Annotated in this window: 54 protein-coding genes and 3 riboswitches (1 of these 57 running past the window's edge); of the genes, 17 read left to right on the forward strand and 37 right to left on the reverse strand. The window is 42.5% G+C overall.

Annotated elements, in window-relative coordinates:
• The 13 genes from BK582_RS27750 to BK582_RS00925 form a co-directional block, all read right to left on the reverse strand.
• The coding region (locus BK582_RS27750; RefSeq protein WP_244895306.1) for an IS110 family transposase at window positions 1-368 on the reverse strand (368 nt) is incomplete at its 3' end.
• A gap of 261 nt (window positions 369-629) precedes the next feature.
• Complete coding sequence (locus BK582_RS00875) at window positions 630-869, reverse strand: hypothetical protein (protein WP_078592561.1); 240 nt, start codon at window positions 867-869, stop codon at window positions 630-632.
• Window positions 870-1392: 523 nt separating this feature from the next.
• Window positions 1393-1803: a hypothetical protein gene (locus BK582_RS00880; RefSeq protein WP_078592562.1), complete on the reverse strand. Its 411-nt coding sequence runs from the start codon at window positions 1801-1803 to the stop codon at window positions 1393-1395.
• Window positions 1804-1920: 117 nt separating this feature from the next.
• Window positions 1921-2124: an NETI motif-containing protein gene (locus tag BK582_RS00885; RefSeq protein ID WP_078592563.1), complete on the reverse strand. Its 204-nt coding sequence runs from the start codon at window positions 2122-2124 to the stop codon at window positions 1921-1923.
• A gap of 14 nt (window positions 2125-2138) precedes the next feature.
• Window positions 2139-2681 carry an isoprenylcysteine carboxyl methyltransferase family protein gene (locus BK582_RS00890; RefSeq protein WP_078592564.1) on the reverse strand — a complete coding sequence of 181 codons (543 nt, stop codon included), beginning with the start codon at window positions 2679-2681 and terminating at the stop codon, window positions 2139-2141.
• Entirely contained in the window at window positions 2681-3799 is a 1119-nt protein-coding gene (locus BK582_RS00895) for a type III polyketide synthase (protein WP_078592565.1), read from the reverse strand. Before BK582_RS00895 ends, BK582_RS00890 begins: the two co-directional genes overlap by 1 nt.
• A 194-nt stretch (window positions 3800-3993) precedes the next feature.
• Window positions 3994-5307: an NCS2 family permease gene (locus BK582_RS00900; RefSeq protein WP_078592566.1), complete on the reverse strand. Its 1314-nt coding sequence runs from the start codon at window positions 5305-5307 to the stop codon at window positions 3994-3996.
• 290 nt (window positions 5308-5597) lie between these two features.
• Window positions 5598-5699: riboswitch (purine riboswitch) on the reverse strand.
• A gap of 135 nt (window positions 5700-5834) precedes the next feature.
• Window positions 5835-7373 carry a glutamine-hydrolyzing GMP synthase gene (gene guaA, locus BK582_RS00905; RefSeq protein WP_078592567.1) on the reverse strand — a complete coding sequence of 513 codons (1539 nt, stop codon included), beginning with the start codon at window positions 7371-7373 and terminating at the stop codon, window positions 5835-5837.
• Between the two features lie 97 nt (window positions 7374-7470).
• A complete protein-coding gene (locus BK582_RS26685) occupies window positions 7471-7617 on the reverse strand; it encodes a hypothetical protein (protein WP_169910708.1) in 147 nt (48 codons plus the stop codon).
• Between the two features lie 121 nt (window positions 7618-7738).
• Window positions 7739-7839: riboswitch (purine riboswitch) on the reverse strand.
• Window positions 7840-7893: 54 nt separating this feature from the next.
• Window positions 7894-10167, reverse strand: a complete 2274-nt coding sequence (locus tag BK582_RS00910; RefSeq protein WP_078592568.1) for a transglutaminase TgpA family protein — start codon at window positions 10165-10167, stop codon at window positions 7894-7896.
• Between the two features lie 10 nt (window positions 10168-10177).
• Window positions 10178-11413 carry a DUF58 domain-containing protein gene (locus tag BK582_RS00915; RefSeq protein ID WP_078592569.1) on the reverse strand — a complete coding sequence of 412 codons (1236 nt, stop codon included), beginning with the start codon at window positions 11411-11413 and terminating at the stop codon, window positions 10178-10180.
• On the reverse strand, window positions 11410-12363 hold the full coding sequence (locus tag BK582_RS00920; RefSeq protein WP_078597731.1) for an AAA family ATPase: 954 nt from the start codon (window positions 12361-12363) through the stop codon (window positions 11410-11412). Before BK582_RS00920 ends, BK582_RS00915 begins: the two co-directional genes overlap by 4 nt.
• A gap of 405 nt (window positions 12364-12768) precedes the next feature.
• Window positions 12769-13056, reverse strand: a complete 288-nt coding sequence (locus BK582_RS00925) for a hypothetical protein (protein ID WP_078592570.1) — start codon at window positions 13054-13056, stop codon at window positions 12769-12771.
• Window positions 13057-13240: 184 nt separating this feature from the next.
• Here BK582_RS00925 and BK582_RS00930 point away from each other — a divergent pair, with 184 nt between their 5' ends.
• The 15 genes from BK582_RS00930 (at window position 13241) to BK582_RS00995 (ending at window position 24928) form a co-directional block, all read left to right on the forward strand.
• Entirely contained in the window at window positions 13241-13549 is a 309-nt protein-coding gene (locus tag BK582_RS00930) for a hypothetical protein (RefSeq protein WP_078592571.1), read from the forward strand.
• Between the two features lie 364 nt (window positions 13550-13913).
• Window positions 13914-14096 (forward strand): hypothetical protein, encoded by a 183-nt coding sequence (locus BK582_RS00935; protein ID WP_078592572.1) that lies wholly within the window; start codon window positions 13914-13916, stop codon window positions 14094-14096.
• A 16-nt stretch (window positions 14097-14112) separates the two neighbouring features.
• Complete coding sequence (locus BK582_RS00940) at window positions 14113-14379, forward strand: hypothetical protein (protein WP_078592573.1); 267 nt, start codon at window positions 14113-14115, stop codon at window positions 14377-14379.
• 107 nt (window positions 14380-14486) lie between these two features.
• Window positions 14487-14792 carry a DUF4212 domain-containing protein gene (locus BK582_RS00945; RefSeq protein WP_078592574.1) on the forward strand — a complete coding sequence of 102 codons (306 nt, stop codon included), beginning with the start codon at window positions 14487-14489 and terminating at the stop codon, window positions 14790-14792.
• 56 nt (window positions 14793-14848) lie between these two features.
• A complete protein-coding gene (locus BK582_RS00950; RefSeq protein ID WP_078592575.1) occupies window positions 14849-16510 on the forward strand; it encodes a sodium:solute symporter family protein in 1662 nt (553 codons plus the stop codon).
• Window positions 16491-18419, forward strand: a complete 1929-nt coding sequence (locus tag BK582_RS00955) for a DUF294 nucleotidyltransferase-like domain-containing protein (RefSeq protein WP_078592576.1) — start codon at window positions 16491-16493, stop codon at window positions 18417-18419. The genes BK582_RS00950 and BK582_RS00955 overlap by 20 nt, the downstream gene beginning before the upstream one ends.
• 329 nt (window positions 18420-18748) lie before the next feature.
• Complete coding sequence (locus BK582_RS00960) at window positions 18749-19414, forward strand: 3'-5' exonuclease (protein WP_078597732.1); 666 nt, start codon at window positions 18749-18751, stop codon at window positions 19412-19414.
• A gap of 912 nt (window positions 19415-20326) precedes the next feature.
• Window positions 20327-20971 carry a TetR family transcriptional regulator gene (locus tag BK582_RS00965; protein WP_078592577.1) on the forward strand — a complete coding sequence of 215 codons (645 nt, stop codon included), beginning with the start codon at window positions 20327-20329 and terminating at the stop codon, window positions 20969-20971.
• 41 nt (window positions 20972-21012) lie between these two features.
• A complete protein-coding gene (locus tag BK582_RS00970) occupies window positions 21013-21855 on the forward strand; it encodes a GvpL/GvpF family gas vesicle protein (protein WP_078592578.1) in 843 nt (280 codons plus the stop codon).
• Between the two features lie 2 nt (window positions 21856-21857).
• Window positions 21858-22130 (forward strand): gas vesicle protein, encoded by a 273-nt coding sequence (locus tag BK582_RS00975; protein ID WP_078592579.1) that lies wholly within the window; start codon window positions 21858-21860, stop codon window positions 22128-22130.
• 61 nt (window positions 22131-22191) lie between these two features.
• Window positions 22192-22494: a gas vesicle protein K gene (locus BK582_RS00980; protein ID WP_078592580.1), complete on the forward strand. Its 303-nt coding sequence runs from the start codon at window positions 22192-22194 to the stop codon at window positions 22492-22494.
• 44 nt (window positions 22495-22538) lie between these two features.
• Window positions 22539-22862, forward strand: coding sequence for a gas vesicle protein (locus BK582_RS00985; protein ID WP_078592581.1), 324 nt, complete (start codon window positions 22539-22541; stop codon window positions 22860-22862).
• A 4-nt stretch (window positions 22863-22866) separates the two neighbouring features.
• Entirely contained in the window at window positions 22867-23091 is a 225-nt protein-coding gene (locus BK582_RS00990) for a hypothetical protein (RefSeq protein ID WP_078592582.1), read from the forward strand.
• Between the two features lie 47 nt (window positions 23092-23138).
• A complete protein-coding gene (locus BK582_RS26690; RefSeq protein WP_167553291.1) occupies window positions 23139-23309 on the forward strand; it encodes a hypothetical protein in 171 nt (56 codons plus the stop codon).
• 323 nt (window positions 23310-23632) lie between these two features.
• A complete protein-coding gene (locus tag BK582_RS00995) occupies window positions 23633-24928 on the forward strand; it encodes an MFS transporter (RefSeq protein WP_078592583.1) in 1296 nt (431 codons plus the stop codon).
• Window positions 24929-25090: 162 nt separating this feature from the next.
• On the opposite strand, the gene BK582_RS01000 is transcribed toward BK582_RS00995, so the two are convergent.
• From BK582_RS01000 to betB, 21 genes are all read right to left on the reverse strand, one after another.
• On the reverse strand, window positions 25091-26668 hold the full coding sequence (locus BK582_RS01000; RefSeq protein ID WP_244895308.1) for a BCCT family transporter: 1578 nt from the start codon (window positions 26666-26668) through the stop codon (window positions 25091-25093).
• A 252-nt stretch (window positions 26669-26920) separates the two neighbouring features.
• Entirely contained in the window at window positions 26921-28027 is a 1107-nt protein-coding gene (locus tag BK582_RS01005) for a GerAB/ArcD/ProY family transporter (protein WP_078592584.1), read from the reverse strand.
• Between the two features lie 10 nt (window positions 28028-28037).
• On the reverse strand, window positions 28038-29246 hold the full coding sequence (locus BK582_RS01010) for a Ger(x)C family spore germination protein (protein ID WP_078592585.1): 1209 nt from the start codon (window positions 29244-29246) through the stop codon (window positions 28038-28040).
• 26 nt (window positions 29247-29272) lie between these two features.
• Complete coding sequence (locus BK582_RS01015) at window positions 29273-30853, reverse strand: spore germination protein (RefSeq protein ID WP_078592586.1); 1581 nt, start codon at window positions 30851-30853, stop codon at window positions 29273-29275.
• A 242-nt stretch (window positions 30854-31095) separates the two neighbouring features.
• Window positions 31096-32817 (reverse strand): gamma-glutamyltransferase, encoded by a 1722-nt coding sequence (gene ggt, locus BK582_RS01020; RefSeq protein WP_078592587.1) that lies wholly within the window; start codon window positions 32815-32817, stop codon window positions 31096-31098.
• A gap of 378 nt (window positions 32818-33195) precedes the next feature.
• Window positions 33196-34566 carry a UDP-N-acetylmuramoyl-tripeptide--D-alanyl-D-alanine ligase gene (locus BK582_RS01025; RefSeq protein WP_078592588.1) on the reverse strand — a complete coding sequence of 457 codons (1371 nt, stop codon included), beginning with the start codon at window positions 34564-34566 and terminating at the stop codon, window positions 33196-33198.
• 139 nt (window positions 34567-34705) lie between these two features.
• A complete protein-coding gene (locus BK582_RS01030; RefSeq protein WP_078592589.1) occupies window positions 34706-35803 on the reverse strand; it encodes a D-alanine--D-alanine ligase in 1098 nt (365 codons plus the stop codon).
• 542 nt (window positions 35804-36345) lie between these two features.
• Window positions 36346-37575, reverse strand: coding sequence for an anhydro-N-acetylmuramic acid kinase (locus BK582_RS01035; RefSeq protein WP_078592590.1), 1230 nt, complete (start codon window positions 37573-37575; stop codon window positions 36346-36348).
• A complete protein-coding gene (locus tag BK582_RS01040; RefSeq protein WP_078592591.1) occupies window positions 37572-38636 on the reverse strand; it encodes an ABC transporter ATP-binding protein in 1065 nt (354 codons plus the stop codon). Before BK582_RS01040 ends, BK582_RS01035 begins: the two co-directional genes overlap by 4 nt.
• Window positions 38636-39610 (reverse strand): ABC transporter ATP-binding protein, encoded by a 975-nt coding sequence (locus BK582_RS01045; protein ID WP_078592592.1) that lies wholly within the window; start codon window positions 39608-39610, stop codon window positions 38636-38638. The genes BK582_RS01040 and BK582_RS01045 overlap by 1 nt, the downstream gene beginning before the upstream one ends.
• Before the next feature lie 37 nt (window positions 39611-39647).
• Window positions 39648-40148 (reverse strand): GNAT family N-acetyltransferase, encoded by a 501-nt coding sequence (locus tag BK582_RS01050; RefSeq protein ID WP_078592593.1) that lies wholly within the window; start codon window positions 40146-40148, stop codon window positions 39648-39650.
• Between the two features lie 24 nt (window positions 40149-40172).
• Window positions 40173-41087: an N-acetylmuramic acid 6-phosphate etherase gene (gene murQ / locus BK582_RS01055; protein WP_078592594.1), complete on the reverse strand. Its 915-nt coding sequence runs from the start codon at window positions 41085-41087 to the stop codon at window positions 40173-40175.
• Between the two features lie 19 nt (window positions 41088-41106).
• Entirely contained in the window at window positions 41107-41937 is an 831-nt protein-coding gene (locus tag BK582_RS01060) for an ABC transporter permease (protein WP_078592595.1), read from the reverse strand.
• Window positions 41938-41961: 24 nt separating this feature from the next.
• A complete protein-coding gene (locus BK582_RS01065; RefSeq protein WP_078592596.1) occupies window positions 41962-42906 on the reverse strand; it encodes an ABC transporter permease in 945 nt (314 codons plus the stop codon).
• A 59-nt stretch (window positions 42907-42965) separates the two neighbouring features.
• Window positions 42966-44594, reverse strand: coding sequence for an ABC transporter substrate-binding protein (locus tag BK582_RS01070; protein WP_078592597.1), 1629 nt, complete (start codon window positions 44592-44594; stop codon window positions 42966-42968).
• A gap of 15 nt (window positions 44595-44609) precedes the next feature.
• Entirely contained in the window at window positions 44610-45710 is a 1101-nt protein-coding gene (locus BK582_RS01075; protein WP_078592598.1) for a serine hydrolase domain-containing protein, read from the reverse strand.
• Between the two features lie 5 nt (window positions 45711-45715).
• Window positions 45716-46579 carry a MurR/RpiR family transcriptional regulator gene (locus BK582_RS01080; protein WP_078592599.1) on the reverse strand — a complete coding sequence of 288 codons (864 nt, stop codon included), beginning with the start codon at window positions 46577-46579 and terminating at the stop codon, window positions 45716-45718.
• 422 nt (window positions 46580-47001) lie between these two features.
• Complete coding sequence (locus BK582_RS01085) at window positions 47002-47307, reverse strand: iron-sulfur cluster biosynthesis family protein (RefSeq protein ID WP_078592600.1); 306 nt, start codon at window positions 47305-47307, stop codon at window positions 47002-47004.
• A gap of 17 nt (window positions 47308-47324) precedes the next feature.
• The gene (gene glyA, locus BK582_RS01090) at window positions 47325-48575 is read right to left on the reverse strand and encodes a serine hydroxymethyltransferase (RefSeq protein ID WP_078592601.1); all 1251 of its coding nucleotides are present in this window, start codon (window positions 48573-48575) and stop codon (window positions 47325-47327) included.
• Window positions 48576-48843: 268 nt separating this feature from the next.
• Window positions 48844-48946, reverse strand: a riboswitch (glycine riboswitch).
• Between the two features lie 139 nt (window positions 48947-49085).
• Window positions 49086-50321, reverse strand: coding sequence for a DUF438 domain-containing protein (locus BK582_RS01100; protein ID WP_078592603.1), 1236 nt, complete (start codon window positions 50319-50321; stop codon window positions 49086-49088).
• Window positions 50322-50531: 210 nt separating this feature from the next.
• Entirely contained in the window at window positions 50532-52004 is a 1473-nt protein-coding gene (betB, locus tag BK582_RS01105; protein ID WP_078592604.1) for a betaine-aldehyde dehydrogenase, read from the reverse strand.
• Between the two features lie 290 nt (window positions 52005-52294).
• Here betB and cudC point away from each other — a divergent pair, with 290 nt between their 5' ends.
• Window positions 52295-52846, forward strand: a complete 552-nt coding sequence (cudC, locus tag BK582_RS01110) for a choline uptake/conversion transcriptional regulator CudC (RefSeq protein WP_078592605.1) — start codon at window positions 52295-52297, stop codon at window positions 52844-52846.
• Between the two features lie 184 nt (window positions 52847-53030).
• Window positions 53031-53936 carry a glycine betaine ABC transporter substrate-binding protein gene (locus BK582_RS01115; RefSeq protein ID WP_078592606.1) on the forward strand — a complete coding sequence of 302 codons (906 nt, stop codon included), beginning with the start codon at window positions 53031-53033 and terminating at the stop codon, window positions 53934-53936.
• Window positions 53937-54050: 114 nt separating this feature from the next.
• On the opposite strand, the gene cyoE is transcribed toward BK582_RS01115, so the two are convergent.
• The 3 genes from cyoE to arfA all read right to left on the reverse strand — a co-directional run.
• Complete coding sequence (gene cyoE, locus BK582_RS01120; RefSeq protein WP_078592607.1) at window positions 54051-54944, reverse strand: heme o synthase; 894 nt, start codon at window positions 54942-54944, stop codon at window positions 54051-54053.
• 388 nt (window positions 54945-55332) lie between these two features.
• Window positions 55333-57018, reverse strand: a complete 1686-nt coding sequence (gene betA / locus BK582_RS01125) for a choline dehydrogenase (protein WP_078592608.1) — start codon at window positions 57016-57018, stop codon at window positions 55333-55335.
• A gap of 547 nt (window positions 57019-57565) precedes the next feature.
• Window positions 57566-57671 carry the 3' end of an arabinosylfuranosidase ArfA gene (arfA, locus tag BK582_RS01130; protein ID WP_078597734.1) on the reverse strand. Its footprint extends 1385 nt past the window's final position, so only the last 106 of its 1491 coding nucleotides appear in the window; the start codon falls outside the window, past its right edge; it ends in the stop codon at window positions 57566-57568.

Here is a 57671-nt window from a genome sequence, read left to right on the forward strand (position 1 = left end):
TGGTATGTCGCTTCGCGAGCCATACTAAAGTGTGTTTTCGCAAGCTCGTGGGCATCGCTAATATCTGTTTTATGACGACGCATCTTAGCCATTTGTAAATTCGCTTCCAATGGATTCATACGGCAGTATGTATGGCCTTTAGTCGCCAGGAACTTTTCCAGTGGTTTTGAGTAAATACCTGTTGCTTCAAACACAATTTCGGGGGCTTGTTTATCCAAAACCGTCATTTCTTCAATTCTGTGATGAAGCCGTTCAAAATCAATCCGAGTATGAGTTAATTCCCCTTCCAATTCACATTGTTTATACCGGTCATAAATAGCAAAAGTACTTTTTCCTTTACTGACATCAAGTGCGATGACATGCTTCAAACGAACCTTCTCCTTTTTAGCCAATCATAGAAGTCTTCACAGCGCCTTATTGATTCCATTTTCTTATACACGATCTCTTGGACCCAACATACTAAACTGATTCAAACAAGGGTGTGAAGTTGGCCGGTTTTTTGATACGGACTCTTATCTTGGTCCCAGAGGCTGTTCGGCCTTTCTTCACTTCTACTATAAAAAAATAGTAGCACAGACCATGGCCTTGGTCTGTGCTACTAATGTTAGTATGTTTTATATACTATTTAGTCAGGCTGCTTTTTCCGCGCCTATTTTCCCTGCAAGGATATAAGCAATCGAAGCGGCAGCTATTGGTATAAGTATTGTAATGAGGTTTCTGTTGCCCAGCATCATCTCACCTGCTGCTCCACCCTCGTAACTCCCTGCTATGTCCGGAGTATACTGCAGAGTTAACAAAATGCCGGAGACTATCTGCAGACCCATCAGTAATATTAAAAATAGTGAAATAAACAATAAAAATTTCTTCATCGGAAAGACCCCTTACACTTTAATATTCTACTTTGGTAAAACCCTGAGGGCACAAATATTCAGGAATTTCACACTTATACTATTTAAACACAATTACAACTTTGTTGCTGGACAAATTGTCACAAGTTTAAGCAAATTTGTCCAGCAAACTGTTTTCTCTGGACAAATTCCGCTTTCTACGTCCTGATTTGTCCAGCAAATCTTCTAATCTGGACAAATCCAACCTTTTCAACGAAAATTTGTCCATAAAATAGTTAATGAAAGTAATTTATTCAAAATATTACTACTTACTCTGGACAAATTTTAGCTGTTTTATTGATATTTGTCCCGCAAACTGTTTTTTCTGGACAAATTCCGCTTTCTACGTCCTGATTTGTCCAGCAAATCTTCTAATCTGGACAAATCCAACCTTTTCAACAAAAATTTGTCCAGCAAACAACATCCAGCCTAGCCTAGATATAACACTAAACTATAAAACAAGCACCGCCCCTCCCAAAAAGAAGAGTCTGGTGCTTCACTTTATTTACTCAATTTCCTCGAAAAATAGTCCGCCTTCTGTCTGAACGAAGAGGGGATCCGTGACACTATCGAGACTGATTATTATATATGGATTGTCCTTTCCCGTTTCCTCTTCGGTGAACTCTACAGTGATGACAGTACCTTCTTCGTCATTGACAACCCCGGCTACATCGATTCCTTTTCCCTGGTTATCACTGCCGAGCGAAAGGACTACTATCGTTTTCTCTTCTTCATCTGTAAAACGTTTATAACCCTGAATTTCCGGAGAATTTTGCAGCTCAGCTGTATATCTGTCAACAGTCAGGTGTTCAGCTGCATCCGTTTCCTCCACTACCTGGTAATCGTCGCCATAGAACAAATACAAGAGGAATGCACCAATAATTAACGGCAAAATAACGAAACTACTTTTTTTCATCGCATAATCCTCCTGGAAAAATTAAATAAGAAACTGTCTCTATATATTTTACCATTCATTTTCCAATTATAGAAACCCATTAATCGAAAAATAAACACCTCTATATGAGATGTTCCTTTATTTTACCAGTTTTCCTTCAAAAACAATTTTTTGTTCAGCCACTTCGATTTCCGTTTTGCCGTTTTTCTTAATTTCTTTCAGGACGGGTTCTTCCATTCGCCTGACCGGCATATAGCCTTCCTCTTTCATCCGATTCAGGCAATCGTCAATTGTTTCCCCGTCCTCCACATAAAACTTTTGCTTATTTCTTTTTTTCTCCATAAAGCGCTTCTCCTTTAATGATTATAATTTCCCTCACGTTCCTGCTTCACTGCCCACTTTAACGCCTCTTCCTCTTTTGGAATCCGTACTGTAAGTAGAAGCACAGCATTAAGAACCGTAAAGAGCACCGCTGTTATATACGCTTCAAATAACAACGGCAAAGTAAGTATTTCAATTGCGACAATCCAGTAATTCGGATGGCTGACCCACTTATACGGCCCTTTTTTTACAAGGTCCGCCCCTGGGAGGACGATTATTTTAGTATTCCAGAACCGGCCAAGAGAAAGAAGCGCCCAAAACCTGCCTGCCTGCGCCAGAATAAAAACAGCCAGAACTATCGGCCAGAACGGAATCAGACCGATTCCCCCGATTGTAACTTCTATAATAAGAGAAGTGAAAAATGCCACATGCATGAGAACAATCCACTTATAATGATCAGCTCCGAATTCCTTCGCTCCCGCAGCCTTCAATTGTTTTTCATTCCGTTTCGCTACCATTACCTCCACAAGCCGCTGTATAACCACTAACACTAACAGGAGCCAGAATGCTGTGAGCATCAAACTTCCTCCTTCCATTCAAGATGAAGAAGTTCAGAACTAAAGCCCGGGCCCAGTGCTGCCATTAATCCATTATCTCCTGTCTGAATTTCGCCATCCATAAATTCCTTTAGTACATATAATACTGTCGGCGAGGACATATTACCATGATTTTTCAATACCTTCCTAGAAATATCTGTTTTTTCAGATGTATATCCTAATGCCTTTTCATATGCTTCAAGTACTTTCTTTCCTCCTGGATGGGCGACAAAATGAGTAATATCACTGAAATTTACTCCTTGTTTTTCAAGAAACTTTTCAACATTCGGTTTCAGCCAGTCCTGAATGATGGAAGGAATATCCCGTGAAAAAATAACCTGCATTCCTTCATTATTAATATCCCAGCCCATGACATCTTCACTGTCAGGCATTAATGTGGACTGTGTTCCAGTAATAAACGGAACAGGCCCTTTATGTAACTGCTCCTCTTTAACAACTTCATCCCCGGCAAGAAGAGCACAAGCTACTCCGTCTGCGAACAAAGAGGTTCCTACAAGATTGCTTTTCCTTGTGTCATTTCTCTGAAAAGTGATACTGCAAAGCTCTATACATAACACAAGCACTTTTGCTGACGGATAAGCAAGACAATACTCATAAGCTCTGCTTAGTCCTGCCCCTCCGCCAGCACACCCCAGCCCCCATAAAGGCACCCTTTTCACATGAGGAGAAAACGACATTTTATTCATGATTCTTGCATCAATTGTCGGGGTGGCAAGGCCGGAGCTGGAAACAAAAAACACAGCGTCGATTTCCTCTTCTTCAAACCTTTTATTAAGATGGTTTTCATTCTGGAGACATTTAATAATTGCCTCTTTGCCGAGCTCAACTGACTTTTCTATGTAGAGATTATTTTTTTCCTCAAAACTGTGGTCGTTTTCAAACCACTCTTTCGGCACGACAAAATTACGGGATTCAATCTGCCCGTTATTAAAAATCCGCAACAGCCTGTCTATATCCTGAAAGCTGTCTTTAAATAACTCCCTGACTACCGCCTCAGTTTCCCGCTGGGAGATTTTAAACTCAGGTACTTCAGTACTTACAGATAAAATTGCAGGCATATTTTTTTCCTCCACATTCATTCTTCCTGTTATCAGGCAGTGTATACAGGCCCACTCTCTGCACAGGTATAGCTATACAAAAATATTAAAAAGAGCGCAAATATCCAAAAGTTCAGTATGATATATATTTCCCTGGAAACTTTCTCCTTAAACAGAATAAAAAATTAAAGAAGGCCCCTGAATTCATTTTCAGGGACCAGCTTCCTTTTATAAAGTTATTCTCCCAAAAAGACGAAGTAGAGGATAAAGACGAAGAACATACCATACATAATCGGATGTACTTCCTTCCCTTTTCCTTTACAGATCATTGTTATCGGGTACATGATAAAGCCTAAAGCAATACCTGTCGCGATACTGTATGTGAGCGGCATTAATATCACCGTCAGGAAGGCTGGAACAGCAATCTCAAATCGTTTCCAGTCAATCTGTGATAAAGAGGACGCCATGAGTATCCCCACAATGATAAGGGCAGGGGCTGTTACCTCCTCTGTAATGACGACCAGTAATGGCGAGAAGAGCAAGGCAACCAGGAACAATGCGCCTGTAACAATGGAAGCGAATCCAGTTCTGGCACCTGCTGCAATTCCTGAGGAAGACTCAATATAGGCAGTCGTCGTGGAAGTTCCCAGGATTGCTCCGATGGAAGTAGCGGATGAATCTGCCAGTAATGCCCGCTGCGCTCTTGGAAGCTTGTTGTCTTTAACAAAACCTGCCTGGTTAGCTACCGCGTATAGAGTTCCTGCAGTATCAAAGAAATCTACGAAAAGGAAAGTTAAAATGACAATTAATAAATTGAATGTAAAGATTTCTGAAAGAGCCATTTCCCCAAATGGTGCAAATGCCGCACCGAATGTAGGCGCCAGGCTTGGAATCGAACCGACAATCTGGTTTGGTGTCGGAACAACCTGGAAAATAACTCCCACTAATGCAGTAACCATCATTCCGTAAAAAATCCCGCCCCGTAAACCGAGGGTCATGAAGATGACGGTGATTACAACCCCAAATATAGCCAGCAGTGTTGGCCCATGTCCTAAATCACCGATCTGGACAAGCGTAGCTTCAGATACTACTACGATCCCAGCTCCCTGAAGCCCGATAAAGGCAATAAATAAACCAATACCAGCTGCGGCCGCATACTTAAGTTCTGCAGGGATTGCATTAATAATTATTTCACGAATTCCAACAAGAGTAATAATGATAAAAACAATACCAGATAAAAATACACCTAATAAAGCTGTTTCCCAAGGTATTCCCATTCCTAAAACGACCGAATAGGTAAAGAACGCGTTCAGCCCCATCCCTGGAGCAAGAGCGATTGGATAACGGGCAACTACACCCATGATTATCGTTCCCAATGCTGCGGCAAGGGCGGTAGCAACATACACAGCTCCTTCGTCCATCCCTGCCCCGCTTAATATAAGCGGGTTAACAAATAAAATATACGCCATGGCGAGGAAAGTTGTTAGTCCTCCCAATGTTTCTTTTTTATAATTCGTACCTAACTCCTGAAAACGAAAGTATCGTTCCATTTTTCAACTCTCCTTATTTTAAAAGATATCTTTAACGAGTAACCATACTGAATTCGTTTAAAAATTATAAGCCTGGCGCCTCTCTGCGAGGAGCACAACGCACAATCCGTCTATATACGCTGTGTGCCTTGTTCTGTTTTCTTCCTTTACAGGTAAGGGCCACGCTTCATAAGTTTCCAGGCATAAAGAGAGCTTTAAAAATAGTTTAAGCTCCAGATCCATAATGGATCTGAAGCTTCCGGTAAATGCATGCTCAAACGATGAGATAAGAAGGGCTGGCTCCCTAATCTGTAATTATTCTCACCGTTCGTAGTCAAGCCATTTACGGTAGCTTGGTAGAAACTTACGGGCCCTATTCCCGATATTATACGAACAATCAGCACTTATTTTCTTTACATTGTTCAGTTTATCAGCGCCCAATAAGCTTGTCAATACAAAAAGACGAATGTTGAGTTAATTTATCGACTCAACATTCGTCTTTTGCTTATCTTATTCTCAATTGCGTCTAAAAGGTAAAGTTTTTCCCGTTATTCCCACTCAATTGTGGAAGGTGGCTTTGATGTAATATCATAGACAACCCGGTTTACATTTTTAACCTCGTTAACAATTCGCGTAGAGATAATTTCTAATACATCATACGGGATACGGGCCCAGTCAGAAGTCATTCCATCGATCGAGGTTACAGCCCGCACGCCCACAGTGTAGTCATATGTTCTTGCATCTCCCATAACTCCTACACTGCGCATATCAGGGAGAGCTGTGAAGTACTGCCAAATTTCACGGTCAAGCCCGGCCTTCTTGATTTCCTCCCGTAAAATCGCATCAGATTCCCGAACAATTTCGAGTTTTTCTTCTGTGATTTCACCAAGGACACGGATACCAAGCCCGGGTCCAGGGAACGGCTGGCGCCAGACAATTTCATCAGGAAGCCCAAGCTCTGTTCCCACGGCGCGCACTTCGTCTTTAAACAAAGTATTTAAAGGTTCAATTAAAGTAAATCTCATATCTTCCGGAAGCCCGCCCACATTATGGTGGGATTTGATCGTCTGGGCTGTATCAGTGCCACTCTCAATAATATCTGTATATAATGTACCCTGTGCAAGGAAATCAATGTCTTTAAGCTCTTGCGCTTCCTCATCGAAAACATAAATAAACTCATTACCGATGATTTTACGTTTCTGTTCCGGGTCTTTTACCCCGCTTAGTTTTGAAAGGAAGCGATCCTGTGCATCAATTTTTATAACATTCATATCAAAACCTTCAGAGAAGGTTTTCATAACACTTTCTGCTTCTCCTTTACGAAGCAGACCGTGATCGATGAACATACATGTGAGCTGGTCGCCGATAGCCTGGTGGATCAATGCCGCGACAACAGAGGAATCAACCCCTCCGCTGAGAGCGCAAAGCACTTTACGGTCCCCTACAAGCTCCCTTACTTTTTCCACTTCCATATCAATGAAATTCTCCATTGACCAGTTTCCTTCACACTCGCAAATATTATAAATGAAGTTTTTTAGCATTTCATTGCCAAATTCGGAATTTCTTACTTCCGGGTGGAATTGCACACCATACAGCTTTCTGCTTTCATCGCTCATTGCCGCTACAGGGCAGGAAATGTTAACAGCATCCACCTGGAATCCTTCAGGAGGAGCTGTCACGAGATCACCATGGCTCATCCAGACAGACTGCTCTTCAGGGAGTCCATCATACAGCTTGCTCTTATTGCTTATATTAATAACTGCTTTACCATACTCCCTGTGGTTGGCAGCTTCCACAGAACCTTTAAAATGATGCGTCATGAGCTGCATACCGTAGCATATTCCAAATACAGGTATGCCTAAATCAAAGATTCTCTCATCACAGCGAGGTGCGCCATCAGCGTAGACACTTCCAGGACCTCCTGAAAAAATGATGCCTTTAGGGTTTATTTCCTTAATTTCTTCTGCGGTAATTTTGTGTGAACGCAGTTCGCTGAATACTCCAAGATCCCGTATCCGGCGCGCAATCAGCTGGTTGTACTGTCCCCCAAAGTCCAGTACAATAATTTTCTCCTTCACATCCTGCATTGTTCTTCCACCTTTACAAATAAATTTCTCTTAAATATCCTTATTCGCTGAATCAATTTCATAATCCGAAATTTAAATCTTTAATACGAACATTAGCTTAAAATGTTATTTTGTCGTTCGATTTACGCTTCAGACGGACGCATTCTGCGGGCACGGCTTCAACTAATTTTTGACGGCTGAACTCCGTCAAAAATGGATTTTCAGCTCGCGCTATTCCCGCAAGAGTCGCCGTCTTACGCTGCAATCGAAAATTAATGTTCGTCTTTTTTATCCAAAAAATATATGAAATTCGTTCTCTCTATATTAAGAAAACTGGAAATCAGCCCGTGCAAGAGTACACGAAGGCAGAATTTCCAGTTTAATATATACTAAAAATCCGCCTTCATAGTCAGGCCGTTTACGGCAGCCCGGTAGAGACTCTTAGGCCAATTCCTAAGGATATATGAGGCAAGACAATATTAAGTTTAGTCATTACAGCTGTTTTAATACTGATTAATTTTAACAGTCAGCCAGAACCTGGTCAAGACTTCAAAGACTTAACCAGTTCCTCCCAGTGCCTTCTTTGCTCTTCCCAATCAGCTTCATTAGCTTTGCCGCCATAGTATACTCTTTCGTACGCAGCTGTCATCTGAGCCATTGCTGCTGAATTTAAAACTCTGTCCACCCTGACTGCATATTCTCTGAGTGTTTCTCCTTCAGCCCGGGGCAGACCCTCGTTTTCCAGGATCCACAACAATCGTTCGTATGCGGAAGCAAATGTTTCTCCTTTTCCGAACAATCGGTATTTAGCTGTAAAGTAAAAGTTCACAAGAAGATTTTGTTTTCTGTACATGAGCATTGCAAGTAATAAAACAGCAACAGATATAATAATGGACTTCATAGTGAAGAACTCCGTATTTGAAATGCCTGAAGAAGAACTGTCTCCTCCCCCAAAGTCGGAGCCTTCATAATCTTCCATTGGAGGGATAAAGTCATCCTGGTTCTCCATTTCAGGATAATCCCTATCTTCTGTCCCGGCTGATTCTTCCGCAGCACTTTCCTCTTCTTCCTCATAAAATTCCGTGTTATTAGAAAAGCCCTGAGTTGGTTCAAATGGAACCCAGCCAGTGCCGGGGAAGTACACTTCTACCCAGGAATGGGCGTTTGAATTTTTTATTTCATAACGCTTTCTCCCATTTTCCAGGGTTTCAACCTCTTCGCCTTCAGTATACCCTTTTACCCACCGAGCAGGAATATCCACTGCCCGAAGCATCACGGTCATAGCAGTTGAAAAATTGTCACAATAACCGTACTGAGTCTCAAAGAGGAACTGATCCACATAATCTTCGTCTTCGCCTGGAACCGGAACATCGGATGTTTCATACCGGAAACCATTTGCTCCGAAATAGCTTTCTACTGCCTTTACCTGGTCGTATCGGTTATCATGCTCTGCCACAATTTCCTCCGCCAGCTCTGTTACTCTGTCCGGCAGGGTGTCAGGTAACTGCAGATACATGTCTCTTATATGACTCGGGTCCTCTTCGGTCAGTTCCATTAAATCATTAATATTGAATCTCGCTTCTTCATACAGGATCATGTATTCGGTAAGATTAACCGAGTCGCTGCCTGATCTCACAGCAATTTTCCCAGTGTCTCCATCACTGAAGAAAGACAGATCTTCTATATTACCTGATTCTCCATTAACAGAATGCTTTATCGAGTTCATGTGAACGCCGTTCATCTGTCCCGGGTAGAAAAAATGGCTGAACCCAGCTTCGTTTTCCATTTCAATAGTAACCGTCTGCTGCTCTTCCTCTTCACTGATTTCAAAAAGAAGGTTAGATATCCCGCCAGCCGCGACTTCCAGAGGAAGTTCTTCCAGCTCCGGGTCAGACCTCCAGCCATGGCCGGTGTATTCATTTTTAGATTCCCCTCGCCAGTAGGAGCCTTCCGCAGCTTCTGCGTAAAATACAGTAGCATGATCCTGTACAAAGCCGCCGCCGAGCCTTTCATCATTCTCCCCATAACCTACACGCCTCATAGTTCCTCCGGCAGTCCCCTCCTGTCCAAGAACATATTTATTAAAGGACGGAACTGGATCTGCCCATTGCGGCTCGTATTTAGGAGCTGCATATCCTGCGGCAGCTGCAACAAGTATCATTAGGATCAGTGTATACATCCACGCGGTTGACAAATGTGGCTTTTTTGAACGCCCGATCGCTTTTTCTTCTTCCTGGATTTTCAGCATATGAAGAAGTGAAAGCATGAAAAAGCCAATAACCACTATTCTGATAATCGCCATAGAAGCGTCCACCGGAGTAAAGGTATCAAGTACAGTAATATATATAACGGTAGCCAGCAAAAAGAAAAATACTTTTTTTGTATGGAAAAGCCAGAAGTAAAGTAAATAACAAATCAATGACATGAGGAGCAGAAGGAGAAACGTCCGGAAAAAGTCAGTTAAAGCTGCTAAATCCCAGGAAAAAATAAGCCTGAGATTATAGGCTGCTTCCGAAAGAAACAGCTTAAACGTCTCCCATCCTCCATCACTGGAAAAAAATTGCCCTTCGCCAAAGATATAGTGTAACGCAAATACCGAACCTGCAAAGATAACAGGAATAATTATTTTAAGGGGCATTCGCAAATAAATTAATGCTCCGCTGAAAAACGCGAACATAACAAAAACCGATATAAAGGAAGTGTTTGTTACAGTAGGGATTGGCCGCAGCCACTCCCACAAAAGCAGCATTGCTAATATATATATAAATAAATGTGTGACGGAATAGTTCTGTCTGCCCCCACTCATTTGTTTCATTTAATCACCTCTAGTTGGCGGCTGCTCTGTCCAAAGCCTCGTCGAGGTCACCGCCAGAAAGAATATATGCTTCAGCACCGTAGCGCCGCAGCTGTGTAAACCTCTTTTGTTCCCGTTCATCGTTTTCACCGCGGCTAATGAGACAGAAATATACCTGATTCCTTCTGGAGAGAAGCATCCTCATCGTTTCCAGCATGGTATCCGTAAGCTCTGCTGAAACGATAAACAAGGTCGTTCCGTATGGAATACTTTTTTCATACTCTTTCAGTATAGTGGCGAAATCCACTCCGAAATCTCCCTGGACCTTTGACAGATGATAAATAATCTGTTTCTGGTGGGCTGTTCCTGTATCAACAGGAAATGCTTTATTACTGCTGCCCAGAGTCCATAATCCAAGCTTAAGCTGCTTACGATTAGCATGAAGAGTAAGGGAAGTTACCAGCTCAATTCCTTTTTCATAAGCAGTATAGCTGCCTGAGTTTATATCAGGCAGGTTGTTATTGAAGATGACCAGAAAATTCTGGCCAAGAAATTCTTCAAATTCCTTTGTCATTAACTTGGAAGAGCGGGCAGTAACCTTCCAGTCGATACTCGTAAGTTTATCTCCCGGAACATATTCACGCGCTCCTGCAACGGAAGTGATATCTTCAATAAAGTCCATCGAGGAAATATGCGTTTCTGTTTCGTGTTTCTCGTAAGCTGTCCATTTTTCAATATTATGGTAGTTTGGATAAACAAGAAGCTGCTCTTCCAGTGCTTTAAATTTTCTTTTATGGAAGATACCAAACATATCACTCGTTTCCATGGTTACGCCATAAAAGAAGTATTCGCCCCTTTGCATTTCCGGCACCGTATAGGAAAAGACAAGCTCCCTTTTAAACCCAGGATAAAAGATTATTCTCGTATCATTTCCAGGAAGGATCCGTGCCAGTTCTTCTCCAATTTCGTCTTTGACAGACAAATAAAGAAACGGGAATGGCAGTCTCCGGCGTATTGTTACAGTAACTGTCAGTTCAGATCCGGCAATGACATTGTCTTCCACTTCCCTTGAAACTTTGAAACTTCCAAGTGGTACAGCGGCATAGAGGAGCATCAATATTACCAGGACAGTCGTTGTGTAAAACAAGAACCAGCTCACAAACCCTCCCTGGAACATGGCGTAGCTGAATAAGCTTCCAAATACCGCGGCCACAAAAATAATTTTTAAAACTAGTTTCAGAAAGTGAAGGAGGGAGCTCCGCTTCATCGGCCTGACTCTCTCCCAACCGGTATTTTCACCTGATCGACAACTTCTCTTATCACACGTTCATTAGATATATCCGAGAGTTTTGCGTCAGAATTCAATATTATCCTGTGCTGCAGGACATACGGCGCCAGATATTTAATATCATCAGGAAGCACAAAATCCCTGCCCTGCATAAAAGCATAGGCCTGGCCAGCCTTCATAAGGGCGATAGAAGCACGCGGGCTCGCACCGAGATAGACAGCATGATGCCTTCTTGTGGCAGTAGTCAAATCAATGATATATCTTTTAACGGTTTCATCAACATACACATTCAGCACTTGCTTTTGCATATCTGTAAGATCCTCTAATGAAAGTACTGCCTCCAGTTTTTCTATAGGATGCTGTTTCTCCACCCGGTTAAGAACTTCAAGCTCTTCTTCCCTCGATGGATAGCCAATTTTAAATTTGAACAAAAACCTGTCAAGCTGTGCTTCCGGGAGAGGATATGTCCCTCCGTATTCTATTGGGTTCTGTGTCGCCATCACAAAGAACGGATCCTGCAGCTCCCTTGTTTCCCCATCTGTTGTAACGCTTCCCTCTTCCAATGCTTCAAGGAGAGCGGCCTGAGTTTTCGGAGATGTTCTGTTAATTTCATCCGCAAGGACAATATTCGCCATGATTGGTCCCCGGCGGAACTGGAAGTCCAGCGTTTTCTGGTTGAAAACAGACACACCCGTAACGTCAGATGGGAGAAGATCCGGTGTAAACTGAATTCGTTTAAATTCTGCGCCGAGTGATTTCGCTATAGCACGAACCATCATCGTTTTTCCAACACCAGGGACATCTTCAAGAAGGACATGTCCACCGCTGAGAAGGGCGATAAAGCTTAACTCTATTTCCTTTCTCTTGCCTACAACGACTTTTTCTACATTTTCTATAATTCTATAAATATGCGGCTGTGTAACCGCCATTTCTTCACGTTGAGCTCTCACTAAAACTACCTCCTTATATGCGAGCATACTAAAATATCGGAATGACATTTCAGTATATATCTATCATATCACGAACAAGTAAACAGTTTATAGTGTGGAAAACTTGTTTTTCTGTTACAAATCGCCATAATTCTTCTGTTTTCATTTGTTTTCGGCGAGATGGATGAAAATGTAAATTTTTATAAAAAAACTCGCCGATTGGAAAGGCTTAAGGCGAAGACAGAGGCGTAATTGTACTTATACTTTAGCCCTGAATATTTTTTCTGCGCCGAATCAACTTCTGTGCTAAAATTTATGCTTTCTTAAAGTGCAGGAAAAAACCGCTTCGAACTTGTTAGTCGAAGCGGCTGCGAACAATTTTTTAATGTCAAAATCTTTATTTGTTTAAAATTCTCCTCTTGACTGGTTAATCGGTTCCTCCAGCATAGCATCTTTACTGTCTTCAGAATCGCCGCGTTTTTGCGACGGGGACTCTGCGAGGTCGTGGTCGGCCTGAATGGTGAGGACATAATCGCCCCGCTTAAAGTAAGCATGGTACATATCAGATTCAGGATCTTTTTTTGAGATTACTTCCAGATCATCTTCACTGACACCTTCCATTTCCTGCAGCTTCTTAATATATTCGTCTTTCTCATCGAGAGAATCCAGTACAGCAATCACTTTTCGTTCCATTTGAATAAGCACCTCCGGGAGGATGTTATTTATAGGAAAGGATACCCTCCCTGAATTGCGTCTAAACAAAATAAGGTTTCGAAAACCTCCAGATTTACACCCCGCATGGCAAAGATTTATTGTAAAATGAATAAGTAAGTTCTCCTGAACCAATTTTCAGCAGGAAACAAAGGAGGAAAGTTAATTGCTGTATCTTTTACTTTTTACTATTGTGGCCGCGGCACTCTTTGGCGTCTATTATATAAATATCGGCCTGGCAAAAGTCCAGCTGGAAGAGCTTGTCCACCGGCTGACCCAGGATGAAATTACTCACCGGGATCTGGATGAATGGGAGTTTAATATGGAAAAACTGTTTGGAAAACCATTCGGGACAAAAACACCTATACTTCATTACGGCGAGTATTATGAATCTTTTATTAACAGGACAGACCCGTCTTATGAATCTAAGACTCTTGAAAAATACCGTAAATTTAAAGCAAAACAGAAGGTCTAGGTGAGGAGAAATCCTCACCTTATTTTTATATTTATCAGCCATTCCCTGTCAACGGCAAGGAGTGTCACAACATGAGGTTTTATGAGTTTTATAAGTGTTAATTTCTATGTAATCTTTCCTGTTTATCCTAAGGACTTTTCTGTAAATAAGGGTAAATTAGTTGACATTATATCTGAAAATTTGAAATAATCTGCGTATGACATTAATTTACATAATAATAAACTGCCAACTCTCCTGTTTTGGAAGCAGGCCTTTTTTTTACTAATGCTGTTATAGGTCAGTTCAAGTAAGATTTATATCCCTAAACAGTTTCCTGCCAGCGAGAGCACAGATTTCAGAATCCGGAAAGAAAGAAGGGAAAAATATGTGGATACTTATTGGTTTCTGGGTGGTGGCCGCCCTGTCAGTGATTGCTGCGATTAAATACCGAAAACCGCTCCTCCTCACCGTTCCGCTGTTTGCGATGGCCGGATTTATGGTGATTCAGATTGCTATGGTGCCCATGCCTTTCTGGGAGACAGTCAGGTTTATATTTAATCTGAGATAGGCTGGAGGTGGATTTAATGAACAGAAAAGCAGACGTTACTTCATTTCAATGCCCATATTGCCGGAGCAGCAGTGTTACAATGCTGCACAAATGGCGTTATTTGTTTATGACATCGATGCTTCCTGTGCTGGTTATCCTGGCTGCAGGAATCTTTTTCGAACCACTGTTTCTTTTATTTATACCAGCAGTGATTATCACCAACTATATTATTGCCGTAAGGAAAACTCCAATGCTGATATGCCGGGGCTGCCGCTATATTGAAAGAGGTTCCCCCGCTCAGTAAGTTAAAGTTTTTATTCAATTATGAAAGCGGTTTCCAATAAGCTTATTAAGGAGGTGAGGCCAGCAACTCTCTGAAACTATGAGCACCTTTAAAGGAGGAAGTTTTGTATGCGGAAGATAGATAAGAAAAAAGCAGACCAGTATTTCAAAATTCGAACAACTCTCATTGTCGTTTTTTTAGCAATTGGTTTCCTTGTATCTTTCGGAGTCGCTGCCTTCGCAGACGTCATCCTTGAAACAGGAGCTACGATTATGGGGATGCCCGCCCATTATTACATGGGGGCCCAGGGAGCTGTTGCCACCTTCGTAATTCTGCTCTTTTTAAATGCTGTGATCAGTGATCGGATCGATAAAAAATTTGGTATTGATGAAAAACAGAACGTTAAACTCAGCGGTGGCGGTGCCGATCATTAAACCGCCTCCCTCCGTTTTTTTTACGGAGTACTAACATCCTCTAGGAGGGATAATTTGTGGACCAGCAGGCGATAGTATCACTAATATTAATCTTATTAACCTTTGCTCTTTATATCGGAATTTCCATTTACAATCGCGCAAAAGCTACATCAGATTTTTACGTAGCCAGCCGGGGGATCCCGCCGTTCTGGAACGGGATGGCCATTGGCGGAGACTGGATGAGTGCGGCTTCCTTTATCGGTATGGCCGGTACCGTCATGATACTTGGCTATGACGGCCTTGCTTATATTATGGGCTGGACGGGAGGTTATTTATTACTTACATTCCTCCTTGCACCTCAGCTGCGGAAATACGGTCGCTTTACGGTGCCGGAATTCATCGGTGACCGTTTTGACAGCAACCCTGCCAGGCTGATCGCTGCTATTGCAACAATTATTATTAGTTTCACATATATTATCGGACAGCTTTCCGGTTCAGGTGTGGTAATTGGACGTATCCTGAATCTCCCTGCTTCCACAGGGGTAATGATCGGGGTTGTTGTTATTGCTATTTATGCAACTCTCGGCGGGATGAAGGGAGTTACCTGGACTCAGGTTGCCCAGTATATGATTCTTATTACTGCTTACATTATTCCAATCGTGTTCCTGTCGCTGCAGATTACAGGTAACCCGCTGCCATGGCTTACATACGGCAATATTGTTAATGAACTTGGAGCAATCGACCAGGAGCTTGGTTTGTCAGAGTACTTCGCACCGTTTGATGAAAGTAACAGAGCACAGTTTCTCGCCCTTTTATTTACATTAATGGTAGGTACAGCAGCTCTCCCGCACGTAATTGTCCGTTTTTACACTGTGACAACAATGAAAGCTGCCCGCTGGAGCGGTGCATGGGCACTTCTTTTCATCGCTCTTCTTTATCTTTCCGCACCAGCCTACGCGGCATTTTCACGCTTCGTTATTATGACAGAAGTTGTGGGCTCGCCAATTGATGACCTCCCGGCATGGACAGAACCGTGGCTGAACACAGGTCTTCTGCAAATTGCCGACACGGACGGCGACGGAGTACTGTCCTGGGAAGACCTGGTTATACATCAGGATATCGTTGTAATGGCAACCCCGGAAATCGCCAATCTCGGTATGTTCGTTGTAGGTCTCATCGCAGCCGGCGCAATGGCCGCAGCCCTTTCTACAGCAGGCGGGCTGCTGATAACTATTTCGTCTTCGTTTGCACACGATATTTATTACCGGCTTCTGAAGCCGGACGCTACTGACAGCAAACGCCTTCTGGCAGGACGGATCGCCATCGTACTCGCAACAGTTGCAGCCGGGGTTGTAGCCCTTGACCCGCCTGGGGTTATAACACAGATTATTGCCTGGGCCTTTGCACTTGCAGGTGGAACGTTCTTCCCTGTTCTTTTCCTCGGCGTCTGGTGGAAACGCATGAACCGTCAGGGTGCCATTGCAGGAATGCTTGGGGGACTGACAGTTACCCTGACTTATATTTTTATGTCTATGGCAGGCATTACCTTATTCGGTATCCAGGACACTGGGGCCGGACTGTTCGGGGTAACTGCAAACCTTGTGCTCTGTATAATCGTTTCCCTGATGACCCCGCCTCCGGAACAGCGTCTTCAGGATGAAGCAGTTGATCTTCGCTATCCGGAACAAATGACTTACAAAGATGGTGAGGTTTGGATCAATGATGAGCAAGCAAAATAATTATCTGGAGAAAGCAAAGAATCATCCTCTTTTCAGCGGCACTTCAGCCGCTGAACTGGAGGGACTGCTGGAGCAATGTGAGTTAAACAGCTACAGCAGAGGCGATAAGATCCTCTACGCGAAGTCTGTGCGGGAGGGTCTTCTCCTTATGATGGAGGGTATTGCGGAAGTATGTGTGGATACTGGCCAGGAACCCACGGACCAGGAGGTGCTGGAAGTACTTGAAGCCGGTGAAATAATCGGTTTTTCCAGCCTGGCAGACTTTCTCGGTGAAGCGAATCCCCATGAGGTTAATTATACTGTCGAAGTCAACGCCGCAGAGAATTCCGTCTGTCTCCACATCCCGTACACAGTACTGGAGGCACGCTGGAGCGATGAAGGTGTCCGTGACTACATGATGCGCCAGGTGGCAGTCCGGCTTCGGGAGGTATATGCTTCCCTCGCGGAACAAGTCAGGCTGGCTCGCCAGTGGGGGGAAAGCGATCCTTTTATCCGTCGTGTGCAGGATTTGATGAACCAGCCTCCTGTCACTGTAACAGCCTCCACTCCAGTACAGGACGCCGCCCGGTACATGGTCGAGGCCGGAGTCAGTTCACTATTAATCACAGATAGAAATGATCAGCTATGCGGTATTATAACTGAAAAAGATATCGTATCCCGTGTAGTCTCAGCAGGAGACAGCGGACATCTGACGGCAGAAGATATTATGACACCGGAACCAGTGGATGTTTCCCGCTCTGCTTATTACTATGAAGCATTGTCGAAATTTCTGACAAACGGTGTGAAGCATTTGCCGGTCACAGACAAAGGAAAGCCCCTTGGAATGGTTACTCTCTCAGACCTTCTCCGCAAGAAATCCCGGGGAACGTTCGATGTTCTTCAGAAAATTGAACACTCCACTGCCGAAAATCTACATGAGGTAAAACATGCCATTTACGGAGTGCTCGATAAGCTGATCGAGGACGATATTCCTACACTGCATGTAATGGAGGTTATTACAAATCTGTATGACCGTCTGGTGCGTCACTGTGCAGACCTCACCGTGGAAAAAATGGCAGAACAGGGCTACGGAAAACCGCCCGTTTCCTTTGTATTTTTCGTCATGGGGAGCGGAGGCAGGGGCGAGCAGTTTATGCTGTCTGACCAGGATCACTTTTTAGTTTATGAAGACATTCACCATGAACAGGCTAAAGACGTTGAGGCTTATTTCAGCACTTTTGGCATCTTTATTACAAAAATGATGGAAGCTGCAGGCTATAAGCGCTGCCAAGGGGATATGATGGCAAGTTCCGGAAAGTGGCGGGGAACGATCACCCGCTGGGAGGAACGCCTGCGTACATGGGGACTCAGGGCGACGAACGAGAACATTCTGCTGGGCCATAATTTCCTTTCTTTCCGTTACTTATATGGGGACGAAGAACTTGAGGGCAAATTTACGCAGATGGTAAAAGAGCAGTTAAATAAGTCAAGAATCTTTCTTTACCGGGCTGCTGAACAGGAGAAGCAGTCCCCCGTTCCAACACTGGACCATCCAATCAGAGCTCTTTTCAGAATGAAGCGGGATAAGATTGATATAAAAAAACAAGCACTCTTCCCTCTTTATCACGGGCTGCAGCTTCTCGGAGCCCGCCATGGCATTGTGGAAGGGACACCTAAAGAACGGATCAGCCTTCTTGAAGCCGAGAATGTCTTCACCAGAGAGTTTGCAGACGACCTTCTTTTTGCCTACGAAGTAGTACTGTCTATCCGCGTCTCCCAGTCATGGTCACGGTATAAACGAGGGGAAGAAAACTCGAGCGTTGTCCACTTTGTGCACATGAAAAGCAGGGAAAAAGAAGAGCTGATGCATGCCCTGAAGACGATCCGTTCCCTTCAGAACAAGACGCTCGCTGCCTTTGGAATCATGTAAATGTATTATGGCAGGGAGGGTGCGATTTTGTTGGTCAGGATGGCACTTAGAGAATTGGGTATTCGATTTCGAGAATTAGACTCCTGATTTCGAAAATTGGGCCTGACATTTCGAGAATTGGATCACCGTTTTCGAGAATTAGATTGCATTTCGAGAATAGGGCTCCTGATTTCGAGAATAGAACCTGACATTTCGAGAATTGGAAACCAGATTCCATTAACAGAACCATCTGTTTCGATAAATGACTGCTTTTTTCAATGTGGGATGTCGCTTGATATGTTTCTTTCCTCCATACGGAGAGCCGAAAATAAAGGAGTGTTCCGGTTATGATGTTTTGGAAGAAAAAGAAAATGCATTATCAGCTGACCCAGGATAAGCCACTGAACACCCCAATTCGAGACCTGTCATTTACAGTTTTTGACACTGAAACTACTGGTTTCGCTGTTGGCAGCACAGACAGACTGATTGAGATAGGCGCAGTTCAGGTGGAGGGTCTCCATGTAACTGACCGCACTTTTCAGACTTACGTCAACCCAGAACGGGATATTCCAGAGCGAATTACAAATCTGACCGGAATAACTGAAGAGCAAGTGGCAAATGCAACAGATGCTTTTGAAGCTATTAATAAGTTTTATAGTTTCATTGAAAGCAACGGGAGCGACAGCTGGGTCGGCCACTATCTTGCCTTCGACGTAACCGTTCTTAAGAAAGAGCTACTCCGCTGCAAATATACGTTTGACGAACCGCTTTCTATCGATACACTCGATTTAATAGGCTTTCTTGCTCCATCGTGGGATATGCGGGACCTCCAGCATTATGCATTAAATTTCGGAACGAAGATTTTCAGGCGTCACAGTGCTGTTGGAGACGCTCTCACAACAGCACACCTTTTCGTTGAGCTGCTCCACTTTCTCGAAGACCGTGGGAAAACAACGCTTGGCGATCTCGCCGATATTACAAGACCAGTGAATGGAAGTTCTGTATTTCATAGATAAGGAAGCCGCCGCTCTTTACTTATTTTTTTCAAGCGGGCATGCGACAGCCCCTTGCGTTACCGCTCTCTTCTTATTTTCCACCAAGCGGGTATGCGAGACACTCTTGCGTTACCGCTCTCTATCTTATTTTCCACCAACCGGGCATGCGAGACACTCTCGCGTTACCGCTCCCCACTTATTTTTACCCGAGCGGGCATGCGAGACACTCTTGCGTTACCGCTATCCTCTTATTTTCCACCGAGCGGGCATGCGAGACACTCTTGCGTTACCGCTCTCTTCTTATTTTCCACCAAGCGGGTATGCGAGACACTCTTGCGTTACCGCTCCCCACTTATTTTTACCCGAGCGGGCATGCAAGACCTCTTTGCGTTACCGCTTTCCTCTTATTTTCTCCCGAGCGGGCATGCGAGACCTCCTTGCGTTACCACTCTCCTCTTATTTTCTCCCGAGCGGGCATGCGAGACACTCTTGCGTTACCGCTATCCACTTATTTTTACCCGAGCGGGCATGCGAGACACTCTTGCGTTACCGCTCTCTTTTTATTTTCCACCAAGCGGGTATGCGAGACACTCTTGCGTTACCACTCTCTTCTTATATTCCACCAAGCGGGCATGCGAGACCTCTTTGCGTTACCGCTTTCCTCTTATTTTCTCCCGAGCGGGTATGCGAGACCTCCTTGCGTTACCGCTCTCCTCTTATTTTCCACCGAGCGGGCATGCGAGACCTCTCAAAGTAACCTCTCCATCTCAATTTCTCTAAGTTCGGAAACACAATACCTCCGCCTGTCCCTCTCCTCTAAGGATGACTTTATTTACCAACAAACAAAGTGTTTTATAAGAAAAGGAACCGGGAATAGCCGCTATAACTCTTTACAAACATACGGTATGTATACATAGACAAGGGGGTGCTTAAATGAGGCGAACAAAGGAGGAAGCAGCCCGGACCCGTAAAGCGATTATTGATTCAGCTGAAAAACTTTTTATTGAAAAAGGTTATGAGGCTACGTCCCTGCAGGACATAGCAAGCTCTGCAGGTCTTACTAGGGGGGCTGTTCACTGGCATTTCCAGAATAAACAGGGGATTTTAACGGCGATTCGCGAAAGGATTGAGCTGCCCCTGGAAAAACTTGCTGAATTGCTGGCCAAAAACGAACTCAGCGATCCTCTTGGAGCTCTTGCTGATACGATAAGTTACATTCTGCATGAGTTTCAGTCTGATACCCGGCTTAAAAAGCTTACGAAGCTGCTTCTTAAATACGAACTCAGCAGAACAGATGAGCAGGTTTCAGGATTGTCCATGGAACAAAAGGCGAGGCTGATTGTCACTGAAGTTCTTACCCGTGCAAATAGAGAAGGTTCATTACCTGAGAACTGGAAGCCGGAAACAGGTGCACTGGCTTTTGTAGGGCTGGTGAGCGGTCTGATTACCGAGTGGGTGCGAGAGGATACTGATTTTAAGCTTGTTCCTGATGCTGAAAATGTCGTCCGTGCTTTTCTTGCAGCATGGGGAGCGAAACTTCCTACTATAACCAAAAGTGAACTGGCCGGACAGCTTTAAAACTACAAGACAATCAATTTTTCTGGGAGGAATGAAAAACTATGCAGGCAGAAGTGAATACAAAGGAGCTTATATACTTATATGCCTTTATACCGACACAGGAGTATGAAGAAAATAAGTTAACAGATATTAAAGGAATTGACCCGGACTATAGCATAGAGTTTTACGTTTTCGGTGAAATAACTGCAGTAGCGTGCCTTGTGAAGCATGAAGACTTTGCTGAAGAGGTGCTTCAGAAAAAGGTGGAGGATATGAAATGGCTCCAGGAGAAAGCTTATCACCACCACGAAAGAATGAACACTCTCCACAATACTTATACTGTTATGCCTTTAAAATTCGGGACAATTTATGAGGACAAAAACAGGCTGGAAGATACACTGGCAGAGCATAAAGAAAATATCCGCACTGTCTTTCAGAACTTATCCAGCAAGGAAGAATGGAACATTAAAATTTTTACGGATAAAAAAGCATTTATAAAAGAGGTTAAGGAAAACAGCTCTGAGGTTGCAAAAAAGGTACAGGAAATCGAAGGCCTCTCCAAAGGTAAACAATTCTTTGAAAAGAAAAAACTAAAGGATTTCATAGAGAAGCAGGCTGATAAAGAAATTGACAAATACTGCGAGAGCATTCATGAACAGCTGGAAACGTTCAGTGCAGATACAGAAGTAAAGAAAAACTGGGAGAGAAAACTGACCGGACGGGACGATGATATGTGCTGGAACGGAGCGTATCTGTTCCCAAAAGACAAAGTGGAACAGATTCTGCAATTTATAAGTGAAGAAAAAGACAAGGCAGAAAAAGATGGATCGAGCTTTAAATTCGAGATTACAGGCCCATGGCCAGCCTACCACTTTTCCAGTTTTCAAAACCAGGGAGGTGAATAAGAATGGCAGGTGAATCACTGCAGACGAAAGATGTCTCCCTGCTTGATGTGCTTGATGCTGTTCTTGAAAAAGGCGTTGTACTGAAAGGCGACCTCACCATTTCCATTGCTGGTATTGACTTGGTTTACCTGGACTTGCGTATTTTGCTCGCATCTGTAGAAACACTCATTCAGGCACAGGAAAAATCAGCAAGTAACACAGTTGGAGATGGCAGACTGGAAAGCAGGAGAGAAATTACTAAGGAAGTAAGAGAAGAAGTGGAAAGTCATACGTAGAGCCCTTCTGCAGGATGACATACGGAGCTTTTGTTTGAAAAAAGTATAAGGAGTGATAAATATGGAAGGCAAAAAAAATCTTGTGGAGCAGCATAATCCAACTGGAAAAATCGCTTTAGACCCTGAAAAAGCAGAAGAAGGACTTGCTCAGCTGGTCATGACTGTTATTGAACTGCTCCGCCAGTTAGTAGAACGCCAGGCAATGAGGCGTGTAGAGAACGGCAGCTTAACCGAGGAAGAAATAGAAAAGGTCGGAGAAGCGTTAATGAATCTGGAAGAAAAAATGGAAGAATTAAAGGAAGTCTTTAATCTGAATGACGATGACCTGAATATTGACCTGGGCCCATTAGGGAACTTAATGTAAGCTTCCTACCATGACACATAACACATAAAAGAAAGGAAGATTCCATGAGTAATGTACGGGAAACAGTGAATCATCCTGCGAACATGGCAGGAAGTCTTGTAGACGTTCTGGAGACAGTGCTGGAAAAAGGAGTAGTTATCGCAGGAGATATTAAAGTAAACCTGGCGGAAGTGGAACTTTTAACGATAAAAATCCGTCTCATTGTTGCTTCCGTTGATAAAGCAAAAGAAATGGGGATAGACTGGTGGGAGAATGACCCCCACTATTCCTCAAAGGCAATCCAGATGCAAGAGGAGAACAAGCAGCTGCAGGATAGAATTAAACTGCTGGAAGAAAAAGTAGAAGCTTCGGAAAGTAAAGGAGATTAACTGAATGAACAGAAAAGATTTCTTCAGGGATATTAGCCAGCTTATCCGGGATCTTGAAAATACTGATCATTCAACGGTAGCCAGAGTGGAAGAAAGAAAACTCGGCAAAGGCAAAGACGCTCCTGTTGTAAAAACCGAGTACGCTTTCCATGCAAAAGCCGGGCTGCCGGATAAAGAAGAAATTAGAATGATGATTAATGATCAGCAGAATAATGAACGTCTGAGGTAATCAGGAAAACTGCCATTCTCGCGAATGGCAATTTTTTTTGTACATGAATGAATTTCATATATTGGCTGAATAAAAAAGACGAACATTACTTTTCGATGGCAGCGTATGGCGGCGGTAACTGTCTCTTCCTCTGCCAGCTTAGCTCCGTAGAATATCCGTCGAGACAACTCGAGGCATTTGCGGTGAAGAAGATGCTCGTTCTTGCGGGAAAAGCATGAGAAGCTGAAAATCCATTTTTGACGGCGTTCAGCCGGAAAAAATTAGTTGAAGCCGTACCCGCAGAACGCCTCCGTCTGAAGCGTAAATCGAACAATAAGTAACATTTTAAGATAGTTTTCGTGTTAAAGATGAAAATCTTGAATTATGTAATTCATTCATATATAAACACTTTGGCAACATTGTCAATAGTTTTCACTTAATATACTTATGAAACTTTTCTTCAATTAATGTTTACTAATTAGACATATTAACCCCGCAGTACGCTGCCGTTCTCCTGCTATACTGATTTCATAAAACATCAACAAGCAAGGGGAAATGAATGATGGCTAAACTCGCAGTCTGGCAACCTGAAGAAGAAAAGTTCTGGGAAGAACAAGGTAATAAAATAGCTAGAAAGAATTTGTATATTTCAGTATTCGCACTTATATTAGCTTTCTGTGTGTGGCAGATATGGTCAGTGGCGGCAGTACGCCTTAACGACGTAGGTTTTTCCTTTACCCAAAGCCAGTTATTTACGCTGGCAGCCCTCCCTGGTCTAACAGGGGCGACATTCCGCTTAATTTATACTTTTATGCCTGGAATAATGGGCGGCAAAAAGTGGACGATTATCAGTACATCTCTTCTGCTGATTCCTGCAGTAGGTATCGGTTTCGCTGTCCAGAATCCTGAAACAAGCTACATGACGATGGCTATCCTTGCAGCACTTTGCGGACTTGGCGGCGGATGTTTATCTTCATCTACGGCTACGTTAAACCCGTTTTTTCCAAAAAGCAAAAAAGGTACAGCTAACGGAATTAACGTAGGAATCGGAAACCTTGGAGTAAGTGTCGTTCAGTTTGTTACACCTATCGTAATCGGACTTGGTTTTATCGGAGTTATGACTGGCGGAGCTCAGCAGCTTCCTGACGGCTCTCAAATTTATCTCCAGAACGCAGCGTTTATCTGGGTAGTACCAATTATCATTGCAGTATTACTGACAATTTTCTTCATGGATGAACTTCCTAACACTAAACAAAGTGTTAAAGCACAGCTTTCCGTATTAAAACTTAAGCATATATGGGTTATGACATGGTTATATGTAATGTGTTTCGGTTCATTTATTGGATTCGCAGCAGCATTCCCGCTTCTGATTAACTCAGAGTTTCCCGAGCTGAACGCTATCGGGTTGGCATTCCTCGGGCCATTAATCGGAGCTTCTGTACGGCCAATAGGCGGCTGGCTGTCAGATAAAGTAGACAGCGGTTCAAAGGTAACATTCTGGGTTATTGTAAGTATGATTATTGCTACTGCCGGAGTAATTTACTTCTTATACGTAAACAACTTCCCTGGCTTCCTGATCATGTTCCTGCTTTTATTCGCAGCTACAGGAATCGCCAATGGATCAACGTTCCGAATGGTACCATTTATCTTTACAGAGAAAGAAGCAGGTCCTGTATTAGGGCTGATCGCGGCCTTCGCGGCATACGGAGCGTTCCTGATTCCTAAGATTTTCGGATGGTCAATTGATACAACAGGTTCCGCTGACTTAGCTCTGATTATTTTCATCGTATACTATATTATTAGTTTAGGAGTTTGCTGGTTCTTCTACAGCCGCAAAAACTCCGGGTTTAACTGCTAATAGGAACAAAAGCGCAAGCGCTTTGGTCACGAGCGACACTCTTTATCTGCGACGAGTAAGCGCTGGAGCTGGACGACTTATCCACAGAATTAAACTTTTATAATTTCCTAAACAATAAAAAAGGTGTACCAGAAGCGAATTGCTTCAGGTACACCTTTCAATTTATTTATCTCCTGGATTTTGTTTTGGCCTTACATTATTCACCCATGCCTGATCCTGGTTCATCATTTTTATTGCTGCGTAGATGGTCAGGAACTGGATGACGATGATAGGCAGTCCCATAAGACCGGAGATTACTTCCAGAGGTGCAAGTCCGCCAACCCGCATCAGAATTAACGACAGTGTCGCAATAACTACTGCTACAATAACACGTAAATATCTGGAAGGTTCTGTTTTACTCATATCCTTCGTACTCGTATATGCCGCGATAGTGTAAGTAGTAGAATCCAGTGTTGTTGTCAGGAAAATCATTGCAACGATGATAAAAACAGTTAGAGCTATAGCCGCAAAAGGAAGGGATGCCAGTATTTCAGGTATTGCCGCTACTGCTTCATTATTCTGCACAATATCTAACACAGGGACCTCCCCGGTTAAATGTCTGTGTACTCCTAAACCACCAAGTACACCTGTTGCTGCCCACGACAACAAAGTCGGAGCCAGTAAGTAGGTCAATATCATTTCTTTGATCGTTCTTCCTCTTGAAATTTTCGCGGCGAAAACACTGTGAAGCATTGCCCAGGTTGCACTGTATGCAAACCAGAAAACTGTATTGCTCTGCACATGTGTTGCACCTTCAAGATTCAACGATTCTGTATAAAGGGAGATGCCAACATAATTTGTTAACAGCGTACTGACACTGTCTGTAAAATAGTCTAAGATGAAAATACCAGGTCCCGCTACCATAACGAATACGGCAAAAGCCCCTGCAAGGTACATATTAAATGTACTCAGTCTCTTAATACCTTTTTCAATACCTAAGTAGGCGCTTAAAGAAAACAGAATAACCCAGATGAGTGTTACTATTAATGTCAACCCGAAGGTCACATCCATATTCATCAGCCTCGCCAGGTTATGGGTAACTATTGGTGCTCCGAGGCCAAGAGTAACCGCTGCACCGGCTAAAATACTTACAAGAAAAATCATGTCCAGTATTTTTCCGCCCATGCCGTCAGTAAATTTGTCCCCAAAAATTATCCGGCATGCTTCGGATATCCGCATAAGCGGGCGTTTGCGAACATGCAGAATATACCCCATTGCCGGTGCGGCCATAACAAATATAGCAAACACCTGAAAACTCCAGAGAAACATACTGTAGGCGTTGCCCATAAGCAGTGCTTCAGTTGACCCAGGCTCCATCCCGAACGGAGGATCATTAGCAACAGCCGACCATTGAACCATCCCTGTCCGCATTATAGTAGATCCTACCCCCATTGCTATGAGAATAGAAGCATACTCAAATAATGTAAATCTCGGCTTCTCCATCGGATCGCCTAAAACGACCTGTCCATACTTGGAAAAAGATAAGTACAGCCCGGCCGCAACAAGAATAATTCCATACCAGATATAGCCCCAGCTGAACACATCGACAATCGTATCAAAAATCTGGTTCAGCACGTCCAGCGCCTGTGCTTCATAAACCGAAAACGGAATACTAATAGCTATAATTACCAGCAGGGAAGGCACAAAAATTCGATAATCTATTAATCTTTCACTATTTATTCCCTGATTCTTCCTGCCCAAAGAAAAGTCCTCCTGTCTGTACAATACTTTATTTTCCGTAAAGTAACCGAATAAGAAATTAAGGATATCAGTGTACTATTCCAATCTTATGTAAATTTAAAACATAATCAGAAATTTTCAGGGTATTGACACTAATCAATATTTTCACTCAAAAAAAAGTTTACTGAACAAAAAAAGATGCAGCCTCAGGTTGCACCAAAGTTTGTACGCAGTAACTAACAGTTGAAGAGATAGTTTAAAATTTCTCAGACCTCACGTTTGAGAAAGACCATTTTTCTGTTTACTCGACTTTTTCTTAACCATTATTATCAACAGTAAAATAACTGGAATAACAGCCTGAAATAAAACAAAATCATAATTATGGCTTATCTGAAATCCAACCCATATATGCTCAATATAGTTTGCCGGGATGAAAGATGCGCCGTATATAACCGCCCCCACAAGCAGAAAAACCTTTCTGTGACTCTTATTAAGCAGTTCCGCAAGCGCAAGAACAGCCCCTAAATAAAACACTGTCATTTTAGTATATAAGCAGAGTACGAGCACAATGACGAAAATCGGATCAAGTCGTTCCAGAAAACCGCCAATTTGTATGAGAGGAACAGCCCGAAGTAAAGGGACCGTTGAAATACTCGCCAATGGAGCACCTATGATGGCGACGATTAAAATATTATATAAAACGAGAAACAACCCGGTAAAAATATATGCGATTAACGTATATTTCGTTAAATATTTCTTGTTATTAAGATATTTCCAGAACATTAGAAATACAGCGATCTGGGCAAAAGGAGTCATTGCCACATTTGGAACAGCAGCCTTCAGGACAGGCATAAGCCCGTTTTCCAGAACAGGCAGCAGCAATTGAAAATTTAAAACACCCGATAGGAAGAAAAAAAGAATTAACGTAAAAAAGCTTATTATTACTATCGGAAACAGTATTTCCAGCGTCCGAAAGAAGACTTCCGTTCCCTGATAAACCGCATACGTGGAGATGATCATCATAATCAGCATTATAAGAAACAAGGGTGATTCTGGCATAAGCGTGAGTACGATAAGATCGCCGAAATCCCTCGTGTTACGCATAGCCTGGTAAGCGAAGTGCAATACATAAAGAATTGCTATTACGGTGCCTATGTACTTCCCGAAATGCTTCCTGATTATTTGAATAAGGCTGCTCTCCGGCTCGTTATGCTGAATGTAAAGGTACACCCACACAAAAAACAAACCCGCGAGCATTCCGGTGAGCATAACAAGCCATGCATCCCGGCCAGCTTCAATTCCAGTAACGAACAACGGTATACTGCCGATCAGGAATAATATAATTCCTGCGCAGATCTGGTACTTACCTAATCTTTCCAATATGAATCACCTATTCCTTTATTAGCGAGGAAAATGGAGTTTGATTAATACCCGTATTCTCAATATCCACATTTACGTTTGTAATCAAGTCAATTTGTTCCAAATACCCTTTATCAGGGATGCCTTTTAATTCCTTCCATTTATCCCGATGCCTGTTATTAATCTCATTGGCGAAACCCATTACGTCTGCATTCAGTTCTTTAGCTTTAGCCCAGGCAGCTTCTACGTCAAGTGAAATTCGCTCTTCAATATATCCCGCCATTTTATCAATATTATCCGGCTGAGACAGATCGTAAGCGCAATTCACTTCACTCACCCTTCCCTCGGTGTGGATGTCCAGCTCCATCTCAATTCTGCTCCCTGTCAGCCTGGGAGTTAGCTGAACAGATGAATCAGTCAGCAAATAGGTTGACTGCGGGGGCCCTTCTTTCTTCCCGTGACAGTCGAAAGTAATATAGATTTCTTCAATCTCTCCCGTAATCCATGCCACACCTCTCGCTTCCTCAGGAGTTAACCAGCCTGCCAGCTTATCTTTATTGAAAGCACCCAGATTTCCTAATTTAATGGTTCCCGCCCTTCTCGTTTTGGAAAGGGCATCCATGGAGGTTTGCCCTTCCTTATCCCCCGTAATAACGAGCTGTGGTATAACCGCAGATTTTGATTCAGATGTTGCGGCAATCACAAAATCTGTGAAGTCGACCTCCTCGTACTTGGACATATTCTTTTCTCCACGTTCCATCATATTAGGAAGCAGCCGTCCCGGGATCGGTTCAGAAGGATCAAGCATATCAAGTATGTCCATTGCTTTCTCTGCGATAAACAAAGGCTCTGTAGCCCGATCCTCTATTGAGCGGAGATAATAATCAATTACAGGGCTTACTCCTTCTCTTGCAATTTCTTCAGAAATGATGACAGCGGAATTATGGGCGAAAAACAATCTTCTAGGTTCTTCTAAATTAGTATTTTGTATTGCCTGCTGCAGCGTTTCCCCTGATGTAGTGAATGTAAAAACAGGAGCTCCTTCACCGCCTCCCCCCGTGGAATTCCTGGCTGCTGTGCTTGGATTAACTACTTGGTATGAGACCAGCCACTGATCTTCTTTCTTATCGATGGCTGTATAAACGACGATGCCGATTTCATTTAATTCCCTTATGTCCCCGCAGCCGGAAAGAAATAAAAGCAAAAATACAGGCACACAGATAAGAAATTTACGATTCATCGACGATCTCCTTTATATAAAAGTATTCAGCTGCTCTCTTTTTTCGGAGGGGAAGGTTTCATATTCGCACTCATCCTCCGCTTATTTTCCGGATTAAGCGACTCCGGCCTCGCATTCAGGGCCCATAATGGGAAGCGAAAAAACGTATCTTTTTGTTCTGACAGGATAAAAGGGGCCATCGGAGTTAAATACGGAACACCGAAAGAACGTAATCCAGCTAAATGAATTAACAGGATCAGCAGCCCGGCAAGGATTCCCAAAAAACCGAAAGCAGCCGACAGGATCATAAAAGCGAAGCGGAGCAACCGGACTGCCACACTAAGGTTATATGTTGGAATGATAAAATTTGTAATTGCGGTAAAAGAAACAATAATAACCATAACTGCGGAAACGACCCCGGCCTCAACTGCTGCCTGCCCTAAAACAAGTGCCCCGACGATGGAAATAGAAGCGCCAATCGCCTTTGGCATCCTTACCCCCGCTTCCCGAAGAATTTCGAAAGTCACTTCCATCAGCAGGGCTTCTACGATCGCTGGAAATGGGACGCCTTCCCGCTGTGCTGCCAGGCTGAATAGTAAAACAGTGGGAAGCATTTCCTGATGATGGGTTGTTATCGCTATATACACTCCTGGCAGCAGCATTGCCACAAAAAAGGAGAACGTCCTTAACAATCTCAGAAACGTTACAAATAAAGGCCGCTGGTAATAGTCTTCCGCAGTCTGCATAAGCATCGCTAACGTGACAGGAGCAATCAGGGCAAACGGGGTGCCGTTTACAATAATCGCCACTCTTCCTTCTAACAGAGCAGCAGCAACAGCATCAGGTCTTTCTTTATTTTGTATTTGCGGAAACAGAGTATACGTCTCATCCTGAATGAATTCTTCAATATAGTTGCTTTCGAGAATACTATCAGTTTCAATACTTTCCAGGCGTTCTACCACTTCTTTTACAAGCCTTCTGTCCGCGATGTTATTAATATACATAACAGCCACATCTGTTTGTGTCTGCTTTCCAACTTTTTTAATTTTGTACCAGAGATCAGGGGTTTTTATTCTGTCCCTTATTAATGATATATTCGTACGAATATCCTCCGTAAAACCGTCTTTCGGCCCCCTGATAACTGTTTCTGTGGATGGCTCCTCCACCGCGCGGCGCTTTCCCCCAGGTGTATTGCAGGAAATCGCCCTCGTAAAACCATCAGCGATAATAACTGTATTACCTGACAGAAGCTCGGTAAGCAAGTCATCCGTGTTCTCCACATAAGAACATCTGGATATTGCCAGTAACCGCTCCTCAAGGCTATTTATAAGATTCTCATTTTCGTTTAGCACCGGGAGGTCTTCATTTTCATTACTTTGCAGAAGAGTGTTTATTACTGTGTTGATCCTGTCAACTTCACTGATTCCTTCTATATAAACTAACAGTAAACGATAATTCCCTCTTATCGTCACCGAACGGTACATTACATCATCTGTATTTCCCGTAAGTTCTTTTATCTTTTTTATGTTCCCGTCCAGCTGGCTGGAAAGAGAATCCCCCTCCTGTTCCACAGCTTGCTTTTCCTGTATTTTCCCACCCTGTCTTTTTCTCTTCCTGAATAGTCCCATCCACACTGCCCCTCACTGAACTCTGCTGCTTTTTATTTTCAATCCAGGCAAGGAAATTTATACTTTTAAGCGAAACTTTTTCCTGACTAGCTGACACATTCACCCAGTGGGAAAAGGGTATAACAGCCAGAAACAAAATAGTAAAATTAACTGAATCATCTGAATGAGGGCATGTACAAGAAGCTATCTGTAAATGATTATAAAAAAACCCTCTTCGGCTTCCTGCCAAAGAGGAGTCTTTATTATGATTCTTCTGGCGGCTTCTTCAGCCCGATAGCTGCTCCCGGGCGTGGGGCATCGTTCGTGCCATATAATTTACCGGTCGATGGATCGATCAAAATCGCCTGCACATCCCCAAGCCTGTCGTCGGCAGCTACTTCTTTAAAGCCCTGGTCGAGTTTATACCCTAGGTCCCTGAGCTTAGCCATTATTTCGTCCTCAATACCGTCTTCCCATTCCCAGGATACATCAGGGTTATTGAAGATTCTCCGTTCTGCGACTGCTTCTTTCAGATCCATCTGATAATCGAGAACATGGAGGAGAACCTGTGCAACTGAGCCGACGATCGTCGGCCCTCCAGGAGATCCGAGAGTGAAAAAAGGTTTTCCTTCATGGTAAACAATAGTTGGCGACTTCGAACTGACAGCACATTTATTGCTGTTCGGTTCATTTGCCGTGCCTGGCTCCGGATTAAAGTCTGTAATATCATTATTGAGCAGAAACCCGTAGCCTTCTACCATAATCCCGCAACCGAAAATTCGTTCAAGGGATGTAGTACAGGATGCAATATTCCCCCACTGGTCTATAACTGTAAAATGAGTAGTATCCATTCCCTTTTTACTATTATCCTTCTTTACTGGCTGACTCGGTGTCCCTTCCTGATAGTTCCAAGGGTCGCCTGCATTTATTTCTTCCCAGCGCTTATCAAAATTAATCATATTGCGCCTTTCTTTCAGATAATCCTCATTGAAAAGCCCTTTAAGAGGGATGTCTGTAAACCCTGGATCACCAAGGTATGTCTGCTGATCTGCCAGTGCCAGCCGGGTAGCTTCAGCGACCAGGTGATACTTTTCCCATGACCGAACACCATACTGGCTGATGTTAAATGGTTCAAGGATTTTCAGTATCTGTGACACTGCAACCCCTCCCCCGTTCGGAGGCCCGGGAAAAGCAAGATCGTACCCTTTATAACTGCTCCAGAAAGGCTCCTCAATAGAAGCTTCGTAATTCTGCAAATCCTCTTTTGTCATTATTCCGCCGTACTTTTGGAGGGTATCGATAATGGCATCCGCAAGTTCCCCTTCGTATAAAGAACTGAACCCTTCTTTCTTTATAGCTTTCAGTGCTTTTGCTAAATCAGGCTGCCTTACCATATCTCCTTCTTTAAGTGGCTCCCCGTTTGGAAGGAATACTTTTTTTGCTTCTTCTCCAAGCCTTTCCTTAAAAATATCAATCGTACGGTCCCAAAGACTGTTCACACGATATTCTTCTTCAGCAAGCTTGATTGCCGGGTCAATGAGCCTGTCAAGAGACATGGAACCGTATTTCTCAAGCGCAAGTTCCATCATTTTCATTACTCCCGGTACCCCTACTGACTTCGGGCTCATTGTCCGCTCGTCAAAAGGCATTAAATTCCCTTCACTATCGTAAAACACTTCTGGTGTTGTAGCGGCAGGAGCTCTTGTATGTCCATGGATTGCCTTCGTTTCATTGTTTTCACTGTCATAATATAAAATAAAACCGCCCGCACCAATGCCTGTGTTCATACCTTCCACAGAACATAAAGCAAACTGCATAGCGATTATCGCATCTATCGCATTACCTCCGTCTTCCAGTACTTTCTCGCCGGCTTCAGCTGCCTCTTTTATCGGGCAGGCAACCATTCCATAATGTCCCTTTACCGTTTCATAATAAGACGCATGTCCAGCCGTCTTTTGGTTTTTAAATATCTCCTGAATACTCATCAGCGCCAACTCCTTTATGTTGAACCAGCCAGAAATCGTCTGGCGGATTACTTTATGTATCTGTTGTTTACCCTTTCGTCAATAAAATGTAACAGGCGGGCTGAATAAAGAAAAGCGCAAGCGCCTTGGTCACGAGCGACAAGCACTGGAAGGACTTTGACGGAAGCCGCTCTTTGGCTTACTAAAAGGCCTGAAGTGACCTCGAGCTCGTAGGTGCTGGAGCTGGACAATTATCTTGGAAATTTATACTTTTTTTATTTCGAAACAAAGAAACCAGGTTGCATTAATGCTCTGCAAACCTGGTTTCTTATGAAAAGTTATCTGATTCAGAGATGGCGTGAGTTACCCTTCCGGCAGGTGTCCTGAGAGTACCGCCGCTTAGGTTAATTCGTTGACGACCTCTTCCAGTTTCATGCCCCTGGAGCCTTTTACTAAGACAATATCCCCGTCCCCTGCTATTTCTTTAAGCTTGGAAATCAGCTCCTGTTTGTCATCATATGCATGCACCCGCTCATCCGGGAAGTTCACTTTTGCTCCTTCAGCGATTTTCCTGCCCAGCTTGCCAAACGTGAAAACGTGACTGATTTTATCTGTGTCAATCCCTTCTCCGGTTTCAAAGTGGAAGGTATTTTCATTGTCTCCAAGCTCCAGCATATCCCCTAAAACAACTATTTTTTTCTTATAGCCATTCAGATCCTGTAGGAGTTCAATCGCTGCCTTCATAGAGGTCGGGCTCGCATTATAGGCATCATTAATAACTGTGATTCCATCTTTCCCTTGTATCAGTTCTGTTCGCATCCCGGTAATTTTCAGGCTTTTAAGACCTTTTTTAATTGCGGCAGCCGGCACGTCAAAACGTTGCCCTATAGCGATGGCAGCGAGAGCGTTATTTATATTATGTTTGCCAAGAACTGGAATGAAGAACTTTGTTTCAGACTCGCCATTTATCGTAAAAAAGGTCCCATCGCTTTTTTGCTCAACCTGTACAGGATAGTAGTCGTTTGGACTGGAGCTGCCAAAAGTAACAACCTTATACGGAGTGTTCACTACTTTTTCTGTCAGCAGAGGCTCATCCCCGTGAATAACCAGCGTACCGTTTTCCGGTAATCCTGCTGTAATTTCAAACTTTGCTTCGGAAATCCCTTCTCTGGAACCTAAATCCTGTAAATGAGATTCCCCGATATTCGTAATAATTGCAGCTTCAGGTTTTGCAATTTTGGAAAGAAGTTCAATTTCTCCTCTCCCGCTCATGCCCATTTCCAGTACTGCTATTTCTGTATCTTCTTCTAATGCCAGAATTGTCAGCGGCAGCCCAATATGATTATTGTAGTTCCCTTCCGTTTTCTGAACCTTATAAGTTGTTGAGAGAACGGAAGTCACCATATCTTTTGTAGTCGTTTTTCCGTTACTTCCAGTAATGCCAATGGCTTTTGCCGGAAGGTCTCCCAGATAATGTTCAGCTAAGTCCTGTAATGCAAGTAAAGTATCTTCTACAAACAGGAGCGGTAAGCCAGATGGCGGATTCGGCTGATTTCTTTGCCAAAGGGCTCCTGCTGCTCCATTCGCCGCAGCCGTTTCCACAAAATCGTGGCCGTTGAAATTCTCACCCACAATAGGTACATAAAGATTTCCTTCATTAATCGTCCTTGTATCAGTGGATACTCCTGTAATCTTAACGGAGTTATTTTCCTTGTCTGCAAGTTCTCCGTTCACCCATATTGCAATATCTTTAAAGTTTCTTTTTATCATCTGTCTCGCTCCTTCTTGAAAAACCATCATTTATTCGTGTCATTTACAAATACGTACATGCTTGCGTCCATCCTGTTTCTATTCTATGTAAAAGGAGGCTGACTCACACTGGAGTCAACCTCAATACTATTATTATGCCTTAAAATGTATGCTTAATCTTCTGTTTTTCATCGTGGCGCTCTACTCCCAGCTCCACGAGTTTTTCAATCAGCTGAGGATAAGGCAATCCGGATTCCTGCCAGAGCATCGGGAACATGCTGAATGGGGTAAAACCAGGCATGGTGTTTACTTCGTTCATGAGGATTTCCCCGTCTTTCGTTAAGAAGAAGTCAGCGCGGACTAACCCGGAGCAATCAAGTGCTTTAAAGGACTGAATCGCTACACGCTTAATTTCTTCGTACTCTTCCTCTGTGATGTCTGCAGGGATAATAAGGCCGGTGCTTCCGTCCTCATATTTCGCTTTATAATCATAAAAATCTGTTTCCGGAACAATTTCCCCTGCAACAGAACATTGCGGATGTTCGTTCCCTAAAACAGCCACTTCAATTTCTCTGCCATCGATTCCTTCTTCAATAATAATCTTACGGTCATATTCAAAGGCTTCTTTAAATGCTTTCTCCAGGCTTTCCCTGTCGTTACATTTACTGATACCGACACTTGAACCTAAGTTTGCCGGCTTCACAAAACAAGGATAGCCAAGCTTTTCTTCTACTTTTTTGTATGCCGATTCTGCGTCATTTTCCCAGTCGCGGCGAAGGTACCATACATATTTAGCCTGCTTGATGCCTGCCTGCTCATAGATATTTTTCATCATCACTTTATCCATGCCAGCAGCAGACGCTAATACACCATTCCCAACATAAGGAATGTTCATAAGTTCAAGCAAACCCTGAACTGTTCCGTCTTCCCCGTTCGGTCCGTGAAGCAGAGGAAAAACTACATCAATTTTGTCATTCGCAGTTTCGTTCTCGTTTTTTACAGGTACAGGGAAAATTTCTGAATTTAACGCCAGTGGTGAAACGGCTTCTCCTTCTTCTTTTAACTGAAGCTTCTTCACATCTTCAACCGGAGCCTGAAGCTCTGCGCCTCTGACCCACTCACCAGTTTCCGTAATATATATTGGGTGTACTTCATATTTTGTCAGATCCAATGCTTTAATTACAGCTTTTGCAGTTTGTAATGATACTTTATGTTCCGCGGATTTACCGCCATACAACAATCCAAGTTTAATCTTCATATTCACCCTCCATATCTGTTTACCTTTATTATTGTACCATTTTCACCTCTAAGTTAAATACTAAATTATCATCGTAAAACTATAATCGCTCAAAAGCCCACTGCTAACTAATGTATGTAAATTTCTGATTTACGGGCATGTATACCTCGGTGTTTTTTCCGAACTTAATCATTTCCTGACCTTTTATCTAATACCTGTAAATATACTATTTTAAACTTTAGTGATAAGCAAACTAAAACATATATACCTTATGTTAACAATTTAAAAGACTGAACGAAGCGGTTATTTAAGGCTTACTTACAGTATAATAGGACAATACCTCTTCAGAAACAGATGAGTTGCCACTTCGTCTTCGTTTTACTTATACATGATTACGCAGAAAATTGTGCAGGAGTGTGACTAACTCCCGACCACCCTGTTTAATATATAGTAAAGATCATTCTGCACTCTGAAAACATGCCCCTTCATTTAGATCAAGAGTTTTTCCAAAAATCGAACGCGCGTAAAAAAAGACAGCCGGTGCTTCCGGCTGCCTTAAACCATCAATTAATAGATAACTCGTTATCAATAGTTATTAAAGAAACAAGCTTTGCATATGCTTCAGGCTGTGTACATGAAATTTTCCCCATAATGACTGAATGCTGTGCACCAGTTGCTGAGGGAAGAGTATTGCTGTTACCCTTAATACAATGGTAACCTAGCAAAGCAAATGCAATAGCTTCTTTCAAGTCGCTCGGTATCCCTATATCCTCACTTGTCAATATTCTCTGCTCTGGAAGGTACTCGCTTAAATAACTTAATAGGGTTTTGTTGCTGCTTCCTCCGCCGCAAATCACAACTTCATCAATCTCTCGCCCTGCATTAAGTAAGAATTTTTCGTAACCCTTAGCAATACTCATGGCAGTCCAGGCTGTCAAAGTGGCTATTAAATCATTTCTCTCCACCTTCAGGTCTGCTGCTCTCAACCATAAATGTTCAATAAATGCTTGATTAAAAAGCTCTCTTCCAGTTGTTTTAGGAGGCGCTTGTTCAAAATATGGATGCTTCATGAGCTCCTGTAACAAGTTTTCAGAAATACTTCCTTTTGCTGCTAATGCTCCCCCTTCATCATACATCTTTACACCGTTCGTAATCCTTTCCACTACTGCATCCAGTACAATATTTCCTGGCCCGGTATCAAAAGAGAGTACCTCCTCGGGCTTCCCGTTAGCGGGGAGGTGTGTAACATTTCCAATTCCACCGATATTCTGTACTGCTCTGTTTTTACGTGTGTCGCGATAGCAGACATAATCGAAGTAGGAAACAAGTGGTGCTCCCTGCCCCCCCGCTGCCATTTCAGCAGGTCTGAAATCTCCCACCACGGGAAGCCCTGTCACTTCAGAAATAACAGAAATATCACCTATTTGAAAAGTGGAAGGAATCTCCCACTCGCTCGTCGTAGCTTCTGGGGGGATATGAAAAATCGTCTGCCCATGCGAGCTCACAAAGCAGATCTTCTCTTTTGGTATACTGCTTTTTTCTATCAGGTGGTTCACCCTTTCCCCAATAAGCTTCCCTAAATAGGCATTAGTTTTGCATATCTTATCTACTGAAGAAGTTTGAGGCTCACAAAGCTCTAGCAGTAACTCTCTTACAAATGAAGGATAACTGAGGAAATCAGAATCTATTAAATTAATAATTATGTCATAATCGCTTCCTTCAATTTCAACCATTGCAACATCGATTCCATCTAAGGAGGTGCCTGACATTAGACCGATACCGTATATACTCATTTAACCTTCTCCTCACTTTTATGATATAAATGGCATGCGACAAAATGGTCTCTTTCCACCTCAACAAAAGCCGGCACAACTTCCTTACAACGTTTATATGCTTCGGGGCAGCGTGTTCTGAAGACGCAGCCTGAAGGCGGATTAGACGGGTTAGGAATATCTCCCTTTAATACAATACGCTCTTTTTTCGCCTTAGGATTTGGCTTAGGAATAGAAGATAATAACGCTTTCGTATAAGGATGCAGTGGATTGACGTACAAATCCTTCTTAGGTGAAAGTTCCATCATTTTCCCAAGATACATCACACCGATTCTATCACTGATATGCTTCACCACACTCAGGTCGTGAGCGATAAAAAGGTAGGTTAAATTAAATTCCTCTTGCAAGTCGCTCATCAGGTTTAATACCTGGGACTGAACGGAAACATCCAGTGCTGACACAGGTTCATCGGCTATAACGAGTTGGGGGTTAATCGCTAAGGACCTTGCAATTCCAATCCGTTGCCTCTGGCCTCCGGAAAACTCATGGGGGAATTTCCTCGTCGCTTCCATTGGCAGGCCTACTGTTTCAAGTAAGTATTTTACTCTTTCTTTCCGCTCGCTTTTTTTATACATATTATGAGTATACATTGGCTCCTCAATCAGTTCCCCGATCCTCATCCTTTGATTTAAGGATGCATAAGGATCCTGAAAAACCATCTGCATATGCCGCCGATGCTTTCTCATCTCGCTCTTACTCAGATACGTAATATCATGCCCATTAAACACTATTTGTCCATCAGTAGGGGTTAACAGACGAAGTAGCGTTCTTCCAAACGTAGTTTTTCCAGAGCCAGACTCCCCTACAATCCCAAGCGTTTCACCTTTTTTAATAAATATGTCAACATTATCAACAGCCTTTACATGCCCAATGGTTCTTCTAAAGACTCCGCCCCTTATCGGAAAATATGTTTTAATTCCTTTTGCTTCTATAATATTTCCAGTCGAGTCATCTGCTTTTGCAGTAAGTCTTTCATCCTCAAGAGTATGAACAGTCACTGTATTCTCCTCCTTTCCACTCATTAACTAAGTTCATAAAGATAACAGCGTACTTTATGATCTGGTTCCACCTTTAAAAGATCAGGAGGTGCATCAGTACAACGTGGCATTACCTTGCTGCACCGCGGAGCAAACCGGCAGCCCCTGGGGAAATTATCCGCAGAAGGGACTGTACCGGGGATTTGCTCCAGCCTCTTCCGCTCTTCTTCGATTTTAGGAATACTTGCTAATAGTCCTGAAGTATAGGGATGTTTCGGTTTTTCAAATATTTCATCTACAGATGTTTCCTCCACCACCTGACCACCGTACATTACAAGGACCCGATCAGCCATTTCCGCTACTACACCAAGATCATGCGTAATTAATAGAATAGAGGAATTAAATTTCTTTTTGACGTCTCTCATTAACTCGAGGATCTGCGCTTGAATCGTTACATCAAGTGCTGTTGTGGGCTCATCGGCAATCAGCAGTTTTGGGTCGCAGGACATTGCCATGGCAATCATTACCCGCTGTCTCATTCCACCGGATAATTGATGAGGGTACTCATGAATAATTTGCTCTGCACGTGCAAATCCTACGAGCTTCAACAGTTCAACCGCCCTTTTTTTCGCTTCAGATTTTTTAAGATTTTGGTGATGAAGCAGCGCTTCTGTAATTTGGTTCCCTATAGTAAACACAGGATTTAACGAAGTCATCGGCTCCTGAAATATCATCGCGATATCATTGCCTCGGATCTTATTCATCTTCTTTTCTGGCAGTCCGACTAATTCATCTCCAGAAAATTTAATAGATCCTTCAACAATCTTGCCATTCGGCTTCGGAACAAGCCCCATAATTGATAAGGAAGTAATACTCTTTCCTGAGCCTGATTCACCTACAATGGCCACAGTTTCACCATTTTTTATTGTAAAATTGACCCCGTCCACGGATTTAATAATTTTGTCCTCTACAAAAAAGTATGTTTTTAAGTCTTTGACTTCTAATAGTGCGTCCGACATCAAATCACCTTCTCACCTCTCAAGATAACATTTAAATCTATTTGATTAGTTTTGACATCATATATTCATCCACGTACTCTCCCTCAATCATATAAACATGGCTTTTCTTTCCTTCCACTGAAAATCCCATTTTTTCGTATAAACGAAAAGCATTCGTGTTCGTTGCCATTAATGTCAGTTCCAGACGGTGGATTCCCTTTTCTTGCGCCCACTCTTCCAATGCCTCAAAAAGCTTTTTTCCTAACCCTTTGCCGGTATGCTTCTGGAGAATAGCTATAACTATATGAACCATATGCCTGTTTCTCCTCGCATTTCCGCCACGTCCTGCAATATATCCCGCTAGAGATCCCTTTGTTTCTGCTACAAGAATAGTGGAGTTTTCCTGCTCCAGCGTCTTTTTGATACTCTCTCTTTGATCTTTTAATGTCGTTTCTCTTTCTCCAGGTTCAAATAATAAAAATTGCGTTTCACTATCGAGAATTTTGCTCATTTCGAGAAAATTCTGAGCATCTTCCTCTCGAATTGTTCTAATAATCATTAGGGTCCTCCCCATGCTTTGTTCCTATGCATTTCTCGCAAGTTCCGCTGCTTCACCAACTCTTCCTTTACATGCCGAAAGGAATTGCTGAGCCTCTTGGAATGAAGCTCCTGTTTCGCATATAATGATCGCTTCCTTCACTCTCCACTCTGTCTGGCCTAACAATTTCTTAGCTTTTGCTTCATCACAGGAAGTAACTTTCCTAACAATATTAATCGCTCTCTTTTTCAGTTTTTCATTCTTGGCCTGTAAATCCACCATAAGGTTCTGATACACTTTCCCAAGCTGAACCATCGTGGCTGTGCTAATCATATTCAGTACCATTTTTTGAGCCGTGGCTGCCTTAAGCCTGGTTGATCCCATAATTACTTCGGGACCGACAATAATTTCAATCGGTAATTGCGCCACCTCTGATATGAGCGTATTTCCGTTGCAGGAAACGCTAATAGTGCTTGCATTCTTGCTGTTCGCGTATTCCAGTGCTCCAAGTACATAGGGGGTGGTCCCGCTGGCAGCTAAGCCTATCAGAACATCCTTAGTATCAAACCCGTGTTCCAAAAGATCCTCTTTAGCCTTCTGCCGGGAGTCTTCAACGCCTTCCAAAGCATTTCGAAGCGCTATATCACCTCCGGCTATAATTCCATTTACCAACCCAGGAGGAGTATTAAAAGTCGGAGGGCATTCTGAGGCGTCAAGCACCCCTATTCTTCCGCTTGTGCCAGCTCCGATATAAAAGAGCCTGCCCCCTTTGTTCAGATGATCCACTACCATTTCAATCGCCTTTGAAATTCTCGGAATTTCCTTTTTTACTGCACGAGCAACCTTTTGATCTTCCTCGTTCATCACGTTTACCACATCTATAATTTCCATTCGGTCAATATTTATAGTGTTTAAATTTACCGACTCTGTAACCAAGGCTTCCTTTTCACTTTGTGCCATCCGGCCACACTCCTTAATGCTATGACTTAAGCTTAGGATCTAGTAAATCTCTCAAACTGTCCCCCAGCAGGTTAAAACAGAAAATTGTCAGAATAATAAACAGTGCAGGAAAAATTGCTATCCATGGCGCCAGTTCCATATATCCCCTTGCATCACTAAGCATGGAGCCCCAGGAAGGGTGAGGCGGCTGTATTCCAAGCCCCAGGAAACTTAAGGCAGCTTCTGCGAGGATAGCTATAGATAAGGCGAGAGTAATTTGCACCAGGAATGGAGCTAGAATATAAGGAGTGATGTGCCTTAAAATAATTCTCGGAGTCTTTATTCCAATAGACTCTGCGCTAAGTACAAAATCCATCTCTTTCACCGCAATGACCGAAGCCCTTACTAATCTCGTAAATACTGGTATCGTCACTATCCCAATGGCTATCATCGTGTTTCTAAGATTAGGTCCGAGAACCGCTACAATTGCTAACGCTAACAGAAGGTCCGGGAATGCAAAGAGCACATCCATTATTCTCATAATTGTATTGTCCACCCAACCTTTAAAAAATCCTGCCAGCAATCCAAAAATGAAGCCGAATGTAGCGCCTATACCTACTGCAATCAGTCCGACCATAATAGATACCTGTGCTCCGTAAATGATTCGACTTAGTATATCTCGGCCGAATTCATCTGTCCCCAGCCAAAACTGGGTACTCGGCCTTTCCAACCTGTGTTGATTAAACATTTCAGTAGGATTATAAGGAGCTATAACAGGAGCTAAAAAGGCAAGAAGTATAATAAACAATACTCCAATTAACCCTGCCATGCCAATCTTGTCTTTTCGTAGCCGATCTGTAATTTCTTTCATTATTCATCACCCTGTGCTAACTTTTTAGTCGTAAGAAATACGCGGATCTAAATAAGAATAGAGAATGTCTACAATAAGATTTACTGTTACAAAAATAGTTGCTATAAACAGAATCGTTCCTTGAACAACCGGAAAGTCCCGCTGGTTTATCCCTGTTAATACCATCTGCCCTAAACCTGGCAGAGAGAAGATCTGCTCAACAATAATTGTTCCGCCCAGCAGGTAGCCTATCTGCATACCAATTATTGTTAAAACAGGGATAATTGCATTTCTTAAAGCATGTTTAAAAAGAACCATTTTCTGTGATATTCCTTTGGCTTGTGCTGTTCTGATAAAATCTTGTCCAAGTATTTCTAAAATCGAGGATCTTGTCATTCTCATTAAGGAGCCTGCCATCGACGTTCCTAAAACAATAGCAGGTATCAATAATATTTCCAGATTTCTTCTCGGATCTTCAAGAAAACCAACATAACCTACAGGCGGATAATAGTTAAAGAACAAAGATAAAATTAAGATTAATAGCGTTGCTAGTGCGAAGTTGGGTATAGAAACTCCAAGTAGTGATACAAAGCGGATACCGATATCCCCTTTTGTATTACGCTTGACCGCGGCTAAAATCCCCATTGGAATTGCGATCATCCATGATATAATTGCTGCAAATATCGTCAACTCAAATGTTAAAGAAAAGCGATTCAGCATCTCTGGAAGAATTGGTGCTCCAGTCCGTAAAGAGTTACCGAAATCTCCAACAAATACTCCGGATATCCAATTCCAGTATTGCTGATACAATGGCAGATTCAAGCCAAACTCCTGCCGCAGTTGTTCTTTTAATTCTGGTGTTGCCTCCGTCCCGAGAATGATACTTGCAATATCACCAGGGATAATATTCATTACTAGAAAAACAAAAACAGTGACTCCAAATAAGACTGGGATAAACAAGAATAATCTTCGCAATATATACGTGTACATATAGCTCACCCTCTAGGTTAATTAAAGAACAGGAGGCTGCAGCGCAGCCTCACTATCTGTTATTCTGATAAGTACGTGTCGTGGAATCTCTCTGAGCTGTGTGGTAATGGCATATAATCTGAAACATTCTTTGATATAACAATGTAATTTTGAGGATTATATAAGAATAGGTTTGGTGCTTGTGTCAGTAATCGGTCCTGTGCATCGAAGTAAGTCTGCTCTCTGGTGCCTTGGTCCACTTCAAAACGCCCTTTTTCAGCAAGCTCATCGAATTCTTCATCGGAAAAGCCCCATACGTTAGCTGACCCTTCTGTATGAAAGAAGAAGTTTAATGATCTATCAGGATCCGTTCCGGCACCGTTTCTTCCAGTCAGCATGTCATAACGCCCTTCATTCCAGGCATCAATATAGTCGCCCCATTCCAGTTGTACAATTGTTACATCAATACCAATCTGCGCTAGCATCTGCTGGATCATCTGGCCGTCTGCTACCCGGTCTCTGTAGGTTCCAGGAACACCTATTTCAGCTTCAAAACCATCCCCAAACCCGGCTTCTTCCAATAATTCTTTTGCTTTTTCAATGTTATGCTCATACATTTCATGCTGTGAAACATCGATGGACCAGTTTCCTAGAGAAGGAGGTACCGGGCCAGTTAATTGAGCATCTCCGCCCATCACAGTATTTATTAGTTCATTTCTGTCCACTGCTAAGCTGATTGCCTGGCGGACTCTTTCGTCGTTAAATGGTTCTCTCTCCGTATTTATTCCAAGGTAGTTGTAATCGAGCGTATAATAGTTGATAATCTCCAGCTCTACGTTGGCTTCAAGAAGGGAAACAGACTCAGGAGAAACAGTAGTTAAATGGATCTGCCCTGTCCGGACTGCTGCGATTCTTGAAGATTCGTCAATCATAGTCAGGTATTTCAGCCCATCCAGTTTAGGCTGGCCTTCAATGTAATAATCTTCATTTTTAGATAAAATAACATGTGTATCCGGCACCATTTCTTCAAATACAAATGGCCCTGTACCAACTGCTTCCTGGTTTAAATCACCATGCTCTTCCACTACTTCCTGCGGGACTATTGCAGCACTGCTATGTGCAATATAGGACAAGAACGGAGCATAAGCATCACTTAAATGAAATTGAATCTCATAATCTCCAAGAATTTCTATGTCTTCTACTGATGTAAAGTAAGAGGCACCAATAGAAGCGGTTTCAGGATCTTTTATACGATCAAAGCTGTACTTTACGTCTTCAGCTGTCATTTCCCGCCCGTTATGGAATTTCACTCCTTCTCTAAGCTTAAATATATATGTGGTATCGTCCACCTGCTCCCAGCTTTCAGCAAGCTGTGGGGCTAGTTCCATATCATCATCAAACTGCAGTAGCCCTTCGTATACTTTTCCTGTAATACGAATAGAGGAGTGCGCTGTGACTTTATGTGGGTCTAAGCCGGACGGATCCTGGTCTGCAGCAATCAGTAGTGTTTGTTCTGCAGCCATGTTTTCACCTGTGGTTCCATTATTATTTTCATTATTGCTTTCTTCACTATCATTTCCGACTGCATTATTATCGGAATTACTTATGTCGTCCTCGCCATTAGTTGAAACAGCGTTATTACCACCACAACCTGCAAGGAAAAGCATACATATAAATAACGCTAATATGAATAAAACTTTAAACTTCATTCCTCTTCCCCCTTATTACTTGAGTGAATTTAAAATTAAATTGTGGAACGTCTGCCTGAAATCATTGATGTTTTTGGGCTCTGAAGCAACATGAAGCCGACTGGTAAAGATTACTGCGAGCAAATTTTTCTCCGGAGACACCCAAATCGATGGCCCGGTAAAACCAGTGTGTCCTGCTCCTTCAGGAAACACTGGGGAAATGGACCAGCCTAATCCTCTGTTACCAGCCTGCTTTTCCATACTTTTCGTCACGAGCTTTCTGTTAACCAATTGCACTCCCCCCCAATCACCTCCCTTAAGAAAAAACTGTGCTACTTTTGCTACATCCTCTACCGTTGAAAAAATACCAGCATGACCTGCCTGCCCTTCCCAAAAGTAGTGGGCATTACCGTCGTTCACTTCTCCAATAATCGGCTTTCTGGTTGAGCGCCACTCCCTGAAGGATAAGCCTCGGTCCCTGCACATTTGCTGTTCAATCTGGTTGCCGTATTCTGTAGCTGCAATATCTTCAGCTGATACAGGCCCAAATGTCATGGATGAAAGATTTAACGGTTCAGTAATTAATTCATGCAAAGCTTCTTGAAGGCTCAGGCTAGTTGTTTCCTTTATGATTTCACCAAGCAGCATAAAGTTTAGATCGCTGTATGTAATTTTCTCTTCATTATTTTCAGGCTGTATTAATCCCGGGAGTAAGCCCACAAGAATGTCATAAAAGTTTTTTTCTTTAGCTGTGTAAAATGGAAACCAGGCCATTAAACTTGATGAATGGGTCAAAAGCTGGAAAACAGTAATATGACCTATGTGTTTGTTTAGCTCTGGTCTTATGCGGATGTCTGAGAGGCACTCTGTAAGTTTAGTGGCAAGGGTTAGCTTATCTTCTGTAATGAGGCGGAAAATCATTAGTGAGGTTATAATCTTCGTAACAGAAGCTAAGTCGTACATCGTATTCTTCGTTACCTTTTTGCTTATTGGGCTTTTGACAGAATATCCATATGCATTTTGATATATCACCTTATTTTCTTTAATCACTCTACAGTTTAAGCCAGGCAGGATTCCCCGGTAAGCTGTTTCGGATAGAAACCGGTCAATTTCTTTTATATCCAGGTGTCCCATCATTCACCTCATTTCCTGTTTTTAATAGATTTTCTTGTACTTTCAAGGTATTTAACAGCTTCTTCATAATTTTTCGAAGCTACACCTGTGTAGATAATATCAATTATGTTTAATTGGGCGATCCTGGAAGCCATAGCTCCGCTTCGGATACTTTTCTCCAAAGAGGAAGCAAATAAGCAGACGTCAGCCATTTGGGTAATCCGGGACTTTCCATACTTGGTGAGTGAGATGATTTTTGCTCCGTTTTGTTTTGCTATTTTTATAGAATCAATTACTTCCTGAGTCTCCCCGGAATAAGATATAGCGAGAACAGTATCTTTATCTGTTAAATGAGCAGCAGAGGTGAGCTGACCATGATTATCGGGGTATGCCTGACACCAGCGGTTAATTCTTGCAAATTTTTGCTCCACATCAATCGCTATAACTCCTGAAGCACCTACTCCATATACATCAATTTTTCTCGCGGAGTCTAATATATTTATTGCTTGTTCTACCGCACCATAATCGATAATGGATAATGTATTCTCAATAGATTTCAAGTTATTAATAGTAACAAAGTCAACGATATGCTTCACTTCTGTAAAATACTTCAATTCGGAAATATCCTCATATTTCGTGTTAAGTGTTTCATTCATACTTAACGAAGCTGAAATGTTAAGCTTCAGTTCTTTAAATCCCTTAAACCCTAGTGAACGACACATCCGGATAATTGTTGCTTCACTGACTTTGCATACTTTTGCCAGCTTAGAAATTGACAAATCTAATATTTCTTGTGGGTGATTGATAATATAATTTGCTACCTTCTGTTCCGAAGGCTTTAAATGTGATGCACTTTCTTTTATTTTCACTAGGCCGTTAAAAAATGAATACAATTTACTGCCCACCTTTATGAAGTTTTATTACATTATTTTATTATAAATTGTAGTTAAACTACCTAAATAATATGGCATGTTTTTCCTTATGTCAATAATTATTTTGAAAAATTAGAATTTTATGACTACGGAAACTCATGGCGTTTTACCTTTAAGATATAGTTTATGAATACGGAATAGTTTCGAAAAGTCTGGTTTTAAAACGATAAAGGAGACTAATTTCAAACGAGGCAATCAAAAACTTAAAGAACGATCGTTTATCAGCGAAACCGAAACTGCCCCCCCTATATCAGCGAAAACCCAAAAACAAAAAAAGCTTCTCACAAGTTTGGTCAACTTATGGAAGCTTATTCGCACCGCCTCGATCGAGGAAGTATATTAAATTAACAGCACCGGCAATTTTTCAGCAATTAGCTCTGCAGTTAGTCAAGTTCAATAGCGCATGCGCTTGATTGAAAACTTTCCCCTATCAGAAACTCTCCATCTTCTGTGTAATCAATCTGTGTTTCTTCATCTAAATACCGTTTAGTAAATCGATCAATTCGTAGTTGCACTCCTTCATGCTCTAGGACTGTATCATTCCGGCGGGGCTCATCAAAAACAAGGGAAAACTTAACAGAAATCCCGCATCCACCGGCTACATCAGCATCAATCCGAGGTCCCCGTTCTTCTTCTGTCTCAATACTTTTTAACTTGGTTAAGGCTGCATCCGTTAATGTAATAACCATCGGATCCACTTCCCTTCTTATACGTTGACCAGCTGCTGGAATAACGGATAGGCACTACAAATGGCTTTTGTTGTTTCCTTTGCCTTTGCTAAAACATTTTCGTCACCTTTGCTCTTCAGCACATCAGCGATCACTTTTGCGATTTGTTCCATTTCTTTCTTCTTCATTCCCCGCGTTGTTAAAGCAGCAGTCCCCATTCGGACTCCACTTGTAACAAACGGACTTTCGGGATCAAACGGAATCGTATTTTTGTTAACAGTAATACCCGCCTCTTCAAGAAGCTGCTCCGCTTCTTTTCCAGTCAGGCTCCATGGGCGAACGTCAAGGAGCACGAGGTGATTATCTGTGCCTCCTGAAACAAGGGAAGCTCCTTCTTTCTTCAATGCTTCAGCAAAAGCCTGGGCATTGTCTACAACTTGTTTGGCGTATTCTTTAAATCCAGGCTGCAATGCTTCCCTGAAGGCAACTGCTTTAGCTGCAATAATGTGCATTTGCGGCCCGCCTTGTGTTCCAGGGAAGACAGCTTTATTAACCTTTTTAAAAACTTCTTCATTATTCGATAAGACGATGCCTCCCCGAGGTCCGCGCAAAGTTTTGTGTGTTGTACTTGTTACAACATCCGCGTAAGGTACAGGTGATGGGTGCAGCCCTGCTGCAACAAGCCCTGCAATATGCGCCATATCCACCATCAGCTTTGCACCGACCTGATCTGCTATATCTCTGAACCTGGCAAAATCGATCGTTCTTGGATAAGCGCTTGCACCTGCAATAATTAATTTTGGCTTTTCTTTTTTCGCCAGTGCTTCCAGCTCCTCATAATCAATCATGTGAGTATCTTCCCTCACTCCGTATGAGACAACATCAAACCACTTACCGGACATACTCACCGGGCTCCCGTGTGTCAGATGGCCTCCGTGCGAGAGATTCATCCCCATAATTTTGTCGCCTGGCTCCAGTAAAGCGAAAAATACAGCTGTATTTGCCTGAGCGCCTGAGTGTGGCTGGACATTTGCATATTTAGCGTCATACAGACTTTTTAAGCGGTCGATGGCTGCCTGTTCCGCAACATCTACAAATTCACATCCGCCATAATATCGCTTTCCTGGGTAGCCTTCTGCGTATTTGTTTGCCATCACATTTCCCATTACTTCTAAAACTTCCGGGCTGACAAAATTCTCAGATGCAATTAATTCCAATGTGTTGAGCTGCCTCTTCTCTTCATTTTCGATCGCTTCAAAAATAAGTTCATCCGTCTCTCTGATTCTCATGAAATATCCCTCCTGGTTTTGAGTTGATAGTTTATATGAAAAATAAAGCACAGAACCAGGCAGCTTCCCTGTTTCCCTTTTTTCATAAAAAAGAACAGGAAAGGCAGCTGGTTTTTCTGCCATTCTCCTGTCCTTGGGTGAAAATAAAAAAGGACAGAAAAGAGGCAGTAATTTGCTACCCTTCTCTGTCCTTTTACCTGAGAGTTTAACTTCATCTTACGAAGCCTACCCCTTTGGTGGCGTTTTGCCAACGCGCTCTCCAGAGATGCGTCCTGTTATAGTTCCTCTACCTGAGAGATTGGTTCCAAGGGCCTTTTTGGAACTTGCTCCTTCGGTGGTAAAATACAACTACACTCTCCTACAACAATCATCCGCTACATATTCATTTCCTATTTTTAGACTATTGGCAATCTTACCGTTTGTCAACTTTTTATTTATAAATGCATAACTTTATAAATAATGCCCGGGTTAACATACGCAGAGATAATTACCGGCTGTCTATATTGTTTTTTACAGGGATAATATCCGCTTTTCTCCTTCAATCGCCTGGATCGGCTCGATATTCTGCGTGAATTCCAGTGTGCCCATATATTCCTTTTGCTCATTTCGAATTGCAAAATAGCGAATATAAACGAACTTATCCTTGAACTTAATCCAGAAATCCTCACTATCCTTTTTCCCGGCTTTAAAATCGTCCAGCAGGGCTTCTACGATATGAGCGCTTTTCGGAGGGTGGCAATTTTGCACAGTGCGGCCGATTACTGCCTTAGTCCTTGCAAAAATCCTTTCCGTTCCATGTGAGAAATAGCGGACAATATCTTCGTGGTCAATAAACGTAATATCAACTGGAAGGTTGTTAAATATTAACTCCAGCTGATTCAGCGACAGTAGACCAGTCTCCAGCTTGATAAAGCCTTCTGTTAATGCCTTTGAATCTAAGTCGGCTCTTTCCGGCTTCCATACTGTAGCCGGCCCAGTGAGGCAGTATCCTATTTCATCACTTTCCTGAGCAATCTTTATCCATTCATCCTCGGTTAAGTTGCTCATCGCCATAGGGAAAAGAATATGCTCCTCTCTGTATATCATTGTAGTTACTTGTTCAGCAATATAATGAAGAGTACTGAGAACTGCTTCTTTATCCCCGTTGTAATTTGTTAACTGCTTTTTAGTATCCTTTATGGCGTCACGGATATAATCATCCAGCCTCCACATGTTAACAGAAGGACCATTGATTCCATACTTCTCAAGATACGGAAATAATAATTGTTCTTTACGTGTAAAATGCTTGTCAATATCATACAGAAGATTGCACACGTCGATCAGCTTATATATATTAGCAGGGGAATCCTCTTTTTCAAATTCCTCTTTAAGGGGCAGCAGTTTCGATTCCAGTAAACTTTCGATTTCTCTGTTTTCTCTGTGAAAAGTGTGAACGGGATGGCCTGGAATATCCTTAGGATTCTCTATTTCTATAATATTTCCTTCCATAATACTTAAATGGGCAGCGGATATTCTTTCGAGCTCACTCTTTGATAATGCTTTTTCTTCCAGAACGTCATGTTGATACTGGGAAAGTTCCATTATCTCCTCCACTGTCACTTTTCCTATTTTTTCATCTGCAAAGGCTTTAACTTCTTCCGGGTCTTTGCCATTAAAGAGATCCCAGAACACTGTTTTCAGTAATACCTTACGATCAGTACTTTTATCCACGGTGAGTTGCTCGCGGTTGTTTATTAGTTCGCTCATTTAAATCGCTCCTTTTCTCTGTCAGACGGAGGGATCAAATGAGAATCCCTCTCACTATACAAAGTCTATCACTTCTCAGCGTTTAACTTAGTGACCGTAATCACAACAGGAAAAGGATTTGTGACGATCTTTTCAAATCTATTTTTTATACAAAAAAGAAGCTTTCCACAAGTGTCATTACTCATGAAAAGCTTCTGCTTATATTAGGAATCAGAACCAGTTGACAGGCTCAGGTTTGAGGTTCTGGAATATATGCTTTGTTTCTGTATACTCTTCAATACCCAGTTTTCCTAATTCCCGGCCAATTCCGGACTGCTTAAACCCGCCCCATGGCGCATGCGGGAAGTAAAGGTTGAAGTCATTGATCCAGACAGTACCCATACGCATCTTTTTAACACAGCGTTCCGCTTTTGGAATATCGTTAGTCCAGACACCGCCGGCAAGTCCATAGACTGAGTCATTGGCAAGCTTTACTGCTTCCTCTTCTTCACGGAACTTCTCAACTGTTATAACAGGTCCAAACGCTTCATCCTGAACAATGCTCATGTCTGTCGTACAGTCTGTGAAAATGGTTGGAAGATAGAAAAAGCCGTTTTGCAGTTCCGGGTCTTCCGGGCGGCTTCCGCCAACTGCCAAAGTAGCACCTTCTTTAATACCTGTTTCAACATACTCTTCCACTTTTGCGCGATGTTCAGCTGAAATAAGCGGCCCCATTTGTGTATCTTCGTCAAATCCGCTTCCAAGCTTAAACTTTTTCACCCGCTCAACAAGTGCGCTAACGAATTCGTCATGAATGCTTTCTTCTACAATCAGCCTTGTACCCGCTGAACAGATTTGCCCAGCGTGGAAGAACACGCCATTTAATGCCTGGTCTACAGCTGTCTCAAAATCTGCATCGGCAAAAATAATATTAGGGTTTTTCCCGCCAAGCTCAAGAGCCAGCTTTTTCACATTAGCACTTGCCGCCTGCATAATCTTCTTCCCGGTAACAATTCCTCCTGTAAAGGAGATAAGATCTACATCAACGTTGCTTGATAATTCTGCACCAACTGTGCTCCCTGCACCAAGTACAAGGTTAGCAACACCAGCTGGAACCCCAGCCTCTTCCATAAGCTCGAACACTTTAATAGTAGTAAGGGGGGTAATTTCACTAGGTTTCATAATTAAAGTGTTCCCGGTTGCAAGGGCTGGAGCCAGCTTCCAGGAAGCCTGAAGCAATGGATAATTCCACGGTGTAATCTGGCCGCATACACCCACTGGTTCGTGCACCACTCTGCTGATGGAGTTGGGTACGGGAGAATCGATCAGTTCCCCCCCATTTTTATCTGCAAGCTCCGCATAATAACGAAATACACCAGCGATATCATCCATGTCTCCGCGGCTTTCTTCTACTGTTTTGCCGGTATCCAATGATTCTAATCTGGCAAGTTCCTCTTTATCTCTTTCTATTAATTCAGCTATTTTCCTTACGATAGCCCCTCGCTCTGTTGCGGGAGTTTCAGACCATTCTCCGTTATCAAAAGCTTTTCTTGCAGCAGCGATTGCCGCTTTTGTATCAGCTTCATCACCTTCTGGTACTGCAGCAATGACTTCCTGGTTAAACGGATTAATAATTTCACGGGTGTTGCCTGAAAGAGCGTCTACCCATTTCCCATTTATGTATTGTTGTTGTTTCAGATTCAAATCTGTTCACTCCAGTTTAATAAATTAAGTTTGTTAAAAATATATTTAACGTTCAAAGAAGATGTTATCATGTCTTTTTATAGCTGTCAAAGATACTGAGGAATTGAAAAATTTTTGAAAGGATTTAAATACCTCCATAAATCCTATGGTTAAAAAGCTAACAGATATGACAGCAGGTTTATGTCGCCGATTTCCATTTGACATTTCATCTGAATACGGTAACATAAGTCTGTAAAGAAAATTAAATAAATATTTAACGCGCTTTACTTTATACCAAAGGAGCGACTCTGATGAGTGAACAGAACGAACAATCCAGAATGAAAATTGAAGAAGCGAAAGATAAAGTCATTGGCGCTATCGCAGAGACGATGGATTTATATGGCGTAACACCAGCGGCTGCCAATTTATATGCAACAATGTACTTTAAAGAACAAATGACGCTTGATGAAATGCGGACGGAACTTGAAATGAGCAAACCGAGTATGAGCACCAGTGTCCGTAAGCTTCAGGAAATAGAAATGGTCAAAAAAACATTTACACGCGGTTCCAGGAAACATACTTATATAGCTGAAAAGAATTTTTTCCGTTCTTTTATGGTTTTTTATTGCCAAATGTGGGAGCGGGAAGCAAAAACGAATATGGAAGCAATTGAAGAAGCACAGGAAGATTTAATTGAGGTTATAAAAGATTCCTCCAGTACCCCTGATATTGTTACAGAAGCAAAAAAGTACTACGACCAATTGGAAGAATCGAAAGTCTACTATCACTGGCTGGAAGACTTAGTTGCAAGTATAAGAAGCGGTAAGATTTTTGAGTTTCTGCCTAAAGACCAGCAGAAATAATGTGGAAGGTTATCAGGTAGTCTGCAATAGTGTTAACTCCCTGCAGACTGCCTGGCAAGTAAATATATAACTTCCCAGCCTCTTTTAAAATAAGAGCCGATTTATTTTAGTAGTTATGTTAAATATTTTTTTAACGTATTTAACATTTCTAATACATAAACAAAACAAAGGAGAGTTTTACTGTATGAGGAAACGTAAAAAAGGACTTAGTTTTATCTCAGGGCTGCTTATGGTTGGTATTCTGGCAGCATGCGGAGACGCTGATGAGGATGCAAACAGTGCCCAGAATGGCACAGAGCCAGATGCAGATGCAAACAATGGAGAAATAACAATTGGCCAGATTAACTGGGCTGAAAATATTGCAGTAACAAATATGTGGAAAGTAATTTTAGAAGACAAAGGTTATGAGGTAGACTTAACCTTATTGGACATGGGTGCTACGATGATGGCTTTATCAAGCGATGAGCTGGATGCCAGCTTAGAAATATGGCTTCCCGTACAGGACGCTAATTATCTGGAAGAATATGAGGATACTATTAATTTCTCAGAAGCTACCTGGTTTGATAATGCACAAGTAGGTCTTGTGGTTCCAGAGTATTTAGAAGATATTAATAGCGTAGAAGATTTAAACGCGAATAAAGAACTGTTTGATGGACAGATTATTGGTTTCGACCCAGGTGCAGGCACCATGGAAGTTACAGAACAGCTGATTGAAGATTATAATCTCGATTTTGAACTGCTGCCAAGCACTGAACCTGCAATGATTGCTGAAATTGGAAGTAAAATTGAGAATGAAGAACCTATCGTGTCACCACTTTGGAGCCCGCACTGGGTATTTTCCGACTTTGACCTGAAGTTCCTTGATGACCCAAAAAATACATTTGGGGAAACAGAAAAAATTCACCATGCTACAAGACTTGGATTTGAAGATGATTACCCTGAAGTAAGCGAGTGGTTTAATAACTGGAAAATGGACGACCAGGAAATTGCTGAGCTTATTAACTATGTTGAAGGCGCCGAAGACCCGCTTGATGGTGCCACAGAATGGATTGATGAAAATCAGGATTTAATTGGCGAATGGGTAAATTAAACTTTCATAGCTGAAAAAACGAAGAAGTTAGTCCCTCCTGTCTGGAGAGACTAACTTCTTTTTTCGGCTCGGCTGGAATTCTTACAGTACCCAGGACAGAGCTGAGTTGTTTTTCTAAAATAATATCCCGATAATGGAATATACGATTACCGTTGAGAACAGGACGGTCATGTGGATAAGCGAATAGATAAACATAGCTTTCGCCCATTTTTCTGAGACCATTTTATGATATCCATAAATACTTAAAACGAGCCAGATGATACTTAAGAGTAAAGCAACAAGCATAAGACCGATACTTAAGGTTCCCAATAAGACACTTATAGCAATCATGATCACAAGATATACATTAGTCTGAATATACGTTCTTCGCACCCCTTTAACTACGGGTAACATCGGCACTCCAGCTGCTTTATATTCATCGTGCCTGCGAATTGCTATAGCGTAAAAATGCGGCATTTGCCAAATAACTGCAACAATGAAAAGTCCAATTATAGCTGGATGTGTAATATCGGGATAAATAGCTGCCCAGCCAATTAATGGCGGCATAGCACCAGAGATGCTGCCGATTTCAGTATTGTAAATCGTTCTTCTTTTACTCCACATGGTATAAGGGACTACATAAAAGAAGATCCCTAAAAATCCCAGCAGGGCTGCAAGGGGTGTAGTAAAGGCCAGAAGAGCGATTCCAAAAACACTCATAAGTATGGCAAGCCATAGTGCAGCATTAAAAGATATCTCACCCGTTACAGTAGGTCTGTCTTTCGTACGTTCCATAATAGAGTCAATTTCCCGGTCATATAAGTTATTAAATGCCCCAGCTGCCCCAATGACAAGTATAGAGCCAAAGGTAGCGAGCACCATATCAGGCAGTTTTTCTAAAATACTAAATTGATAAGTAAAAATAGCTAATGTCATACCAGCGAACATCGTAATTAAGTTGGATTTAATAATCCCTGTTTTAATTGTTTTTAATATGATATCCAGTTTGGACGGCTTTGTTGTTTTCAATGGTACCTCCTACGATTTTCTTTCAACAGGAGAATAATAATTAATCTCTTACTAGTTTAAAGAAGTATTGTTCCAGGACAAATCTAATTATACACAAAGCTGCAGTATTTTTGTAAGCATAATAAAAAAGAAGACTGCTTCTTCCGCCGGAAAGAGGGTTTAGGATTACATAACACACTCCCACACAGATAACTTACTGGAAATAACGGAACGAGGATCCGGTCACATAGAGCGTGAGGATCCTCATTCCGCTAATGTACAGAACTTCAGATATTTTTTCTTTTGGCCAGGTATTCCCTTCCCAAAAAAGAAGGTCCCTTCCGAAAATGCATGCCTGGAGGGCAAATACATAACGAGAGAGGCCTTCTTTTTAAACGTATTCTTTATATTAAACTTTAACTGTTCCTGCGTCAGCTGGATGTACTCCATGACGATAGAAGTCAGCGTGTTCAGGTTCCAGAGGTTTACGGCCAAGGATTAAGTCCGCCGCCTTTTCCGCAAGCATTAATACTGGTGCATGGATATTGCCGTTAGTGACATAAGGCATAGCAGACGCATCGACTACCCGTACGTTGTCGAGTCCGTGAACCTTCATGGTTTCCGGATCAACGACAGCCATTGGATCAGAAGCAGGCCCCATCTTCGCTGTACATGAAGGATGAAGCGCTGTTTCCGAATCTTTCGCCACCCAGTCTAAGATCTCCTCATCCGTCTGAACAGAAGGACCAGGTGAAATTTCTCCTGAATTATAAGGCGCCATCGATGGCTGAGACATAATCTCCCTTGTGATTCTCACTGCTTCTATCCACTCACGGCGGTCCTGTTCCGTAGAAAGATAATTGTAAACCATACTTGGATGTTCTTTAGGGTTTTTCGAGCGGATCTTTAATGACCCTCTGGCATCAGAGTACATAGGTCCCACATGTACCTGGAAACCGTGCTTTGTGTCTGATTTTTGCCCATCATACCGTACTGAGAGTGGAAGGAAATGGAACATTAAGTTCGGATACTTTACGTCCTCGTTTGAACGAACAAAGCCTCCCCCTTCGAAATGGTTCGTTGCTGCTGCGCCTGTGCGGCTGACCAGCCACTGCAAACCAATCCATGGCATCTTCAATTTATTTAAGTTCGGTTGCTGAGAAACCGGTTTTGAACAAGAGAATTGAATATACGCTTCAAGGTGATCCTGGAGATTTTCCCCTACACCCGGAAGGTGAACAACTGGTTTAATACCAAGTGAACGCAGGTGTTCCGCATCGCCTACACCTGACAATTGAAGCAGTTGCGGCGTATTGATTGCGCCACCGGAGAGGATAACTTCTCCTGCACTAACATGATGAGTCTTCCCATTCCGCTTGTATGTCACACCTTTAGCCCGCTTACCATCGAAATCAATGCTTGCAACAAAAGCACGTGTTTTTACAGTAAGATTTTTTCGTTTCATAGCCGGATGCAGGTATGCACGTGAAGCTGACAGTCGTCTGCCTTTCACTACATGCTTATCAAACGGGCCAAAGCCCTCCTGCCGGAAACCATTCACATCAGGCGTTCGTGAATAGCCAGCTTCTACAGCTGAATTAAAGAAAGCCTGGAATAAAGGATTCGTCGCCGGACCCCGTTCTAATTTAAGAGGACCATTGTGGCCACGGTACTCATCATCTTTTTCTGAACCTAATGCATTTTCCAGACGTTTGAAGTATGGGAGACAGTGCGCAAAATCCCATGTTTCCATACCTGGATCTGCTCCCCACCGTTCATAGTCCATCGGGTTGCCCCGTTGATAGATCATACCGTTAATTGAGCTTGACCCTCCGAGAACCTTTCCCCGGGCATGTTTGACACGCCGGCCTTTCATATGTGGTTCAGGGTCGGTTTTATACTTCCAGTCGTAGAGTGATTTCCCTGCTGGAAACGGTAAAGCTGCCGGCATCTGGATCAACAGGTCCCATGCGAAGTCTTTACGCCCTGCTTCCAGAACAAGTACATTGCGTGTTCCATCTTCACTAAGACGGTTTCCGAGCACAGATCCTGCACTCCCGCCACCTATAATAACAATATCGTATGATTCACTCATATTCTGTACCTCCTGGGATGTTGAAAACTGGATTCAGTGATGTACGTATGGAAACCAGTTAGTAGTTTGATAGTTTTTTATTAAAGTTACTTAGACCCATTTAGTTGCTAAGGGCCATGTACGATAAAACTATATTGTTGTATGTACTCTTAAATTGGGGGTAACTCCCCCACAAGCTTAAGGGCCCTGTCTTCTGTCCGGAAACGGGTCTCAAATTCCCCCGTTAAATTACCTTCCAAGAACTTCATTAAGTTTGTTAAATTTTTATTTAACATTCTTAATACATTTAATTTAACACAGTATATTTTTTTTGTAAACCGGCGGCTATAAACTTTTGCTTTTTGTTTAGGTATATTGGCGAGTCGCCGATAAAGTAAGGGATTTCGCCGATAAAATCAGATTTTCGCCGATAAACCATGCACTTTCGCCGATAAAATAAAAATTTCGCTGATATACCTCAAAACCAATAAAAAAAAAGCGCCTCTGCTCGTTGCAGAAGCGCATCTCACTCACTATTTAACAGAAACCTGATAAATTTCAGTAAGAATTATACCTGTTTTTTTAACCGAATCATATTCCACGAGAGTTTAGGCAAAATACCAACTACTTTACCGCTTTCCATATAGGATTCACCCTTATTATGTGGTCTTACT

Source organism: Evansella clarkii (assembly GCF_002019695.1).
Taxonomy (GTDB): Bacteria; Bacillota; Bacilli; order Bacillales; family Salisediminibacteriaceae; genus Evansella; species Evansella clarkii.

Coding starts and splice junctions, on each gene's coding strand:
- BK582_RS00875 (WP_078592561.1), bottom strand. CDS start 869: ATGAAGAAATTTTTATTGTTTATTTCACTATTTTTAATATTACTGATG.
- BK582_RS00880 (WP_078592562.1), bottom strand. CDS start 1,803: ATGAAAAAAAGTAGTTTCGTTATTTTGCCGTTAATTATTGGTGCATTC.
- BK582_RS00885 (WP_078592563.1), bottom strand. CDS start 2,124: ATGGAGAAAAAAAGAAATAAGCAAAAGTTTTATGTGGAGGACGGGGAA.
- BK582_RS00890 (WP_078592564.1), bottom strand. CDS start 2,681: ATGCTCACAGCATTCTGGCTCCTGTTAGTGTTAGTGGTTATACAGCGG.
- BK582_RS00895 (WP_078592565.1), bottom strand. CDS start 3,799: ATGAATGTGGAGGAAAAAAATATGCCTGCAATTTTATCTGTAAGTACT.
- BK582_RS00900 (WP_078592566.1), bottom strand. CDS start 5,307: ATGGAACGATACTTTCGTTTTCAGGAGTTAGGTACGAATTATAAAAAA.
- guaA (WP_078592567.1), bottom strand. CDS start 7,373: ATGCAGGATGTGAAGGAGAAAATTATTGTACTGGACTTTGGGGGACAG.
- BK582_RS00910 (WP_078592568.1), bottom strand. CDS start 10,167: ATGAAACAAATGAGTGGGGGCAGACAGAACTATTCCGTCACACATTTA.
- BK582_RS00915 (WP_078592569.1), bottom strand. CDS start 11,413: ATGAAGCGGAGCTCCCTCCTTCACTTTCTGAAACTAGTTTTAAAAATT.
- BK582_RS00920 (WP_078597731.1), bottom strand. CDS start 12,363: ATGGCGGTTACACAGCCGCATATTTATAGAATTATAGAAAATGTAGAA.
- BK582_RS00925 (WP_078592570.1), bottom strand. CDS start 13,056: ATGGAACGAAAAGTGATTGCTGTACTGGATTCTCTCGATGAGAAAGAC.
- BK582_RS00935 (WP_078592572.1), top strand. CDS start 13,914: ATGTGGATACTTATTGGTTTCTGGGTGGTGGCCGCCCTGTCAGTGATT.
- BK582_RS00940 (WP_078592573.1), top strand. CDS start 14,113: ATGAACAGAAAAGCAGACGTTACTTCATTTCAATGCCCATATTGCCGG.
- BK582_RS00945 (WP_078592574.1), top strand. CDS start 14,487: ATGCGGAAGATAGATAAGAAAAAAGCAGACCAGTATTTCAAAATTCGA.
- BK582_RS00955 (WP_078592576.1), top strand. CDS start 16,491: ATGATGAGCAAGCAAAATAATTATCTGGAGAAAGCAAAGAATCATCCT.
- BK582_RS00960 (WP_078597732.1), top strand. CDS start 18,749: ATGTTTTGGAAGAAAAAGAAAATGCATTATCAGCTGACCCAGGATAAG.
- BK582_RS00965 (WP_078592577.1), top strand. CDS start 20,327: ATGAGGCGAACAAAGGAGGAAGCAGCCCGGACCCGTAAAGCGATTATT.
- BK582_RS00970 (WP_078592578.1), top strand. CDS start 21,013: ATGCAGGCAGAAGTGAATACAAAGGAGCTTATATACTTATATGCCTTT.
- BK582_RS00975 (WP_078592579.1), top strand. CDS start 21,858: ATGGCAGGTGAATCACTGCAGACGAAAGATGTCTCCCTGCTTGATGTG.
- BK582_RS00980 (WP_078592580.1), top strand. CDS start 22,192: ATGGAAGGCAAAAAAAATCTTGTGGAGCAGCATAATCCAACTGGAAAA.
- BK582_RS00985 (WP_078592581.1), top strand. CDS start 22,539: ATGAGTAATGTACGGGAAACAGTGAATCATCCTGCGAACATGGCAGGA.
- BK582_RS00990 (WP_078592582.1), top strand. CDS start 22,867: ATGAACAGAAAAGATTTCTTCAGGGATATTAGCCAGCTTATCCGGGAT.
- BK582_RS26690 (WP_167553291.1), top strand. CDS start 23,139: ATGAATTTCATATATTGGCTGAATAAAAAAGACGAACATTACTTTTCG.
- BK582_RS00995 (WP_078592583.1), top strand. CDS start 23,633: ATGGCTAAACTCGCAGTCTGGCAACCTGAAGAAGAAAAGTTCTGGGAA.
- BK582_RS01010 (WP_078592585.1), bottom strand. CDS start 29,246: ATGAATCGTAAATTTCTTATCTGTGTGCCTGTATTTTTGCTTTTATTT.
- BK582_RS01015 (WP_078592586.1), bottom strand. CDS start 30,853: ATGGGACTATTCAGGAAGAGAAAAAGACAGGGTGGGAAAATACAGGAA.
- ggt (WP_078592587.1), bottom strand. CDS start 32,817: ATGAGTATTCAGGAGATATTTAAAAACCAAAAGACGGCTGGACATGCG.
- BK582_RS01025 (WP_078592588.1), bottom strand. CDS start 34,566: ATGATAAAAAGAAACTTTAAAGATATTGCAATATGGGTGAACGGAGAA.
- BK582_RS01030 (WP_078592589.1), bottom strand. CDS start 35,803: ATGAAGATTAAACTTGGATTGTTGTATGGCGGTAAATCCGCGGAACAT.
- BK582_RS01035 (WP_078592590.1), bottom strand. CDS start 37,575: ATGAGTATATACGGTATCGGTCTAATGTCAGGCACCTCCTTAGATGGA.
- BK582_RS01040 (WP_078592591.1), bottom strand. CDS start 38,636: ATGAGTGGAAAGGAGGAGAATACAGTGACTGTTCATACTCTTGAGGAT.
- BK582_RS01045 (WP_078592592.1), bottom strand. CDS start 39,610: ATGTCGGACGCACTATTAGAAGTCAAAGACTTAAAAACATACTTTTTT.
- BK582_RS01050 (WP_078592593.1), bottom strand. CDS start 40,148: ATGATTATTAGAACAATTCGAGAGGAAGATGCTCAGAATTTTCTCGAA.
- murQ (WP_078592594.1), bottom strand. CDS start 41,087: ATGGCACAAAGTGAAAAGGAAGCCTTGGTTACAGAGTCGGTAAATTTA.
- BK582_RS01060 (WP_078592595.1), bottom strand. CDS start 41,937: ATGAAAGAAATTACAGATCGGCTACGAAAAGACAAGATTGGCATGGCA.
- BK582_RS01065 (WP_078592596.1), bottom strand. CDS start 42,906: ATGTACACGTATATATTGCGAAGATTATTCTTGTTTATCCCAGTCTTA.
- BK582_RS01070 (WP_078592597.1), bottom strand. CDS start 44,594: ATGAAGTTTAAAGTTTTATTCATATTAGCGTTATTTATATGTATGCTT.
- BK582_RS01075 (WP_078592598.1), bottom strand. CDS start 45,710: ATGATGGGACACCTGGATATAAAAGAAATTGACCGGTTTCTATCCGAA.
- BK582_RS01085 (WP_078592600.1), bottom strand. CDS start 47,307: ATGGTTATTACATTAACGGATGCAGCCTTAACCAAGTTAAAAAGTATT.
- glyA (WP_078592601.1), bottom strand. CDS start 48,575: ATGAGAATCAGAGAGACGGATGAACTTATTTTTGAAGCGATCGAAAAT.
- BK582_RS01100 (WP_078592603.1), bottom strand. CDS start 50,321: ATGAGCGAACTAATAAACAACCGCGAGCAACTCACCGTGGATAAAAGT.
- cudC (WP_078592605.1), top strand. CDS start 52,295: ATGAGTGAACAGAACGAACAATCCAGAATGAAAATTGAAGAAGCGAAA.
- BK582_RS01115 (WP_078592606.1), top strand. CDS start 53,031: ATGAGGAAACGTAAAAAAGGACTTAGTTTTATCTCAGGGCTGCTTATG.
- betA (WP_078592608.1), bottom strand. CDS start 57,018: ATGAGTGAATCATACGATATTGTTATTATAGGTGGCGGGAGTGCAGGA.